General features: G+C 69.6%; 35 protein-coding genes, 2 tRNA genes and 1 pseudogene. 5 read left to right on the forward strand and 33 right to left on the reverse strand.

The genetic code is table 11. The features are described 5' to 3' along the window. From EAD98_RS19530 to EAD98_RS19575, 10 genes are all read right to left on the reverse strand, one after another. A partial coding sequence (locus EAD98_RS19530; RefSeq protein WP_233583893.1) for a PH domain-containing protein occupies positions 1-561 on the reverse strand: 561 nt, incomplete at its 3' end. Between the two features lie 106 nt (positions 562-667). Further along, positions 668-1,645 carry a hypothetical protein gene (locus EAD98_RS19535; protein ID WP_121655491.1) on the reverse strand — a complete coding sequence of 326 codons (978 nt, stop codon included), beginning with the start codon at positions 1,643-1,645 and terminating at the stop codon, positions 668-670. Between the two features lie 32 nt (positions 1,646-1,677). Further along, positions 1,678-3,204 (reverse strand): plastocyanin/azurin family copper-binding protein, encoded by a 1,527-nt coding sequence (locus EAD98_RS19540; RefSeq protein ID WP_121655492.1) that lies wholly within the window; start codon positions 3,202-3,204, stop codon positions 1,678-1,680. 8 nt (positions 3,205-3,212) lie between these two features. Beyond that, positions 3,213-7,148: a ThuA domain-containing protein gene (locus EAD98_RS19545; RefSeq protein WP_121655493.1), complete on the reverse strand. Its 3,936-nt coding sequence runs from the start codon at positions 7,146-7,148 to the stop codon at positions 3,213-3,215. A gap of 23 nt (positions 7,149-7,171) precedes the next feature. Next, positions 7,172-8,176, reverse strand: a complete 1,005-nt coding sequence (locus EAD98_RS19550; protein ID WP_121655494.1) for a multicopper oxidase domain-containing protein — start codon at positions 8,174-8,176, stop codon at positions 7,172-7,174. A 335-nt stretch (positions 8,177-8,511) separates the two neighbouring features. After that, positions 8,512-9,243, reverse strand: a complete 732-nt coding sequence (locus tag EAD98_RS19555; RefSeq protein ID WP_233583894.1) for a hypothetical protein — start codon at positions 9,241-9,243, stop codon at positions 8,512-8,514. Further along, on the reverse strand, positions 9,237-10,823 hold the full coding sequence (locus EAD98_RS19560; protein ID WP_121655495.1) for a hypothetical protein: 1,587 nt from the start codon (positions 10,821-10,823) through the stop codon (positions 9,237-9,239). The genes EAD98_RS19555 and EAD98_RS19560 overlap by 7 nt, the downstream gene beginning before the upstream one ends. After that, positions 10,820-11,707, reverse strand: coding sequence for an ATP-binding cassette domain-containing protein (locus tag EAD98_RS19565; RefSeq protein WP_121655496.1), 888 nt, complete (start codon positions 11,705-11,707; stop codon positions 10,820-10,822). The genes EAD98_RS19560 and EAD98_RS19565 overlap by 4 nt, the downstream gene beginning before the upstream one ends. Before the next feature lie 18 nt (positions 11,708-11,725). Next, complete coding sequence (locus EAD98_RS19570; protein ID WP_121655497.1) at positions 11,726-12,610, reverse strand: zf-HC2 domain-containing protein; 885 nt, start codon at positions 12,608-12,610, stop codon at positions 11,726-11,728. After that, a complete protein-coding gene (locus EAD98_RS19575; protein WP_233583895.1) occupies positions 12,607-13,176 on the reverse strand; it encodes an RNA polymerase sigma factor in 570 nt (189 codons plus the stop codon). The genes EAD98_RS19570 and EAD98_RS19575 overlap by 4 nt, the downstream gene beginning before the upstream one ends. 390 nt (positions 13,177-13,566) lie before the next feature. On the opposite strand from EAD98_RS19575, the gene EAD98_RS19580 reads away from it, so the two are divergent. The 3 genes from EAD98_RS19580 to EAD98_RS19590 all read left to right on the forward strand — a co-directional run bounded on the left by EAD98_RS19580 (position 13,567) and on the right by EAD98_RS19590 (position 15,342). Further along, the gene (locus EAD98_RS19580; protein WP_121655498.1) at positions 13,567-13,749 is read left to right on the forward strand and encodes a hypothetical protein; all 183 of its coding nucleotides are present in this window, start codon (positions 13,567-13,569) and stop codon (positions 13,747-13,749) included. Between the two features lie 235 nt (positions 13,750-13,984). Continuing rightward, positions 13,985-14,350, forward strand: coding sequence for a PadR family transcriptional regulator (locus EAD98_RS19585; protein ID WP_121655499.1), 366 nt, complete (start codon positions 13,985-13,987; stop codon positions 14,348-14,350). Further along, entirely contained in the window at positions 14,347-15,342 is a 996-nt protein-coding gene (locus EAD98_RS19590) for a hypothetical protein (protein WP_121655500.1), read from the forward strand. Before EAD98_RS19585 ends, EAD98_RS19590 begins: the two co-directional genes overlap by 4 nt. A gap of 18 nt (positions 15,343-15,360) precedes the next feature. Here EAD98_RS19590 and EAD98_RS19595 read toward each other — a convergent pair whose 3' ends face one another. The 4 genes and pseudogenes from EAD98_RS19595 to EAD98_RS19610 form a co-directional block, all read right to left on the reverse strand. Next, entirely contained in the window at positions 15,361-15,915 is a 555-nt protein-coding gene (locus tag EAD98_RS19595; RefSeq protein WP_121655501.1) for a hypothetical protein, read from the reverse strand. Between the two features lie 109 nt (positions 15,916-16,024). Then, on the reverse strand, positions 16,025-16,681 hold the full coding sequence (locus EAD98_RS19600) for a hypothetical protein (RefSeq protein ID WP_121655502.1): 657 nt from the start codon (positions 16,679-16,681) through the stop codon (positions 16,025-16,027). 85 nt (positions 16,682-16,766) lie between these two features. Beyond that, complete coding sequence (locus EAD98_RS19605) at positions 16,767-17,237, reverse strand: hypothetical protein (RefSeq protein WP_121655503.1); 471 nt, start codon at positions 17,235-17,237, stop codon at positions 16,767-16,769. A 71-nt stretch (positions 17,238-17,308) separates the two neighbouring features. Next, positions 17,309-18,049: pseudogene (locus EAD98_RS19610) on the reverse strand (class I SAM-dependent methyltransferase); the annotation flags it as partial. A gap of 175 nt (positions 18,050-18,224) precedes the next feature. Here EAD98_RS19610 and EAD98_RS19615 point away from each other — a divergent pair. After that, a complete protein-coding gene (locus EAD98_RS19615; RefSeq protein WP_121655505.1) occupies positions 18,225-18,863 on the forward strand; it encodes a 2'-5' RNA ligase family protein in 639 nt (212 codons plus the stop codon). Between the two features lie 206 nt (positions 18,864-19,069). Here EAD98_RS19615 and EAD98_RS19620 read toward each other — a convergent pair whose 3' ends face one another. From EAD98_RS19620 to EAD98_RS19660, 9 genes are all read right to left on the reverse strand, one after another. Continuing rightward, a complete protein-coding gene (locus EAD98_RS19620) occupies positions 19,070-22,063 on the reverse strand; it encodes a hypothetical protein (RefSeq protein ID WP_158609825.1) in 2,994 nt (997 codons plus the stop codon). Between the two features lie 1,032 nt (positions 22,064-23,095). After that, a complete protein-coding gene (locus tag EAD98_RS30745; protein ID WP_147457446.1) occupies positions 23,096-24,022 on the reverse strand; it encodes a hypothetical protein in 927 nt (308 codons plus the stop codon). 30 nt (positions 24,023-24,052) lie between these two features. After that, positions 24,053-25,114 (reverse strand): DUF262 domain-containing protein, encoded by a 1,062-nt coding sequence (locus EAD98_RS19635; protein WP_199723466.1) that lies wholly within the window; start codon positions 25,112-25,114, stop codon positions 24,053-24,055. A gap of 135 nt (positions 25,115-25,249) precedes the next feature. After that, a complete protein-coding gene (locus tag EAD98_RS31625; RefSeq protein ID WP_233583896.1) occupies positions 25,250-25,576 on the reverse strand; it encodes a site-specific integrase in 327 nt (108 codons plus the stop codon). Beyond that, positions 25,557-26,186 (reverse strand): hypothetical protein, encoded by a 630-nt coding sequence (locus tag EAD98_RS31630; RefSeq protein ID WP_233583897.1) that lies wholly within the window; start codon positions 26,184-26,186, stop codon positions 25,557-25,559. The genes EAD98_RS31625 and EAD98_RS31630 overlap by 20 nt, the downstream gene beginning before the upstream one ends. 332 nt (positions 26,187-26,518) lie before the next feature. Further along, positions 26,519-26,595: transfer RNA gene (locus EAD98_RS19645), tRNA-Ile, on the reverse strand. Between the two features lie 140 nt (positions 26,596-26,735). After that, the gene (locus tag EAD98_RS19650) at positions 26,736-27,974 is read right to left on the reverse strand and encodes an FAD-dependent oxidoreductase (protein WP_121655509.1); all 1,239 of its coding nucleotides are present in this window, start codon (positions 27,972-27,974) and stop codon (positions 26,736-26,738) included. Further along, positions 27,964-30,090: an MMPL family transporter gene (locus EAD98_RS19655; protein ID WP_121655510.1), complete on the reverse strand. Its 2,127-nt coding sequence runs from the start codon at positions 30,088-30,090 to the stop codon at positions 27,964-27,966. Before EAD98_RS19655 ends, EAD98_RS19650 begins: the two co-directional genes overlap by 11 nt. Positions 30,091-30,349: 259 nt before the next feature. Beyond that, positions 30,350-30,422: transfer RNA gene (locus EAD98_RS19660), tRNA-Asn, on the reverse strand. A gap of 293 nt (positions 30,423-30,715) precedes the next feature. Here EAD98_RS19660 and EAD98_RS19665 point away from each other — a divergent pair. Further along, positions 30,716-31,135: a hypothetical protein gene (locus tag EAD98_RS19665; RefSeq protein ID WP_121655511.1), complete on the forward strand. Its 420-nt coding sequence runs from the start codon at positions 30,716-30,718 to the stop codon at positions 31,133-31,135. Between the two features lie 81 nt (positions 31,136-31,216). On the opposite strand, the gene EAD98_RS19670 is transcribed toward EAD98_RS19665, so the two are convergent. The 10 genes from EAD98_RS19670 to EAD98_RS19715 all read right to left on the reverse strand — a co-directional run. Beyond that, positions 31,217-32,224: a sugar phosphate isomerase/epimerase gene (locus EAD98_RS19670; protein WP_121655512.1), complete on the reverse strand. Its 1,008-nt coding sequence runs from the start codon at positions 32,222-32,224 to the stop codon at positions 31,217-31,219. Positions 32,225-32,443: 219 nt separating this feature from the next. Continuing rightward, positions 32,444-32,929: a sensor histidine kinase gene (locus EAD98_RS19675; protein ID WP_121655513.1), complete on the reverse strand. Its 486-nt coding sequence runs from the start codon at positions 32,927-32,929 to the stop codon at positions 32,444-32,446. Positions 32,930-33,126: 197 nt separating this feature from the next. Further along, entirely contained in the window at positions 33,127-35,244 is a 2,118-nt protein-coding gene (locus EAD98_RS19680) for a ThuA domain-containing protein (RefSeq protein WP_121655514.1), read from the reverse strand. A 75-nt stretch (positions 35,245-35,319) separates the two neighbouring features. Then, positions 35,320-38,175 carry a PQQ-dependent sugar dehydrogenase gene (locus EAD98_RS19685; protein WP_121655515.1) on the reverse strand — a complete coding sequence of 952 codons (2,856 nt, stop codon included), beginning with the start codon at positions 38,173-38,175 and terminating at the stop codon, positions 35,320-35,322. Between the two features lie 288 nt (positions 38,176-38,463). Then, a complete protein-coding gene (locus EAD98_RS19690; protein ID WP_121655516.1) occupies positions 38,464-39,531 on the reverse strand; it encodes a polyprenyl synthetase family protein in 1,068 nt (355 codons plus the stop codon). Continuing rightward, on the reverse strand, positions 39,528-40,940 hold the full coding sequence (locus tag EAD98_RS19695; RefSeq protein WP_199723467.1) for an alkaline phosphatase family protein: 1,413 nt from the start codon (positions 40,938-40,940) through the stop codon (positions 39,528-39,530). The genes EAD98_RS19690 and EAD98_RS19695 overlap by 4 nt, the downstream gene beginning before the upstream one ends. Then, entirely contained in the window at positions 40,937-42,133 is a 1,197-nt protein-coding gene (gene eboE, locus EAD98_RS19700; protein WP_121655517.1) for a metabolite traffic protein EboE, read from the reverse strand. Before eboE ends, EAD98_RS19695 begins: the two co-directional genes overlap by 4 nt. Further along, entirely contained in the window at positions 42,133-42,990 is an 858-nt protein-coding gene (locus EAD98_RS19705) for a TatD family hydrolase (RefSeq protein WP_121655518.1), read from the reverse strand. The genes eboE and EAD98_RS19705 overlap by 1 nt, the downstream gene beginning before the upstream one ends. Continuing rightward, on the reverse strand, positions 42,990-43,598 hold the full coding sequence (locus EAD98_RS19710; protein WP_121655519.1) for an EboA domain-containing protein: 609 nt from the start codon (positions 43,596-43,598) through the stop codon (positions 42,990-42,992). Before EAD98_RS19710 ends, EAD98_RS19705 begins: the two co-directional genes overlap by 1 nt. Positions 43,599-43,653: 55 nt before the next feature. After that, positions 43,654-44,523, reverse strand: an 870-nt coding sequence (locus EAD98_RS19715; protein WP_147457447.1) for a sugar phosphate isomerase/epimerase, incomplete at its 5' end; no start/stop codon positions are given.

Below are 44,523 nucleotides of genomic sequence, written 5' to 3' on the forward strand. Positions count from 1 at the left end.
GGGCTGGGCTGGTTGGCCGGTGACCGGCGCCTGCCCCTGGCGCTGCGCCTCGCGAAGGTGTGTCCGCAGCGTCGTTAGGATCTCGTCGTAGTGTTCCGGCCAGGTGGCCAGCCGGCCCAGTTCGGGCCGGAACGTGAACGGCCGGAAGAGGTCGCCGCGCTGCAGCGGTGTCTGGATCGAGACGCCGTCGGTCCGTTCGATGACGATCGCCGACCGGCCCATGTCGAGACCCGCGATGGTGGCGACGCCACTGTGGATGTCCGCGACCGACGCCCAGGGCACCGTCGTTGTCCGCAGCAGGGATCGGGACCGGACGCCAGCAGCACTGACGTAGACCCCGAGCATGGCCTGCCGTGCCGTGACGGCGGTGACAACGGCGAGCCACATCCCGAAGAGGATCGCCAACGGCGTCGGCATCTGCTCGTGCATGGGCGTGATCACGAAGAGGGTGGCGAAGCCAACCACCCCGAACAGCCCCAGTACCGCGAAGCCGGTCGCCGCGTCGAGTGCGTACGGCCGTTGCCATCTGCGCATGCCGCCATGGTGACCGGCGGCGTCCACCGCGACACCGGGGAAGATCGACGAGGTGGACGCGGGGCAGCACCACGTTGAACAGGCCACGCGGGGCCACGGGCCGAAACGCCCGTGACCCCGCGCGGGGAACTACCTAGAGACGCGCCGCGCCAGCCGCGACGGCCTCCTGCGTGGCCGACGCGCGGCGAGCCTCGGCCCGCTGCTCTCCGGCGTCCTCCCGGTCAGCGACGGCCGCCCGGGCCATCCGGGACGTGCCCGCAGCCGCCTGGTCACCGGTCACGCCGCCGCGGATCCGGTTGTTGTCGGCCACCTGGGCGACCGGGTTGTTGGAGGTCAGGGTCAACCTGCCGTCGATGATGTTGTCGTCGACGGTGACGCCGCCGGTGGTGTTCGTGACGCTGACGTCCCGGCCCCAGTAGCCCCCGGAGGCGCAACTGTCGAGGGTGCCGTTCGGGCCGAGCTGGACAGCGCCCAGGTTGCCCGCGAAGGTCGCCAGGCCGCGGACCGCGCTGCCGCACACGACGCTGCCGGTGGCGCTGTTCAGCACGGACAGCGTGCCGTCGACGAACGAGTCGTGCACATCGGTGTAGTACGTGCCGGTGGTGCTGAGGTTGCGCTCCACCTGGGTGCCGCGGTCGAGCCGGACCTCACCGGCGCCGGCGTTGACGGTCCCGACGATCGTGGACTGCTCGACGAACAGGAAACTGTCGATGGTCGCGGCGCCCTTCGGCCGCACGGTCACGTTGCCGGTCTGGGCGTCTCGCAGGAAGGCGCCGTAGCCGCCGGCGGCCAGCACCACCTGACCGGCGATCGTCGTGTCGGTGGCGTCCAGGTAGCCGTCCGCGGCGACGCGTACCTCGCCGCTGACGGTGCCACCGATGACCACCAGGTTGCCGCCGGCGGCGACGGTGACGTTGCCGGTGATCGTGGTGCCGGTCAGGGCGCAGGACTCACCGGCCGGCACGTACAGGTCGTTGGGCACCGTCACCGCACCGCCGGTGCCGATGCAGTGGGTGACCAGGTCGGCGTGCGCGCTGGGCGCCACCGCCAGCACCGAGGCGGTGATGACGGCACTCACGGTGGCCAGCTTGGCGACGGTACGTCTGGGCATCGCTGTACTCCCTGTCGATGAGGTTCGGTGACTCATGCGCCGACGTCCGATCGGGCTGCGGCCCGGACGATGGCGCCCTGCTGCCGCAGGGTGAGGGTGCCGCCGGCCACCAGGGTCGCGGTGACCGCTTCGACGTGCCGGACGAAGTCGGCGTGCCCGGGGTAGGCGGCGTCTTCGTCGATCAGGTCGTTGATGGTGCAGCCGTTGCCGGTGTCGACGTTGGCGACGCCGGTGTCGTCACCGTCGATGATCACCCTGGCCCGGGTGTCCGAGTCGGGGCAGGCGTCGGTGCCGTCCGCCACCACCGTGAACGTGGTCGACTGCTCCGCGGCGGCGTTCCCGGCGACGTCCGTCGCCCGGTAGCGCAGGGTGTGCGCCCCGGTGGCACGGACGGAGACGGGATTGGCGTACGCGGTCCAGGCGCCCGTGTCGAGCGCGTACTCGACGGAGGCGACACCTGAGTCGTCGTCGGTCGCCGTGATGGTCACGGTCGCACCGCCCACGTACGCGCCGTCGTCGTTCTGCTCGCCGGTGACCGTGGCGGACACCGTGGGCGGGGTGGTGTCCTCGGCCTGCGGCTCGACCACGGTGAAGTGGGCCATCTGCTCGGCCGACGTGTTCCCGGCGACGTCGGTCGCCCGGTAGTGCAGCATGTGCATGCCGACGTCGTCGACCACGACCGGTTCGGAGTACGCGGTGAAGGCCGCCCCGTCCAACGAGTACTCGATCGTGGCGACGCCGGACTGCGCGTCGGTGGCGGCCAGCGTGGCGGTGGCCGTACCGATGTAGTTGCCGTCGCCGTCCTGATCGCCGGCAAGGTCGGCCGTCACCACCGGTGGGGTGGTGTCCTCCTGGCTCGGCTCGACGATCCGGAACGACACCGAGCCGACCTCGCTGGTGTTGCCGGCCTGGTCGGTGGCCCGGAACTGCACCGAGTGGTCGCCGATCGCGGTGACCGGCACGGGCTGTCTGTACGGCAGGAAGCTGGTGTCGTCGATCTGGTACTCGACGGTCTCCACGCCCGATCCGGCGTCGGTGGCCGTGACGGTCACCGTGGCCGTACCGATGTAGTTGCCGTCCTGGTCGCGGTCGCCGGCCACCGTGGCGGAGACTGCCGGCGGTGTGGTGTCGTCGCCTCCACCGCCGTCGGTGACCACCAGCTCGCCGACCATCTGGCTGTGGCCGGGGATGGAGCAGAAGTAGCGGTACCTGCCCGGCGTCAGGGTCACCGTCGCCTGGTGCCGTCCGTTGTTCACGTCGAACGGGTTGGCCAGGATGTTCAGCGTGACGTCGTGGTTGTAGCCGTCGGTGGTGGTGTCGAAGGTCAGCGTGTGCGGCATCCCGGTGGTGTTGCCGGTGGCCGCGCTGTTCTCCCAGATGATCGTGGTCGCACCGGCGACCGCCGTGGTCGGCGCGGACTTGTAGCGGGTGATGTCGTCGTCGGCGGTCCAGGTCAGCACCTGGTCCGCGACGCTCGGTGCGGCGGAGGCGGGCGCGCCGGCAAACGGGGTCACCGTGAGCAGGAGCGCCGCCAGCGCAGCCGTCAGTCGTCGGATCATGGTTTCTCCTAGAGCTCGCGCACGCGGATGTTGCGGAACTCGATCAGATCGTTGTCGCCGTGGTTCTGAAGTCCGATGAAGCCGCTGAGGAACTGCCGCAGATCGGTCGGCGGGTCACCGGCGCGCGAGGACTGCTTGCCCGGCGTGTTGTCGAACTCGTTGATCACCACGCCGTTGCGGATCATCGTGTAGTGCTGCCCGACCACGCGGATCTCGTAGTCGTTCCACTGGTCCTTCGGGGTGACGCCGGCCTGGGCGAGCGGCACCGGGTCGAAGTTGTAGACCGAGCCGGTCTTCTGCGGCTCGCCGGTCTCACCGTCGTAGATCTGGATCTCGTGGCCGCAGTAGATCGCCACCCAGGCCGGTGAGGTCCGGGCGGACCCGACCGTGCCGCAGCTGCCCGCCGGGCGCTGCTCCAGGGGGATCCGCGGGTCCGGGAACCGGGTGAAGACGCCGCTGTTGGCCCGGCCGGTGCCCGGCGCGATGTCGCGGAACTGCACCTTCAGCGAGAAGTCGGCGAGTTCCTTCGTGTGCCAGAGCATGCCCAGGCCGCCGCTGGAGCGCAGCGAGCCGTCCGGCTGGATGCCGAACGATCCGGACGGCGCCTGCTGCCAGCCGAGCAGCGACTCGGCGGTGCCGTCGAAGAGCGGCTCGTACCCGGTGCGACCATCCCGGCCGATGTCGGACGCGGCGGCCAGGCGGGTCAGCGTGCCGGCTTCGCGGGCGGAGAGCAGGCCGTCGTCCTGGAGCGTGTCGGTCACCGCGGTCACGTGCCGGACGAAGCTGTTGTGGTCGGCCCAGGTGCTCTCGTCGTCGATCAGGTCGTTGCTGGTGCAGCCCTGCCCGACCGTGCGGCTGGGCACCTTGGTGTCCGTGTCCCCGAGCCACACGGTGGCCCGGTTGTCCGGCACCGCGCAGCCCACCGTGACCGTGGTCTGCACCGTCGCCGTCTCCCCGTCGGCGTACGTGACGGTGAGCTTCGCGGTGTAGGTGCCGACCCGGGCGTACGTGTGCCGAGGGTTCGCCTCGGTCGACGTGGCGCCGTCGCCGAACTCCCACCGGTAGCTGACGCCACCGGATCGGGAACCGTTGAAGGCCATGGTCAGGGGCTTGTTCTGCACGGCGACCGAGCTGGCGGCCGGCGCCGGGGTCGGTGCGCCGCCGGTGTAGGTGATCCGGATCAGCTTCTGGTTGGGGTGCAGGCTGAAGAAGCCGCCTCCGTAGTCCAGCAGGTAGAGCGCGCCGTCCGGCCCGAACTTGGCGTCCATCCAGCTCTGCAGCCGGGCGTCGCCGTTGCCGCCGGGGATGATGGCCCGCAGCGACTCGGCGAACACCGGCGGGGCCGCGGTGGGCACGCCCGCCGGGTCGACGGTGACCGCGATGCGGTTGTTCGGGTTCGACTGGTCACCGATGAGCCACTTGCCGTCCCAGTGCGCCGGCCACGCCACACCGCTGTTCGTGTCGACCAGATCGCGGTGGTAGGTCGGCCCGGACATGATGGCCTGGCCGCCGCCGCGCAGGTACGGCTGGGTGTAGGTGGCGTCGGCGGCGACATAGGTCGGGAGGTCGCTGCCGTCCGTCCGCTCCGGGAACACCGGGCCGCCGCCGTCCGGCGAGTACCAGATCATGTTGTCCCGGGCCGGCGGGATGTCCGCCAGGCCGGTGTTGCGCGGCGACTCGTTCTTCAGGTTGTCGCAGTCGTACCAGCCGGTCAGCACGGTCGCGTCGGTGCTGCTGCGGTCCCGGTACGGCTGCCGGTTGCCCATGCAGTACGGCCAGCCATGGTTGCCGGCCGAGGTGATGATGGTGGCCGTCTCGTACTTGGCCGGGCCCAGCGTCGGGCTGGGTGACGAGGCGTCGGGCCCCACCCAGCCGGCCGTCAGCCACTGGTGCTTCGGGTCGATCTGAAGGCGGGCGATGTTCCGTACGCCCATCACGTAGATCTCCGGTCGGGTCTTCTCGGTGCCCGGCGGGAACAGGTTGCCCTCCGGAATGGTGTACGTGCCGTCGGGCTCCGGGTGAATTCGGATGATCTTGCCGGCGAGGTCGTTGGTGTTGCCCGACGTGCGGCGGGCGTCCTGGAACGAGATCCCCTGGTACTCCTGGGTCCAGTTGTTGCCGGAGTAGCCCTGCGATCCTTCGGAGGAGTTGTTGTCACCCGACCCGACGTACAGGTTGCCCTTGGCGTCGAACGCCATGCCGCCGCCGGCGTGGCAGCAGCTGTGGATCTGCACCGGGAACTTCAGCAGGTCCTTGCGGGTGGCCTGGTCGATGGTCTGGGCTTCGCGGTCGTAGGTGAACCGGGAGACGGTCCGCTGCCCGACCCGCTGCACCCGGTCGATCGACTCGTGCGGCATCCAGTAGACGTAGAGCCAGCCGTTCTCGGCGAACTTCGGGTCCGGCACGATGCCGAGCAGACCCTCCTCGTTCTTCACCAGTTCCGAGCCGCTGCCCCGGTTGCCCATCACCTCCAGGGTGGTGAGCAGCTTGGCCTGCTTGGTGCGCGGGTCCCACGAGTGGATGGTGCCGCAGCCCAGGCCGACGTTCGGGTTGTTCCAGTCCGCGACGGGGCCGCTCGGGCAGGCCGCCTTGCCGACGTAGAAGACCGTGCCGTCCGGCGCGATCGTCAGGCCGTGCGGCTCGCCGATCTGGTCCAGCTGCCCGGTCTGGTTGGCCGCGGTCAGCCGCTCCACCTTGTAGTTCGCGGCGATCGTCGCCTGGCAGTCACCGCGCTCCAGGCCGGTGGTCCACTTGAGCGCGCCGGTCAGGTGCGTGCGGAACGCGGCCTCGCCGTAGCTGCCCTCGGTGTGGCCCATGCCGGTGTAGAACGACCGGCCGCCGTCGTAGTCCCGGCACCAGGACACCGGGTGGAACGGCCCGTTGGCGCCCGGTCCCGGGTTGTAGTGCCGCTCCTCGACCTGCGCGACGGTGTGCACCGTGCCGATCGGGTTCGGGTCCCAGTTCTCCCAGCGGTCCGAGCGGGTGAGCGTCATCGGCAGCGACGCCGTGGCCGGGTGGTTCCGGTCCAGGATGTTGACGACCGCCCGGTTCACCGCGGGCGGCTCCGGTGGCGCGGTGCTGCCGGTGAACAGGCGCAGGTCGGCGAGCTGGGTCAGCGGTTCGCCGCTGTTCGCCGTGATGTTCAGCCGGAAGTGCTTGAACTCCTGCGGCGTGGCGATGTCGAACCGGCGGGTCTGGAACCGCTCCGCGAAGGTCTGGCCGGTGCGCCGGTCCAGGTCGGACCAGTTCTGGCCGTCCGTGGAGCCCTGCAGGGTCCAGTCCTTCGGGTCCCGGCCGGAGGAGTCGTTGGCCGAGGTCAGCGCGTACCCGGTGATCCGCTTGGCGGCGCTCAGCTCGTACGCCACCCAGGCCGTCGGGGTGCGGACGAGCCACTTGGTGCCGGAGTCGCCGTCGGTCAGCTTCTCCTTGGTCTCGTTCGGCGGGTTCTCGCCGCTGGCGGTCACCCGGGCCACCGGCTCGGCCACCGGGATGGCGCCCGCCGGGCGGGTGCCGATCAGACCGGTGAACCAGGCGGAGTCGACCTGCGCGCGGGCCGCGTCGGCGATGCCGACGAAACCGCCGCCGGACTTCATGTAGCTCTGCAGCGCGGCTTCCTGGTCACGGTTGAGCGCGGCGCCCGTCGCGGAGAGGAAAACCACGCTGCGGTACGCGGACAGCCCGGCCGTGGTGAAGACGGCCGGGTCCGTGGTAGCGGTGACAACGATGTCATTGTCTGCGCCAAGATCCTTGATCGCTTCCGCGGCGCGGGCGACCGGGTCCTGCTGCTCCGCCACCGGCCCGTGGAAGACGAGGACCGCCGTCCTGTCCTCCTGCGCCGCCTTCGGCGCGGGTGCCGCCTGCGGTGCGGCCGCTGCCGGTGTGCCCGGCAGCATCATCGCGATGACCGCTGCCGCGGCGAGGGTTCGTCGTAGTTGTCTTGTCATCCCCGTCCCCACTTTCGATTCGCTCAGCTGCTGTGCGTGTGGGTGTGGCCCTGGAATCTGTGGATGGCCTCTTCCGCGCCCGGCGGCATGCTGCCGTCGGCGTTGCGCACCAGGAAGATCCCGGCCATGCCGCCGTCGGAGTGGGACTGCACGTGGCAGTGGTACATCCACGCGCCGGGCCCGACGCCCTCCCCGGCGAGCACCTGGAACCCGAACGAGCTGCCCGGGTTGAGGTCCTTGTTGTCGATCACGAGGCTGGGGTCGGCCGGGCCCTCGAGCATCCCGGTGCGGTTGTCCGCCCAGCGGTGCGCGTGCAGGTGGAAGGTGTGGAAGGTGCCGCCGTGCCCGATGGCGAGCCACTCCACCCGCTGGCCCAGGTTCGCCTCGAACATCGGCGTGTCGGGCGCCATCCGGTTGTTGATCATCATGTCGTTGAACACGACCGTGTACTGCTTCTCCGGCAGGATGTCGCCGCGACGCCGCACGATCAGCGCGCCGTACAGCCCCTTGGCCACCCCGGCGGTGCCGTGGTCGGTGCCCATCGCGTGGTCGTGGTAGTGCCAGTAGCCGGCGCTGCCCGGCATGAAGCGCCGACCGGACGCGAGGAACATCTCCCGCGAGCGCCACACGTACGTCCGGGTCTCGCCCGGATTGTTGAACGAGGCGTTGAGGGGGCTGCCGTCCGAGTCGGTGCTGTAGTCCACCCCGTGTGGATGGATGGACAGCCGCTGGCTGGTGGTGTTGACCAGGGTGATCTCCAGGGTGTCGCCCTCGTAGATCTCCAGCACCGGCCCGGGCACGGTGGCCTGGCCGGGCGCCAGGCCGTACCCGAACAGCCCGCCGGGCAGCTGTTCGGCGTAGATGGTGACCTTCTTGGTGATGCCGGCCACGGCCTGGGCCGGACTGCCGCTGAAGGGGACGCCGACCGTGGAGGCGGTCACGCCGACAGCGCCGGCGGCCAGCACTCCGGTGGCCATCAGGGATCTGCGGGACAGGGGGCGTTGGGAGCCGACGGGATTGTTGTCCATGAGACTCCGTTCTCGACCGGGTCAAGCCGCGACAGGGCAGAGTGCGACGACCGTCGAGCAACGGAGGGACGGCCCGCGAGCTCATGAGTCGCCGCGACTTTGCTCGGAAGACTCAGAACTTTCGACTGATGACATCAATCTATGTATCGATTCGACGAAAGTAAAGATCCTTCGATGGAAATGCTGCTGCCGGCGACGGTTGCCGCCCGCTGACCAGCACTTCTGCCGCCTGCCCCTCGGCGGCGGCGGATGACGACGATGCCCCCGTCCGGCCGGACGGGGGCATCGTCAGGACGCGCGGCGCGGGCCCGTGGGGACGTTCGGGGATGACCGGATCAGGCCACGGATCGTCGCGACCGCGCCTCGTGCTCGGCGGTCGCCGGCACCTGCTCGGCGGCCGGTCCGGCCACCGCCGGCGACCGGCGCCGCCGGCGGTGCCCCGCCTCGCCCAGGAGGCTGGCCAGGACGACCACCGCCCCGACAAGGAGGACCAGCCAGAACCACCGCGAGGCGTCCCACCGCGTCGACCCCGGCCCGGCGAACGGCTGCACGTCGTCCGGCAGCAGGGTCACGGCCGTCGTCGCGAGCAGCAGGCCGGGCATGGCCGCCAGCCCGCCGTGGGTGGGGGCGGAGACCCGGACCGCGACCGCCGCGAATGCCAGGGTCGTCACCAGAAGGGCCGTCGCCTCCAGAGCGAGACCCCCGACCGGCAGGTACGGCCGGGCCTCCGCCGGCACCGCCGCCCGGCAGAGCAGCAGCGCACCGAGCCAGACCGCCACCAGGGGAAGGGCGGACAGCGCGATCCGCGTCAGGCGGACCAGGAGGTTGGACGTGGGGGTCACCTGCGTCGTCGGGCTGGCCGGGTCGTCCAGTGCGAAGGCCACGCCGAGCGCCACGGTCACCGACACCACCCTGATCAGGGTGACCGCGTACGGGATCTCCATCCGGTAGGAGACCGCCAGCGGCAGCACGGCGAGCACGAGGGCCAGCACGCCGCAGAGCACCGGCGGAGCCTTCCGGCTCGCCCGGAACACGTGGGGCAGCAACGCCCGCACCGTCGTCAGCATCGGGCGCCCTCGGCCGCTGGGCCCAGCACCCGCGTGCCCAGCAGGCTCGCCGCCCGCTCGGTGCCGGTCTCCGGCCGGGTCAGTTCGGCCCAGTTGGCGATCACCTGCTGAGCAACCTGGTCTGCCGGCCTGTCCAGCAGCGACCTGACCACCGAGACCTCCTGCCGACCGATCGACAGCCCGAGCGACGAGTCCAGCAGCGGAAGGACCACGCTGCCGCCGGTCCGCGGCAACAGGCTGCGCAGCGCCGCGGTCGTCTCCTCGGTCGCCGTGGCGGCGAGCCACAGCACCAGCACCGCACGGGATCGGCAGACGGACAGGGCCGAGGCCTCGGTCGGCGGCTCGCCGGTGACCACCCGCGCGGCGAAGTGCCCGGCGAAGCTGAGCATCGCGTCCCCGCCGATCTGGTCCGTGCCCCACTTCGTGCCGACCGGCACCGCGCCCGGCGTACCGGCCCGCGCGTCGTCCGCCGCCCAGACGGCGAGCGGCGGCGAGATGCTGACCGAACTGGTGGTGGCGCCGAACAGGAGGCGCTGCCGGACGACGTACCGGTCGGCGGCCCTGTCGGGAGGAGTGTGCCCGAGCATTCCGCCGACCAGCGTCGACCACTGGTCGATACGGCCCTCGAAGTCGCGGAAGGCGCAGTAGGTGACCCTGCCCACCGTCCGACACGTCTGCTGCGCCGAAGGCTCCCGTTCGGCGACCGACCGCCGGGCGGCCACGTCCCCGGGCACCGTGACCGACTGCCCCGCCCCGGCGACCACGGCCAGCACCGTGGTGACTCCCACCGCCGTCACCCCGATCCGCCGGTCGACGCCGCTGCGGGCCAGGGCCACCGCGCAGCACACCGCGGCGCAGGCGGCCAGGTAGACCAGGTGGGCCGTCACGGGCCGGTGCATGAGGTCCGCCGGCAGGGGCGGTTCGAACTCGTCCTCGATCGCGACGAGACCCCACCACTTGAGCATCGGCCGGCCCAGCGTGACCGCGCCCACGAGCGTGAAGATCGCCATGCCGAGGATCACCAGGGGGCCGACGGCGACCATCGAGGTCAGCCTTCCCACGGCGACGCCGGCGACCCCGGCGAGCAGGACGATCAGTGGCCCGGTGACCAGCTCCAGCAGGGACGGTCGCCCGACCGCTCCGGGCGCGGCGGCGAGGTGGGCGACACGTGCGCCGACGAGGAGCCCGCTGAGCATCGCCAACGGCAGCGGCGCGAGAAGCTGCGCGAGGGTACGCCGCCACGGCGCCAGCGCGAGCAGGTCGGTGACCGCGGCGACGCCGGACCGCTGCGCCCGGGTGAGGGCCAGGTTGCTCGCGATGAACGCCCCGGCGGCGACCAGCAGCAGCGGCACCTGGGAGTACCGGTCCTCGTCCTGGAGGACGGGGTAGCGGTGCGCGAGGCCGCCGGTGCCCCACTCGTATGCCCACAGGGCGAGGTAGAGGAGGAGGCCGGTCAGCACCGCCGGATGACGCAGCAGCCGGACGGCCTCGATCCGGAAGAGAGCGCTGACCGCGCCACGGGGGCGGGGCGTCACCGGCGGCCGCGAGGTGGGCGCCGGCGCCAGGCTGGTCCCGGTCACGCCGCGACCTCCGTGGCGGCGGACGGGTCGAGCAGCAGCAGGTAACCGTCTTCGAGGGTGGCGGGGACGAGGTCGGCAGCCGCGGGAGGGACGCCGATGTTGCGGACCGTGCCCACTCCGGTGCGCCAGGCCGCCACCGCCTGCGGACTGCGTTCGGCGCTGTGCCAGACCCGGTTCTCGGCCAGCGCCGTCAACTGTGGGGGTGGGCCGTCGAAGCGGACGACGCCCCGGTCCAGCACGATCACCCGGTGGCACAGGGCCGAGACGTCCTCGGTCTGATGGGTGGAGAGCAGGACGACCCGGCCCTCGCCGAGATCCGCGATCAGCTCACGGAACCGGAGGCGCTGTTCGGGGTCGAGCCCGACGGTCGGCTCGTCGAGGATGAGCACGCGCGGATCGCCCACGATGGCGGCGGCGAGGGCCACGCGCTGCCGCATCCCGCCGGACAGCGCCTTGATCCGCTTGCCCCGGTCGTCGCTGAGGCCGACCGCCGCCAGCACCCGGAGGGTCTCGTCCCGGCGCTGCCGGCGATCGGTGATCTCCTTGAGGATCGCGACGTAGTCGATGAACTCGTACGCGGTGAAGTTCGGGAAGAAGCCCGGCTGCTGCGGCAGGTAACCCATCCGCCTGCGGGTCGCCAGCCGGCCGGCGGTCGTGAGCGGATCGGTGTCGAGGATCCGCACGGTGCCCGCATCCGGCGGCATCGCGGTGGCGAGAATCCGCAACAGCGACGTCTTGCCCGCGCCGTTCGGCCCGAGCAGCCCGGTCACCCCCTCGCCGGCGGTGAACGAGACCCCGGCGAGAGCCGTGTGCCGCCGGTACCGCAGGGTCAGCCCGTCAACGGCGACGAGCTGCCCCGGCGTCGTTTCCGCGGGATGCGACATTCGGGTCCTCCGAGCTGGTCAGGGGGTCAGGACGACGGTGGGCTGTTGGTCGAATCGGCGGCGGGCCAGCGCCAGACCGACGGCCGCGGCCACGGCCACCACGCTCACCGCCGCCTGACCGGTGGCGGTGAGCAGGAGCGACCGGCCGTCGGCGAAGTGGGTCGTGGCGAAGAGCAGGGCCAGCCAGCCGGCGCCGGTCACCGCGGCGGCCACGACCGGGTCGAGCCGCGCGGTCATCGCCAGGGTGACCAGCGTCAGCGCGAGCATCGGAAGCAGCCAGGCGAGGGTCGCGGGACCGCTGCGGGGCAGCACCAGGCTGGCGGCCGCGGCCAGGCCGGCCGCCACCCCCAGGACCGCGGCGGTACGCAGAAGCGCGAGCCGCAGCCCGTGCACGGGCGCCACCAGGGTGATCTCGTACGTCGGGTCGAACCGGCGTCCGAAGGAGACGGCGACGCCGAGCACCGGAAGCATGGGCGAGATCGCGAGCAGGAGCAGCGACGGGGAGTCCAGCGGCGACAACCGGGCCACGAGGGCGGCGGTGAAGAGCACGAGCCCCGCCGCGATGGTCCAGGATCGGCGCAGCGCGGGGGTGGCGGCGACCAGCCGGGCGGTCTCCGGGGACACCCCGCACCAGATCAGGGCCCGCTCCGCGGGGCCGCGGCGCGGCTCGTCGAGGGTTTCGTCGATGGCCGACCACAGCCGCTCGTAGCGGGTCGGCGGCGACAGCCGGGTCAGCTCCTGCCGGCATTCGGGGCATCCGTCGACGTGCCCCTCGACGCCGGCCAGGGCGGCGGCGGGCAGGTGGCCGTCGACGTACTCCCGCAGCACCTCGGCGGCGACGTGCCCGCCCGGCGGGGTCGCCGCGTCCCGCAGGTCACGCCCTCGGTCGCCCGGCCTGGTCATGCCAGCTCCGCACGTAGCCGTCGACGGGCCCGCTGCACGCGGGTCTTGACCGTTCCGACCGGCACCCCGAGAAGCCGCGCGGCCTCCTCCATGGTCAGGCCGTCCACCGCGGTGACCCGGAGGGCGGTCTGCTGGTCGACCGGGAGCCGGGACAACGCCTGCGCCGGCTCTCCGCAGCCGAGTGCGTCGAGGATGGAGTCCTCCGCCGACGGCTCGTGCGGGAGGCGCTGGCCGAAGAGCCGGCGTTGCAGCCGGGCGCGCAGCCCGGCGCCTCGCTGGAGGTCGACCAGACGCCGGTACCCGATCCGCCAGAGCCACCCGGCGACGTCATCGACGTCGTCGCGGGGCGGTCGGCTCCAGATCGAGACGAAGACGTCCTGGATCACGTCGTCGATGACCGCGCCGTCCGCGCAGCGGTGACCGAGGCGGGCGGCGAGCCACGGGGCGTACCTGCGGTACAGCTCGGCGCAGGCGTGCCGGTCGCGCTCGGCGATGCCACGCACGAGGTGCGCATCGCTGGGCGGCTCCCGCCGGTCTGCCATCACATACCCCTCGTCGTTCGCCATGGCCGACATGGTTCGGTCCGTCAGTGTGACACCGATCACATAAATTCGTCGACGATCTCCCCGGCTTTCGTTTCGTTCACCTTGCCCACCTTTCCCTGGTCAGTTGTCGGTCAGCTTTCAGTCAGCGACGCGATCCGCCGATCAGAGGATCATGCAAAGTGAATCAGAATATTGTCCACGCTGAAAGTTTCATTGCTGCGCATCGATTAAACACGTACTTTCCGAGGGTCTGTCACACGGGGTGGCAGGCGAACGGGAGGAGTGCTCGTGAGAGTCCGAGCCAGAGGCAGAAAAGCGGCGGCCGTCGGCGCTGTCGCGGCAGGCCTGATCGCGACCGTCGGAGCGGCGCCGGCCTACGCCGGCAATGCTCCAAGCTGTGTCGCGGTCTGGGTGTCGCAGGGAACGGTCACGCAGACCGGCTACGCGCGCAACGACTGCGGCTCCAACGTCCGCATCAAGATCTCCTGGAACTTCGGGGCCGACGGAGCCTGCTGGACCGTCGAACCGGGCTACCAGATCTCGTCGAAGGTGGCCCGGGTTCCCCGGGTCTTCAACGGCGCGGACAACTGCTGATCCGGCACTTCCAGGAGCCTTCGGTCGGCGGTCGAGCCGCCGACCGAAGGCTCCACCCGTTGTGCCCGCACCGGCCGGGGAGCGCTTCCGCACACCGTTTCCCATCTCAGCCGGAGTAACGACCAGTCGCGTTCGCGGAATGGCGCTGGCAGCCCGAGCGGCCGAAGGACAAAGGATTTGGGGCGTCATCGGCGATCTGCCGTTCCCATACCTTCGCAGCCGATATGTTCCCGGGGTGGACACACCACTGCGGGAACCGACCTTCTGGATCCTCACCGCTCTCGCCGGCCCGCCACTGCACGGCTACGGGATCATCCGTGCGGTGGCTGCCCTGTCCGGCGGCCGGCTCGCCATGCGGCCCGGCACCCTGTACGGCGCGCTCGACCGGTTGGTGGACGCGGGCCTCATCGAGGCCGACCGCGAGGAGGTCGTCGACGGTCGCCTGCGTCGCTACTACCACCTCTCCGCCACGGGCAACGCCACCCTGGCCGCTGAGACCGAGCGCCTGCGGCGCAACGTGGAGGCCGCGACCGCCCGCCTGGGCAACCTGACGCCCGCCGCCCGGCCCGTCGCTCCGCGCCCCGCGGGAGGACTGGCATGAGAGACCTGGAACGCCGGTACCGGCACCTGCTCCGGGCCTACCCTGCCGGCTACCGCCAGGCACGCGGCGCCGAAATCGTCGGCACGTATCTCGACCTGGCCGGGCCCGATCGCCGCTGGCCGTCGATCCTCGAAGTGGCGGACGTGGTGGCCGGTGGTGGTCGAGAGCGCCTACGCGCCGCCGGCGCTGCCGATCTCGTACCCGGCGTACGCCTCGCCGGTCTCCTCAGCTACCTCACCGCGACCGCGCTCGCCGGCTTCTGGGCCACCGCCGAGGTGGTCACCACCTCGGGTGTGTGGGGCTCGCCGGCGTTCGGTCCGTTCGCCACGACCGGCATCGTCATCTGGGCCGGTTGGCTGCTGGCCGCCGTCGCGTACGCCGTCGGGCCGGCCCGGTGGGTCCGCGCCGCCATCGGGCTGGCGCTGCTGCTCACCGCCGCCGTGGTGCCCGTCGCCGCCCTGTTCGAGCTGCCCCGTCCGTACCTGTTCGTCCTGCTTCCCCAGGCGACGCTGGGCGTCCTGGCGCTGGCAGGTCCCTCGCGCACGGCGCGACGGCAACGCCTCGTACCCCTGGCGATCGCGCTGGCCGCGGCCCTCATCGCCGTCGGGGTCCTGTCCGGGGAGAGCGCGTGGTTCTACCGCTTCAGCTACGGGGGCGCGTTCCTCCCGGAGGCCGGCGCGGCCCTCCTGTTGACCGCCGTGCTGGCCGCGACCGTCCTGTCCCTGCGCGGCGACGCCCGCGGGCTGTGGGCCTTGCTCGTCCTCCTCACCCCGATCGGACTACTCGCGCTGTACCCGCTGACGGAGAACATCGCCCCCGTCGTCGGGGCTGGTTACGCCGACTTCCGCGTCATCACCGGTACGACCGCCGCCACCTTCGTCCTGGGTGGAGTGACCCTGGCCGCGGCGCTCGCAATCCGGGCACGCTCCAGCGCAGCGGCCGACACTCCGGCGTCACCCGTTCACCAGCGTTGCCCGACGTGCGGCAGATAGCGCAGTCCCAGCCTTGGGCTACCTGCCGCGGTTGAGATCGACAATCACACCCTGATCCGCGCAGGCTGTCTGCAACCCCGACATGTGGGTGGTCAACGGCCCCATGAACGCGAGCGCACCCATCTCCTGCTCCTCCGGCAGGTTCGACACCTGCCACGCGATGTCGATGAGCGCGGTGCCGTGCTCCCGGATCTTCTCGTGGCGGGAGTCCTCGAACTGTTCCCGCACCTTTCGGTATTCGGCCTCGGTCGGCTTGTCGTCGCCGCTGCCCCTCGCGGTGCCGTCGATCTCCTTGCCGTCGCGCATCGCCTTACACGCGGCCACGCCGGAGTCCTCCTTGATGAACCCGTCGTAGACGGCGTACCCGCCCGCGAGCAGAGCGAGCACGGCGAGGAACCCGCCGACGGCGAAAAGGAGCGGCTTGCTCGACGCGGCAGGTGGCGGGGCGGGCGGCTGCTGACCCGGGTAGCCGAGGGCCGGGTCCTGCTCGGCGGGCAGGTACTGCTGCGGCGGGTGGACGGGCGCGCTCGGCTGGTAAGGCGTCTGCGGCGGCTGCTGGTTCGGGTCGGTCAAGGTGTGCTCCCCGTTGGTGTCGGCAGTTGATGCTGGACGGGCCGCCGTCCTGCGGCTACGAGTTGTCGGGTTGACGACTGCGGGTGTGACCGGCCGGAGGAGCAGGCCCCTACGCCGTTGGGTAGCCGTACTCCGCTGCCTTTGCGCGCAGGTCGGCCAACTCAGCTTCAAGGTTGAGCGCGTGGACGGCTGCGTCGGTCAGAGGACGGAACGCGACGAAGTGTTCGACCGCCGCTCGATCCAGGTCGACCTCGTAGACATCCGTGGCGTGTTCGACGTACTCCGCGACGATGTCGTCGCAGACGATGTCGAGCAGCCAGGAGCCGTCCGGGTCGGCCTCGTCGTCGTCGGCGGGTGAGAAGTCGATGTCGTCGCCGGCGTGCCACCGCTCGTCGGCGGTGCGCCGCCACAGCACGAAGGTGGCATCCAGAGTGCCGTCCTGGCGGCAGAACGCAGGCTCGTGAGCCTGCGCCTGGAACTGCTCCGGCAGTCCATCGAGGAGACCCGGCCAGAGCCGCCCGTCCGTGTACGTGGACATCGACGACTCGTGGTCGACACCGCGGATGAAGACGCCGTCGGCGGTGAAGACGACGTCGTACTCCTCGCCGCTGCCGTTGCGCATCGACGCTGCTTCGTCCTCGCCCCACTCGCGGTCGTAGGCGTAGTAGTCGCCGCCGACGATCGCGTCGAGCATCGCCAGGGCCTTGCAGCGCTCCCGCAACACGGCGATCGAGGGCAGCCGCGCCGCGACGTCATAGACGGTCACGCCGGGAGCTTACGGGCCGCCTCGCGGAGCCGAGGTACCGCAGGCGAACCAAAGGATCACGGCTCAGGGCGGTGACCTGGACCGTCTAGCGCTCTTGCCGCGCGGACGAGGAGATGTAGGCATGGAACGCTGCAACTTCGTCGTCTGTCACGGTCGGTGCGAAATCGAGGTTCTCGCTGGGATGTACGCCGGTGCCGGAGCTGGCCACCGTCACGAACCAGGCCCCCTCAGCGCCGAACCAGTACGCCTGCCCCAGGCGACCAATATCCTCAGCCTCCGACGGCTCGCCCCGGTCCTGCACTGCGGCGATGCGCACCCACTGTCCGTCCCGCCCATAGGGCGGTCGCGGGAAGTCGAGGCCATCGCCCATCCGGATGCGGTCGACCGGCACACCGAACAGGCGGGCCGCACCGGCGCGGGCCAACGCCAGCACGTCGCTGGTCCTGGAGGTACGGCCGACCTCCACCTCGCCGTCCGGCCCGTCGACCAGTACCGCGTATGACCGGTCCGGCTCGTGACGAACACGCGCCCACACGGTGACCTCTTCCTCGCCCATCCGCACTGTCTACACCCTTCGAGATGCACGAGCTGTCCTACCGATGAGCGGAGGCGAGCGTCTCTACATGATCAGGCGATGAGCAGGCGGCTGTCGAGCTCTGCTGCGTCGAGATCGAGAATGTCGCGGTTGCGTTCGGCCCACCGGCCGGAGGCGAGATCAAGGCGCAGGCTGCGGATCGCCCGCTGCTCGGCCTCGGGCCCGACTCTGGCCCAGACCGACATTCCGCGACGGACATGGTCGTCGAGGTATGCCTCGGGCCGGCGCCAGTAGGCCTCGTAGAAACCGTCGGCGCAGTTCCACGGGATGAGCACCGGTTCGGTCCGGGCGGCGATTGCGCTGGCCAGTTCGGCCAGGGAAGGCCGGCCGGCCCAGAGGCCGGCGTGCTCCGGCAGGTAGTCGCGAGTCAGCCAGAACCGATCAGGGCCGCCGGCGTCGTGCGTGAACACCACCACGCGGCGCGCGACGCGCCGCATCTCACGCAGGCCTGCGATCGGGTCCTGCCAGTGGTCGAGGGTGGCAAGAGCCATCGCGGCGTCGAAGGACTGGTCCTCGAACGGAAGGCGCTCCGCAGTGGCAGCCACGCAGGGCGCTGCTCCTGCGGGGCGCTGCGCCCGCATGGCCGCCGATGGTTCCACCGCGGTGACGTCACGGTCCCAGGGCTCGTAGGACCCGGTGCCCGCCCCCACATTCAGCACGGTCCGGGCATCGCCGAGCGCCGCCCAGACCTGTTCGGCGATCCGCGGCTCGGTGCGCCGCGTCTCGGTGTAGGTCGTGCCGATGGTGTCGTACAACTGCGCCCTTGACATCCGGCCTCCATCTCGGCGGCGAATTATGTAGGGGACCTGTCGCTCTGATATATCGGATCGATACATCGGACTCTACGATGCTGTACGTGCACCGCGCTGCCCCACCCTGCTCGCGTACGAAGGGCAGCGGTGGGGAAACTCCGTGGACCAGCACCGGCCATGATCGGAAAATGCCGGGATGGAACCGACACAGACAGCGCTCATCGTTGCGATACCCGAGGCCGAGGAAGCGGTGGGCCGGTTCCGGGAGTCTCTCGACCCGGCTGCCTCCTGGGGCGTGCCGGCGCACGTGACCGTCCTCTACCCGTTTCTGCCTCCGCAGCAGATCAACGACCAGGCCCTGACCCTGCTGCGCAAGACCATTGCCGGAATACCCCGGTTCGACGTCGCGCTGACTCACATCGACTGGTTCGGTGACACGGTCGTATGGCTTGCACCGCAGCCCGACCGCCCGTTCCGGAACCTCACCGCGGCGGTGTGGCAGCGGTTTCCCGAGACCACCCCGTATGGCGGGGCGCATACGGAGGTGGTGCCGCACCTGACCATCGGCCACGACGCCCCCAAACCCACACTGAGCCACGCCGCGGAAACCGTCTCCGCGCAGCTGCCGATCAACGCGACCGTCGACATGGTTCGCCTCATCGCCGGCACGCCGGGCCTGAGCCCGTGGCGCACCGTTTGCGAGTTCCCACTGGGGGCGGATCACGCGGATCGCCCGGATCGGGCGGCGGGTCCTGCGGCTGCGGACTCAGTGCGGACTGAGGGAGCCGGCCCGGATCTCGATGCGGTTCGTCCGAGTCGCCGGCAGGCCGGCTGAACAGGCGTTTTGCGTGCTGGGGCGGGCGGGACTCGAACCCGCGACCGAGGAATTATGAGTCGTCCCGTCGGGTTTGATCTGCACCTCTACCAGCGACTTTGCTTGCAGCTACCGTAACTCTGATCGCCCTCCCCTCATGACGCGACGCCGTTTCGCACCATGGCCCGCACCACGCCCGCGCTGTGGGATACAATCCCCAGTTCCGTTCATTCCTCGAACTCCCTCATAAATTTGGCCAAGGGCTTACCTTCGGCGACGTGGCAGAGTAGGCGAGCAAACGTAGCCCAACCCTCGTCCTGAGTGTTGCGAGGCGCGGTTGGCACGATGCTCTTCACAGACGCAGTCAACGCCAGCGCCTCGTTCCGCCTACCGCGGGCCACCTCGACCGCCAGGTCGAGCACTACATATCTCCAAGTTTCATGAGCTGGAGCATCGATCCGCGCCAGTTTGAGCTGGGGTAGGCTCATGGTGTAGAGGAAGAACTGACGGGCCTCCTTGGAAGAGGGCGTAAACATTCGGACCGCCCCATAGAATCCCACGTTATGTAGGGTCATCCCGACAGCTTCCCTATATAAGGGAACGTCCCCCATGCGAGCAACTAACTCGTCAAGTTCCGCCCGCGCCTCCCGCCACCGATCCTGCAGCATGAGGGCTTCAATCAGAAGACGCCGGAGTTCCAGATATAGACTCCCGGCCCCTGGGCCCTCGTGCTCAAGATGCTCTCTACAGATTGATTCGGCCTCCTCTACATCACCGGACTGGATTAGTTCACTAGCGCGGCGCGCAGCTTCGCGCCCACTGACAATGTCATGCCTTGGCAACCGGTTCGACAACTCTCGCAAAACATCCAGCAATGGTGCCGCAACGTGCGGGTCACACCCGTCGCCTCCCACGAGCGCCTCGATGGCTTGACCGCAAAGGAAGGAGGCAGCGTCCTGCGTATCCGCGTCAACGGAGATCGCGTACAAATAAGGCACAACCGGCTCCAAAAGCTTCACCGCTCTAAGGCAAACCTCGCTATCGCGGCCGCCGCGGTACACCAGGATCGTCGCAAGGTAAATCCTCGTCTGCTGAAGAAGTAGCTCGTTCGGGTTCTCAATCAAATCAAACAAAGATAGTTCTGTTTCCAGCAGAGACTGCGCTTCCATAAAATTATTCTGCGCTTGGTGAAAGCTTGCAAGATTGCCGAGCATTATAGCGGAATTGTTCGTTGCGACACCCACTCTACGAAGGTGCGCAGCAAGTACTTCCGCATGAGGGGCTACTGCGTGAACTCGATCAGGTTCATTATTATGCAAGGCCGCTTCCAGCCAAAGGTCGACATAGAATGCAACCTTGTCCAGGATTGAGGACACAGCTTTTTCGGAATGAATCCTCTCTACCCGGTCGCGGATCACTTCCTGCAAAATACTATTCAATGTGATGGCCGTCCTGGACCGCGGATCATCGTTGAACGCCGGCGGCAGGGGGGAATCTTCTCGCGCGAAGGATACGCGCTTCAGCAGGCGAAATGTCTCCGGAATCTCCGGATCGTCCCCGAAAATGATCCCGCGCTTGGCCGGCACCGCTTCTGGCGGAAGCCTAGCCGCTGCGGCAACAAGATGGATCGGAATTCGACGTTGCGCGAGATAGGATGCAACAATCAAACAGTCATTGAGAAGTTTCGCCATTTCGGCACCGTCCGCCAAATCGATGGCCCGCGCCATTCCTAGATCGATTGCCGCAACGAGCGTCCTGGGGTATCCGGGCGGCACAGACGTCTTATCGTCGAGCGACCGAATCTTCAAACGCGTCAAGTAATGCTCGACATCATTTGCGCCAAAGCCGCAACTCTCCAGGTACGCGGCCGCGAGCTCCAGCGCAAGGGGCCAAAATTCCAGTTCGGCAGCCAGCCTGCTTAGCACCGCTTGGTCAGTCGCTGCATCGGGGGCGTCTGGCTGCATTCGCGCCGAAAGGAGCGCCTGAGCTTCGGACGGAAGCATCGTCGTAACCGTTACACGAACACTGCCGCCGAATCTATGAACGCTGTCCAGGGAGGTGATGATTACGTCACCATTGCCGAAACGCGGGATCCATGGCTCTGCGGAAGTCGCATCTGCGTCGTCCATCACGAGGAGCCACCGGCCAGGAAAGGAGGCCATCCGCTCGTGGACAAGGGCCCTTAGTGAACTCATACCAAGAGTCGGGTCGAGCCCAAGCCACAGCCCGATGTTCCGGAAGGACTCAAACGTAGAAGATTCGCTAGAGGCGTCAACCCAAAAGACTACGTCATACAGGTCGAGACACTCTGCTACGTACGCGGCCGCCAAACTAGACTTTCCAATTCCGGAAGGGCCAACCAATGCCGCTCGCATTACTGAGCGGGCTCCTGCGTTTCGCCGGCGCAGGCTTTGGATTAACTGGTCCATCAGCTCCGGTCTTGCAACATCGGGGATCGGAGCCATAATCCCAAGAACCGTCCCCCAATCCCGCGCCCCTAGTGCATCGCTCAGGATCTTGTCATCCAACTCTAGAGCGGCTCGAAACTCGTCTAACCGCCAAACGGCATGTTCCGCTGCTGCCGCTCTCCGCAGCGTTTCAGACAACAAATACGACACAAGCAAGCCGCTTGAATGATGCCCTATCCCTCGGCCCCCACCGCGTCGCCACCTTCGTACCTGTTCCCGGATCGCCTCGCGAAGCTCCTCACGATCGCGGCCGTCCGCCACAATTCGACAGCGTTGCAGCCTTTCAAACTGCACATCAGTTAGAGCATTCAGCTCAGCAAGGGCTCGCGGCGCGCTACGTAGGACGCCAGCCAACGTTTCCCGCAGCTGGGGTATAGATGTATCGCTTTGGACAGCGTCCATGAAGATTCGTTTCAGGCTCGACGGGAAAATCGCGTCAGTCAGAAGTAAGTAGGTACGTGCGTCAGTCCGCGCGACAAGCTTGGAGAGGATCGTGCAAGCTTCCGCTAGTCCCATCTTCGCGCCAGCAGCCCGACTCTTGACTTGAGCCGCAATGACAACAGCACCAGATCTATCTACCATGTCGAAGTCGACTGCATCAACTTCATCGGGATTTACGGGATTTGGGTCGCCTTCTACGCGACAGGCGGCAACTTCAGGGTTACCGAGTGCGTCGAACATGTACTCGAGCGTCCGCAGGTACTGATACTGGAAACCCCGAGCGGCGATCCGCCCGCCGTCGACCCCAGCCATTGCCCCTCCCCAACTGCGCCCGACTATAGGCACCATAGATCACGGTAATGGTTGGCACTAGAGCCTTAGGAATGACGACATCCGACAGCAAGCGGCCAAAGTCCCCCTACCTGACCTGCTGCGGCCGCGGGGGCCGTGGGGCTTGCCCCGTGAGCATCGCGGTCGGGACCGCATGGGGGATTCATACACCCGCTAGCGCAGGTAAAGACGAGCACCTGGAGTCAATCCACCACTTCGCGAACGCCTCCTCGCCCAGGCCTTCATGGTCCCGACCATGGAGCTACAGGGGAGATCGCATCACGAGCTCGGTCACCCACCGTAACCCTCCATGCAGATCAGCCATCCACAACATGGGTGATCTTCATCGAGCGAAGCTCGATGCGCGACGCGCGAAGCGCCGTCGCCGACCGCAACCAACGACGAACCGCAACCGACCCACAAATCGTTAGCACCCACCCACATCACAGCCCGACCCCAACCACCGCTACCCGAACCCCCTTGTCCTGCCCATGTAGGAATCTCGACCCCGGTCCCATAGCGAAGCGGGACTGGGGTCGAGATTTCGGAGTGGGCGTCCTGGGCAAGGGGGGTGGCCTGCCCGGACGGCCTGTATTGAACCGCAAAACCCCTGGCAACTGCCCTCGTAGAGTGGCAGCTGTCTAGCAGGTGTTTAGTGAGGGTCTTGCCATGCCGATCGCCGACGACTGCAACTGGCGGCGCACGCACACAGACGGGAGAACCAGATCCATCCCGTCGCCTGATCTTGATCTGCCCGGCGTTCTGCCTCCGGGGCAAGGGCTCGCCGAAGGCGACCGCGAAGCGGTTCGGCCCTCGCGGCGGAGGACCGCCAAGCCCCGCGCCTTGTGTGCGACAGCTCGGACATGCCGCCAGCGGCGCGGCAGCGCCTGACCCAACAAGCGCTCGGCCGCCTCCGGCGCAGTCTTCAATTGTTCCATGCGCTAAAGCTACCGGCCACGGCCCTACATCCCTCAGTAGAAGGTCCTGAATTTCTTCCAAGAATCGCCGCCCTCCTCAGCAGAAAAACCAATCGGCGATTTGGCCCTGGGTGTCCCGCACAACTACGGCGCTATTGCGCGGCGTGTCGAGGTTGCCGAACTGGTCCCTGCAGTGATCGACCGAATAAAACTGCTGTATCGGCGACCCGTTCATGTCTTGCAGCTCCAGCTGAACGGAAGCCGGAAGCAACTGCTTCAGGCCGACTGCACTCCGGGTGGCCATCCCGACCTGGGGCGCAATAAACCCGTTAATCAGGTGCTGAACCGCCAAAGATGCGAGGACGTCGAAGGCAAGGGCTATAGCCAGATAGGTTACTATTCTGGTACGAAGCAACTCGATGTCTATAGAAATGGTGGCATCGTGAGCCGCTTCGTGGCGCCAGCTAGCGATTCTGGCCAGCTTAAGCGCACTCCCCTCGGCTAGGCCGACAGCCGAGTAGTCAAACGAAACATCCTTTAGCAATGGACCTATTTCGCCATACAGGTGTTTAGCGCCGCAAGCCCCTAGGAAGTCCTGCAGAACGCCCGGCCCAATGTTGGACGACGACCATCCGAATGACCACTCTGAGAATCCGTAGGGCATTTGTCGCGATGAGGCGATTGCGATTGCATGCGCCTGTGCCAGCGAAACGATGGTAGCTGTATCCATCAGCTCGTTTCTCATGTTGAGGCGCGCCTTTAAAGCGTCAACAGCACCCTTAGTAGCCGCAAGCTGAAGGCCTTCGGGCAGCTCTTGAAATGGAGGAAGGTTCTTGGCGGTCGAGACTAATTCGAGAAGCTCGGTTATTCGGCTCCTGATGAAGTGTTCGAAGCAGGCAAAGGCAGTTACGGAGAGCCCGTTTTTTAAGAGCCGAATGGCCTCAGCGGCGGGGGTCCCGGGCAGAGCGGTGTCTTGGATTCCGCCCGAATCGACATGATAGATCAAAGCTTGAAGGCTCTTCACCAGTTGCTCTCTAGCGCGCATAGCGACGCCCTAGACGCCGAGTAGGAGCTGGATAATTGCATTGACTCTATGGAAGAGTCGACCTGTCGTATTCGTTGAGACAGTAACTGAACTTGTGAAGGAAGGATCATCGAAGAGGCGAGCGGTGGATTCAACCACCGCACTTCTCCGATCCTTGGCTCTGCTTAGTTCGCCTTCTCCAAGCGATGCCACTGCGAGCATCTGTGCGTCATACATTCCCAACAGCGCTCGGCCCCGCCATAGGCCGTCATCGGCGCGCCGGAAGGCGTACTCCCGCCATATGTCCCGGCAGTCGTAGAGCGCCTTCCTAAATCTGTGCTCGAACTCATTTAATTCCTCGAGCGTTGCAAAGACATGACGAACCATGAAGCGATTCATCGTTTCAGCAAGGCCACCTTTGTACGCAGTGCCGAACTCCGCCAGCGCCAAGAATCTCAGTACATATTCCGCGTCTTGCATCTGGCGGTAGCGCTCGGATGAATCCGTAATTCGAAACTGGTCGCGCAGGAATGGCTCTGCACCGAGCTTCAAAATCAGCTCATTCAGCGGGCCACGGAATGCGACGTTGCGCACTTCCTGTGCAGTAAGGGCCTCCCCGCCCGTGTTTAGCCGAATAAAGACTTCATACTTCAAGTCAGGGCTCGACTGCTTCAGCAAGGTAACCGCCCGTATGTATGGCCTCATCCGCAAAGCGTTTGCCATCGACTCGGGCAATTCGGCTATCCTGTCGCCGTTTAATTCTGGCAACTCCTGCAGATGCTTGAGGGCGAGGCGACCCCGCATGAAATCATGAATAGCGGTAATGCGCTGCTTTCCATCGATCACGCTGTACACGCCAAAGTCTTCCTCGGCGAGGTAAACGGGCGGTACGGGAACGTTGAGCAGGAAGGACTCAATGAGGGCGGATTGCTTCACCTGATCCCAGCGCTCCCGACGCTGATATTCAGGAGAAGGATCGATCGCCTTGGCGTCCACCATGGAGGCGATTGTTTCCAGCGAGAAATCGCTCGCCTGAGTAACGAGGCGCCTTTGTGCATCTGCAAACCGACGAGTTGCATCTTCCCGCGACATGTCGCGCATCTTCGCATAAGTTGCAGGCCCGGGCTACTGACCCCTTGTGGTCACGGGGAGCGGGGGTCGCTGAGGACAGGGGTTGGAAGAGGCGGCATACGTCCCGCCAGCATCACGGCGGCTCGCTGGTCGGACTCAGAAAGCCACGCCGCGTAGACACGTAGGGTCGTGGCACCTCCCTCCATGCCCGAGCCGCCCGGCGACGGTCCGCACGTCCACACCGGCCGCGATCAACTCCGTTGCGGAGTGGTGCCGGAGCGCGTGCAGGTTAGTGGCAATGTCGAGCCGCGCGGCCATCCGGCTGAAACGCTGGGTGGCCGTGGCGGGCACGAGCGGCGTGCCGCCATCCGGGTCCAGCGAGAAGACGTAGCCGTCCGTCGGTGGCGTCAACCCCAGTGCCGATGCGCGCTCCTTGCAGCGCGCCAACTGGTCCCGGAGCACCTCAACCGTCTCGGCGTCCAAGCAACGCGGCGCTGCTGGTGCGTCTTCGTGTCCTTCTCCCGCAGCTTCTCTGCGTCGTCGACGTACAGGGCGCTTGAAGCATTACCACGGCGGTGTTCAGGTCTACCGCGGACCACCGCAGCGCGCACAGTTCGGTGCGCCTGGCGCCGGTCGTCATCGCCACCCAGACGAACGACCCCCAGTCCGGATCCTTCCACGCCTCCTCGACCAGGCGGGCCGCCTCGGGCGCCGACGGCGGGTGTGGATCGGGCTGCGGCATCCCCGGTTTTTCGGCCTGGTCCGCCGGGTTGACCGCGATCCACCGCCAGCGGACAGCTCGTTCAGCGCCCCCGACAGAATCCAGTGAATCTGCCCGATCGACGCTGGCGCTAGGGGCCTGCTTTTCATGCGGCCGGCACTTGTCGGTGCACTCGTGTTCCCCAGCCTTGCGGTGCTTGATTGCTTTGCGGCCGCCTCCACAGTGGTCGCGGCACCTGCGCAGCACGGCATAGAACGATTCCAGCTTCTCAGCGTCCAAGCGGCCGACTGGCAGCTTGCCCAGCAGCGGCCGGACGTGCTTGTTCAGCTTCTTGACGTACCCCTGCCGGGTCGACGCCTCGACGTCGAGCACCTCGAGCCAGCGGTCGAGCAGCTGGTCGACGGTCGCTCGGGTCCGCGGGTTGCGGCGCTCGTCGACCTGGGCCAGGAAGCGGGTCCGTGCCTTTCCGCTTCCCGGCGGGCTCTCGGACCGGCCGGAATGGTCTCGGTCAGGTAGCGCCGCTTCTTGGTGATCGGGCCGATCCGCGCATAGACCTTCACCCGCAGCGAGCCGCTGGGCAGCTCCTCGATCTCGCCTCGCTGGCGCTTGGTGCGCCCGGTAGCGGTCACCATGGGGGCTGACCGTAATGCACTCGCACCACAAGTAGCACCACGCGAAAAGATCGGCGGATCCGTGTTTTGCGTTGGTGGGGCGGGCGGGACTCGAACCCGCGACCGAGGGATTATGAGTCCCCTGCTCTAACCGGCTGAGCTACCGCCCCGACACCGCGCCGGATCTTATCCCGCCCGGCGGTCGGCGGCCAGCATCGAGCCGGCCGGCGCCCACGCCCGCAGCAGCACGATGGGCAACAGGAATATAACAGCGCGCTGCCGCCCGCTCGGGGCGCCGGGCGGCACCCGGTCACGAGGCGCGCAGCTCCGCCAGGACCGCCCCGGCGGCGCGCCAACCGCTGGTCAGCGCGCCCTGGATCGATGGGCTGTCGCGGTGGTCACCGGCCACGAACAGGCCCTCGCCCAGCGCCACCGGCTTGCGCAGCCGACCCTGCGGTGGCGGCGCGGCGGGCAGCGCGTCGGGGACGGACACGGTGGTGAGGTGGGTCCAGTCGGCGGTGGACCGGCCGTACAGCCGGGTCAACTCGGTCCGTACGGTCGGCTCGGGTGGGGCGGTCGGGCCGACCACCGAGGTGGCCACCAGGTGTCGTCCGGCCGGCGCGTACGTCCGGACGGCGTTGCTGAGCACCACGGTGTTCGCGATCGTCTCCCGCCGGTCGCCGTCGACGAGCAGGATCGGCTCGGTCAGCGGCGGCTCGGAAGCGCTGTGGTAGTAGGTGGTGTAGCTGTGCATGCGTACCGTCGCCAGGGCCGGCAGCAGCGCGGCCGCGGCGGGCGGGTCGACGGCGACCACGACGGCCCGGCAGCGGATGTCGCCGGCCTGGGTGCGGACCCGGCGGGGGGCGACCTCGGCGACCGGGGTGTCCAGCGTGATCAGGTCGGCGGGCAGCGGGTCGGCGATGGCCCGGGGCAGCGCGGCCATTCCCTCGGCGGGAAGCCCGATCCGGCCGCGGGCGAAGGAACGCAGCACCATCGCCAGCACATGGCTGGAGGTGGACAGCTCCCGGTCGATGAACACGCCGGACAGGAACGGCCGCAGCAGCTCCTCGATGATCGCGTCGGACAGGCCGGCTCGGCGCAGCGCCACCTCCGCGCTGGTCTCCGGCGCGGCGAGGAGCCGGGATGCGGGCAGCGTGGCGCAGCCGGCGGCGAGCGCGGCGAAGCGCAGCCGGTCGCGCAGGGAGCCGACGTTGGCCAGCGCGGTGCCGGGCCCGCCGGTCGGCTCGCGCAACGGGTTGACCAGCCGCAGCAGGTCGTCGCCCTTGCGCACCAGCACGCCGGACGTGAAGTACCCGAGGTCGAGCCGGTCGATGTCCAACAGCGTGCCGAGGCGGGGATAGGCGGTGTTGAGCACCTGGAAACCACGGTCGATCAGGTGGCCGTCGACGACGTCGGTGGCGATCCGGCCGCCGAGCCGGCCGCCGGCCTCCAGGAGCCGCCAGGGCACGCCGGCGCGGTGCAGCCGGCGGGCGGCGGCGAGGCCGGCCAGGCCGCCGCCGACGATGACGACGTCGGTCTCAGCGAGCATGGCGGGCCTCCCGCTCACCGTTCGCCCGGGACAACCGGCCCGGCCACCAGACCTTCGGCCCGATGTCGTACGCGAGCGCGGGCACCAGCAACGACCGGACGATGATGGTGTCGATGAGCACCCCCACGGCGACGGCGGTGCCCAGCTCGACCAGCACCACCAGCGGCAGGACGGCCAGCGCGGAGAAGGTCGCGGCGAGCACGATGCCGGCGGAGGTGATCACCCCACCGGTGACGGCGAGGCCGCCCAGCACGCCGGCCCGGGTGCCGCGTTTGACGGACTCCTCCCGGACCCGGCTCATCAGGAAGATGTTGTAGTCGATGCCGAGCGCGACCAGGAAGACGAACGCGAACAGCGGGAACGACGCGTCCACCCCGGGAAAGCCGAAGGCGTGGCGGAACAGCAGCGCGCACAGGCCGAGGGTGGCCGCGAAGCTGAGCAGCACGGTGGCGATCAGCAGCACCGGTGCGAGGAGCGCGCGCAGCAGCAGGGCCAGGATGACCGCGATGACCACGAGCACCACCGGGATGATGACGTTCTGGTCGCGCCGGGCGGCGTCGGAGGTGTCCACGTTGATCGCGGTGAAGCCGCCGACCACCGCGTCCGCGCCGGGTACCTGGTGTACGGCGACCCGCAGCTCCCGGATGGTCCGCTCGGCGCCGTCGCTGTCCGGTGGGTCGGCGAGGGTCGCGTCCAGCTGAACCCGCCCGTCGACCACCTTCGGCGCGGCGTTCTCCTCCGGTGGGCCGCCCTGCCGGCCGGCGCCGACCGGGCGGACCGCGGCGACGCCGGGCACGTCCTGCGCGACCTGGGCCACCTGTCGGGCGGTCTGCTCGGTGGCGAAGATGGTGGCCGGGCTGCCGGTGCCGGCCGGATAGTGCCGGGCGATGACCTCCTGGCCCTCGACCGAGTCGGTGCGCTGGGTGAACAGGTCGGACTGGCCGAGGGTGGTGGCGCCGAGCTGGGTGAGGCCGAGCGTGAGGACGGCCAGCACGACCGCGGTGCTCAGCCAGACCGGCCGGGCGTTGCGGGCCACGAAGCCGGCGATCCGGCTCCAGATGCCGTGCTCGGTCTGCGGGTCGGCCTGGTCCGCGCGGGGCCGCCGCGGCCAGAACGCCCACCGGCCGCCGAGCAGCAGCAGCGCCGGTAGGAAGGTGAGCATCACCAGCAGGGTGGCGGCGATGCCGATGGCGGCGACCGGGCCGAGCGCCCGGTTGGAGTTGAGGCTGGACAGCAGCAGGCAGAGCAGGCTGACGATGACCGTCCCACCGGAGGCGATGATGGCCGGGGCGGCGCCCTTCCACGCGGTCCGCATGGCGTCCCAGGGGCGGTCGTGCCGGTGCAGCTCCTCCCGGTACCGGGCGATGAGCAGCAGCGCGTAGTCGGTGCCGGCGCCGAAGACCAGCACGGTGAGGATGCCCTGGGCCTGCCCGTTGAGTTTGAGCACGTCGGCGTCGGCGAGCAGGTAGACGAAGACCGAGGCCAGCGCGTACGACATCCCGGCGGCGAGCAGCGGGAAGACCCAGAGCACCGGGCTGCGGTAGACGATCAGCAGGATCACCAGGACCACGACCAGGGTGACGAGCAGCAGTGGCCCGTCGATGGCGGAGAAGACCTCGATCAGGTCGGCGAGCAGACCGGCAGGTCCGGCGACGTCCACGGTGAGCCCGTCCCGGTCACCGCCGACGATGTCGCGCACGTTCTCGACGACCGAGCCGATCTCCTCCCCCTCGGCGTCGTCCACCGGTACGACGACCTGGAGTGCCTGGCCGTCCTGGCTGGGGATCGGCGGGGGAAGCGGGTTGACCACGCCGGGCACCTGGGCGAAACGGGCGACGTCGGCGCTCACACGCTGCCGGTCCGCGTCGGTGATACCCGAGGTCCGTTCGTAGACGACCAGCGCCGGGATGGTCTGCCGGTCGACGAACTCGCCGGCGAGGTCCTGCGCTCGGGTCGCCTCGGCGTCGGTGGGCAGGAAGGCGGCGTTGTCGTTGGTGGCGACCTCGCCGAGGCGCCCGGCGTACGGCCCGGCGACGCCCCCGATCACCAGCCAGGCCAGCACGACCGCCACCGCGATCAGGGTGGCTCGCCTCCCGCCCCCTCCTCGCCCGACCATCCCCCACCCAACCTCAGATTTCGACGCAGAAATCGACGCAGCGCGAGTCTAAGTCGACACAACCCATCCTGCCGGCCAAGCGGCCCAAGAAAGCCGAATCCGCCCAGCCCGGGTGGATCATGGAGTTGTGGTGCCGGACGAAGGGGGCAGGCACCACTGAACCGGGCACCACGGCTCCATGATCGACACGAGCCTGGGTGGTCTGAGAGAACACGAAGACGCCCGTCGGCGTGCTGCCGACGGGCGTTGGGTGGAAGAGCTCCCCCGATTGGACTCGAACCAATAACCTGCCGGTTAACAGCCGGCTGCTCTGCCAATTGAGCTACAGGGGACCGTGCACCGCCCGGCCCGGGATCTCCCCGACGCCGTGCGACGGGACAAGAGTACAGGACATCCGGGGGTGGTGGTCCAGTGGGTTCGGCCTCGCACCTTCCATGATCCAGACGCCCAGGTCAGCTGCGTGGCCCATCGATAATCGGGGCAAATCGTCATCCGGGCACAAGCAGGTATGAGCGGAGAGCAGGATGGGTAGTTAGCTGCGGACAGAGGACGCAGGCGCGAATTGGTCGCTCCCGACGGGGCAGCTCGCTGGGGCGACGGCGCGTCAGGTACGGAAGGAGCCGCCATGCGCGGAAAGATCATGTTTCTTGGCGGGCTGGCTGCGGGATTCGTCCTGGGCGCCCGTGCCGGCCGGGAAAAGTACGAAGAGCTGGTCGTCAGGGGCCGCAAGGTGCTCGACCACCCGACCGTCCAGGAGGCGGCCGGGGTCGCGCAGGCCCAGGCCAACAAGCTCTACAGCGAGGGCAAGGACAAGCTCGGCCAGACCAAGCTGGGCGAGAAGCTGGGCACGGGCAACGGCAGCTCCGGCAAGCAGGAGCTGACCGCCGCCGACGACGCGTTCGCCGGCACGCCCGCCACCGTTGGCGCCAAGGCGGGCTCCGGCTCGTCGGGCACCAGCAGCTCGGTCGGCACGACCTCCGGGTCGCCGTCGGCCACCCCCCGCACCAAGCCGTCCGGCTCGGGCACGAACGCCAGCACGCTCTGACCAACCGCACGTCGACGGGCCGGTCGCCGCAGGGCGACCGGCCCGTGGTCTGTCCGCGTGCGGCGACCGCCGCCGGGAGCGTCAGTCCTTGCTGCTGAACACGGCGTCGAAGGCGGCGCTCGGGGCGTCGAAGGCCAGTCGGCGGACGAACTGCAACGCCTCCGGGGCACCGACCAGCCGGTCCATCCCGGCGTCCTCCCACTCGATGGAGATCGGGCCGGTGTAGCCGATCGCGTTCAACGCCCGGAAGCAGTCCTCCCAGGGCACGTCCCCGTGCCCGGTGGAGACGAAGTCCCAGCCGCGACGCAGATCCGCCCAGGGCAGATGGGAGGCGAGCCGGCCGCGCCGGCCGTCCCCGGTGCGCACCTTGGCGTCCTTGCAGTCGACGTGGTAGATCCGGTCGGCGAAGTCGAAGATGAAGTTCACCGGGTCCAGTTCCTGCCAGACGAAGTGCGACGGGTCCCAGTTCAACCCGAACGCGGGCCGGTTGCCGATCGCCTCCAGCGCCCGCTTCGTCGTCCAGTAGTCGTACGCGATCTCGCTGGGGTGCACCTCGTGCGCGAACCGCACCCCCACCTCGTCGAACACGTCGAGGATCGGGTTCCAGCGGTCGGCGAAGTCCTGGTAGCCGCGCTCGATCATCGACGGCGGCACCGGTGGGAACATCGCCAGGGTGTGCCAGATCGACGAGCCGGTGAATCCGACAACGGTCTTCACCCCGAGCTTCGCCGCCGCCCGTGCCGTGTCCTTGATCTCCTCGGCGGCCCGCTGGCGGACGCCCTCGGGCTCCCCGTCGCCCCAGATCCGGCCCGGCAGGATGTCCTGGTGCCGCTCGTCGATCGGGTGGTCGCAGACGGCCTGACCGACGAGGTGGTTGGAGATGGCGAAGACCTGGAGGTTGTGCTTCGCGAGCGTCTCCCGCTTGCGATCGACGTACGAGTCGTCGGCGAGCGCCTTGTCGACCTCGAAGTGGTCGCCCCAGCAGGCGATCTCCAGACCGTCGTAGCCCCACTCGGAGGCGAGCCGGCAGACCTCCTCGAACGGCAGGTCGGCCCACTGGCCGGTGAAGAGCGTGATGGGTCGCGCCATTGTCCTTCTCCCCTGTTGTGATGGGGATTCCGTGTGCGGACCGGGGCGAGGGGTGACCGGTCGGAGCCGTACGCGGCACCGGGACGGGACACCGGTGGGTGCGGAACGCACCTGAGCCCGGCGGGTTGCGCCTCCCACCGGGTCACCGGCCACCGTCACGGTCGCCGCTCACACCCTATTTCCGCCGGGCCCCATTGCGAAAGCCCCGCCGCCGGATCGTCATTCGGCCATCTCCTCGGGCGCGGGCAGGACAGCCCGGACGATGAAGCCGCCGTCGGGGCGCGGGCCGGCGGAGAAGGTGCCGCCGATCCGCTCGGCCCGCCTCCGTACGGCGATCAGACCGCGCCCGGCTCCCCCGCCCGTCGGCGCGGCACCGGCGCCGTCGTCGCGTACCTCGATGGTGATGCCCGCGGCGTCGTAGCGCAGCCGGACCGACACCGGCGCGCCCGGCGCGTGCCGGCGTGCGTTGGTCAGCGACTCCTCGATGATCCGGTACGCCGCGACGTCGACGGCCTCGGGCAGCGGTCGGGGCGGTCCGGCCAGGGCCCAGCGCACCGATTGACCGGCGGCGAAGCCCTCCACCAGCGCGTCGAGACGGTTCAGGCTGGGCGCCGGTCCGGTCAACGGATCGGGCTCCTCGGCCCGGTGCAGCAGCCGGTGCCCGTGCGCCTGCACCATCCGGCGCCACCGCGCGAAACGCCCCATGCTGGTCAAGGTACGGCAGTCGGCCGTGAGTCGGTCCGTGGCCTGGCGGCGGCGGGCGGCGAATGATTGGTGTGAGCGCCCGCCTCGAAAGCCTCGCTGCCGCTCCGGCCGGTAGCGCGGACAAGCAGGCAGACCATGCCCGGCCGGGCGGGGCACACCCGGCCGGGCATGGTCGGCGCTGGGCAGGGCTCAGCCGATCAGGGGAGCGTCCACTTCTGGTTGGCCGCGCCGTTGCAGGTCCAGAGGTGCACGACCGTGCTGTCCGCGGAGTTGTTCCCGGACACGTCGAGGCACTTGCTCGACGACACGTTGCGCAGGCTGCCGTCGGCCTGGGCCGCCCAGTTCTGCGCGCCGGTGCCGTTGCAGGTCCAGAGCTGGATCTTGGTGCCGTCGGCGGTGCCGTTGCCCGACACGTCCAGGCACTTGCCGAGCGCCCTGATCGTCGAGTTCGGCGTCACGGTCCAGGTCTGCGCCGTACTGCCGTTGCAGGTGTAGATCTGGATCTGCGTGCCGTCGGCGGTGCCGCTGTTGCGCACGTCGAGGCACTTGCCGCCCAGGCCCTTGATCGGGCCGACCCCCGGGGTGCCGCCACCGCCGCCCTTGACCAGGGTGAAGTCGTCCACGTCGAAGAGCCCCGTGCCGCTACCGGTGAAGGTGAGGTAGAGGTTCTGGGTGCCGGACGGGACGCCGGACAGCGCGGTGGTGACGTTGGCGAACGTGGTCCAGCTGCCGGTGTTCGGCACCGCGACCGAGCCGAGCACCGGGCCGGTGGCCGAACCGGTACGCACCTGGATGGTGCCGCCGGCGCCGCCGGAGACGACCCGGGACGTGAACGAGGTGACCCCGGTCAGGTTCACACCGTTGTACGCGGCCCAGTCACCCGGGTCGATGTAGCCGATGGTCTGGCCACCGTTGGCGCCCGCCTTGGTGAACGGGGTGACCCCGTTGGCCGAGCTGAACGCCTCGGCCTGGACGGTGGTGTTCCCCGTCGGCGGCGGCGTGGTGCCCAGCTCCTTGATCCGGATGTTGCGGAACGAGGCGTCGTCGCCGGTGCCGTGGTTCTGGATGCCGATGTGTCCGGCCAGCGAACGGACCGGGTTGGTGTTGGTGAAGTCGTTGATCTTCACGCCGTTGAGGAAGATCTGGAGCCGCTCACCCTCGACCAGCAGCTCGTAGGTGTTCCACTCCCCCGGCGCGTTCAACGCCGCGTCACGGGCGGCGATGTCCGCGGACTTGAAGGTGTAGACCGACCCGGTGGTGCGGTCGGCCGCGTCGGTGGCGTCGATCTGGATTTCGTAACCGTTGTCCACCGCCGACCACGGGTCACTCGAGGGTGGGAAGCCGATGAACACGCCGGAGTTGTCGTCGCCGGCCAGCTTCCAGTCCATCTTCAGCGAGTAGTTGGTGAACTGCTTGGCGTTGTACCAGAACAGCCCCATCCCGCCCACCGAGGTGAGGGTGGCGTCGGAGTTGGTGAAGTTGCCCGGACCGGCCTGCGACCAGCCGCTGGTCGAGCCGTTGTAGAGCGGGGTGTAGCCGGTCTCGGGCCGGCAGTCGGCCTTGCTTCGACCGGCCGCGTACCGGATACCGCCCAGCAGGTGCGCCCGGAACGCGGGCTCGGCGTACGACGCCTGGGTGTGCCCGCCGCCGGTGTAGAAGGACCGGCCACCGCTGTAGCCCTTGCACCAGGAGTGCGGGTGGTCGGCGCCCATTCCGCCGCCGGAGTACGACGACTCGTCCAGCGTGGCCAGCACGTGCGCGGTGGACCGGGCGTTGGTCCGGTAGTTGTACCACTCGTCGGTGCGGGTCCAGGTCTGCGGCAGGTGCGCGGTCGCCGCGTGCCCCCGGTCCTCCACCTTGACGTTCGCCTGCTGGATGGCCGGGTGCGAGGCGAACCACGCGCCGACCAGGTTGCCGTAGAACGGCCAGTCGTACTCGGTGTCGGCGGCGGCGTGCACGCCCACGTAGCCGCGGCCGGAGCCGATGTACGACTCGAAGGCCGTCTGCTGGCTGGCGTTGAGCACGTCACCGGTGGTGTTGAGGAAGACCACCGCCTCGTACTGGTTGAGGTTGGCGGTGGTGAAGGCGCCGGCGTCCTCGGTGGCGGTGACGGTGAAGTTGTTCCCCGCGCCCAGGTCGCGGATGGTCTGGATGCCGACCGGGATCGCGTCGTGCCGGAAGCCGGCCGTCTTGGAGAAGACCAGCACGTCGTAGGGGGCGTCGGCGGCGCTGGCCGGGGTGGCCGGGGTCGTGCAGGCGAGGACGGCGAGGACGGCGGTGGCCGCGCCGAGGACGGGACGCAGGAGTCTGCGCATATCGCTCTCCTAAGAACGGTTAGGAGGGGCCCCTCGTACAAACACTAGGCGTCGACGAGGGCCCCTCCGCTCAACTCAGGGCAGGATCCACTTCTGGTTCGCGGCGGCGGTGCAGGTCCAGAGGTGCACGGCGGTGCTGTCCGCGGAGTTGTTTCCGGAGACGTCGAGGCACTTGCCGGACTGGACGTTGCGCACCGTGCCGTCGGCCTGCGCGGCCCAGTTCTGCGCCCCGGTCCCGTTGCAGGTCCACAGCTGGATCTTGGTGCCGTCGGCCGAAGCGCCACCCGAGACGTCGAGGCACTTGCCCAACGCCCTGATCGTGGAGTTCGGCGTGACCGTCCAGGTCTGCGCCGTACTGCCGTTGCAGGTGTAGATCTGGATCTGCGTACCGTCGGCCGTGGCGGCGTTGCGCACGTCCAGGCACTTGCCGGCCAGACCCTTGATCGGGCCGGCCCCGCCGGTGGGCGGTGTACCGGTGACGAAGGTGAACGCGTCCACGTCGTAGAGCGCGCCCGTGCCCGACCCGGCGAAGGTCAGGTAGAGCGTCGTGGTGCCGGTCGGCGGGTTGCTGATCGCCCCCGTCACCGTGGTGAAGGTTTCCCAACCGCCGGTGACCGGGACCGTGGCCGAACCGAGCACCGTGCCGGTGGCCGAGCCGGCCCGGACCTGGAGGGTGCCACCGGCGCCCGCCGAGGAGACCCGGGCGCTGAACGAGGTCACGTTGCCCAGGCGGTACGGCTGGAAGGCGATCCAGTCGCCGTTGTTGATGTCGCCGACGGTCTTGCCGCCCTCGGCCGGGGTCTTGCTGAACACGTTGACCCCGGAGGAGCTGGCGAAGAACTCGGCCTGCCGGTGTCGCGGCGGCAGCGTGTGCTGGGTGTGCGTGGTCAGCCCACCGGCGTCGGTGTACTCGGCGTCGAAGATGGCGAAGATGTTCGCCGCGTCGTCGTGTTCACCGTCGACCGGGATGGTGATCGAGCCGGAGCAGCCGGTCTTCGAGGTGATCTGGTGCCCGTGCTGGTCGTGCCCGAGGACGTAGGTCATCTTGACCTTCGTGCAGTCGATCGTGCCGTCCTCCGGGTCGGTCACGGTGATGCTGAACGGCACCGTGTCGCCGAAGCTGAACAGCTGCCCGTTGCCGGGGCTGTTGATGGTCACGGTGGGCGCGGTGTTGCCCACGTTGATCACCACGCTGGCCGTGCCGGTGGCGCCCTGCGGATCCCGTACGGTCAGCGTCGCGGTGTAGGTGCCGTTGGCGGTGTAGGTCTTCGACGGGTTGGCCGCCGTGGAACTGGTGCCGTCACCGAAGTTCCACGAGTACGTCAGCGCGCCGCCCTCCGGGTCGGACGAACCGGCCGAGGAGAACGTCACCGCCAGCGGCGCGGCGCCGGAGGTCCGGTTGGCGCTGGCCGCGGCGTTGGGCGCTCGGTTACCGCCGGCGACGTAGTCGAAGCGGTAGAGCGCGGAGTTGGCGTCACCGTTGAAGTAGCCGGTGCCGTAGTCGAGCACGTAGTACGCGCCGTCCGGGCCGAACGCCGAGTCCATCACCTGCTTGCCGACCCAGGGGAACGTGTCGATGGTGCCCCGGGAGCCGTCGGCGTTGACGTGGATCGGCTTGATCCAGCCGCGGCCGAACTCGGTGGCGAAGAACTGCCCGTCGAACGTCTGCGGGAACTTCGTCGTCGAGGTGGACGAGGCGTTGTACCGGTAGACCGGGCCGCCCATCGGTGACTCGGAGCCGCCGCCGAACTCCGGCGGGGTGCCGGCGTCACCGGCGTACCGGATCCAGGCCGGCTTGGCCGCCGGCAGGGTGCCCAGGCCGGTGTTGCGGAACGAGTTGTTGGTCGGCCCGCCGGTGCAGTTGTACTTCGCCCCGCCGGTGTTGGCGGCGAAGTCCCACTCGTTGTACGTCTCGGTGCTGGTGTTGGTGCCGGTGCAGTACGGCCAGCCGTAGTTGCCCGGCGCGGTGACCCGGTTGAACTCCACCTGGCCGGACGGTCCGCGGGTGGCGCTGGTGGAGCCGGCGTCCGGCCCGTAGTCACCGACGTAGACGACGCCGGTGGCCTTGTCCACGCTGATCCGGAACGGGTTGCGGAACCCCATCGCGTAGATCTCCGGCCGCGTCCTGGCGGTGCCGGGTGCGAACAGGTTGCCCGCCGGGATGGAGTACGTGCCGTTGGCGTTCACCTTGATCCGCAGGATCTTGCCGCGCAGGTCGTTGGTGTTGCCGGCGCTGCGCTGCGCGTCGTACGCCGGGTTGCGGTTGGTCCGCTCGTCCAGCGGCGCGTAACCGGCGGATTCGAAGGGGTTGGTGTCGTCACCGGTGGACAGGTAGAGGTTGCCGGCGGCGTCGAAGTCGATGTCGCCGCCGACGTGGCAGCACAGGCCGCGGTCGGCCGGCACGTCGAGCACGTCCACCTTGCTGGCCTGGTTGACGGTGAAGTCGGCGTTGAGGGTGAACCGGGAGAGCCGGTTGACGCCCTGCCAGGCCGAGAAGTCGGTGCCGGTGGCGGGCGCGTCGCCGCCGGGGGTGGAGAGCGGCGGGGCGTAGTAGAGGAAGATCTGCCGGTTGCTGGCGAAGTTCGGGTCGACCCCGACGCCCTGGAGCCCCTCCTCGTCGTGCGTGTAGACGGGCAGGGTGCCGATCACCGAGGTGGTGCCGTTGGCGTCGGTGCGGCGCAGTGTGCCGTTGCGGGCGGTGTGCAGGACCGAGCGGTCCGGCAGCACGGCCAACGACATCGGCTCACCCATGTCGGCCACGCCGCGCGCCAGCTCGACCTGCTGAAAGTCCGTGGCGTTGATGGGGTGGGCCTGGGCGGGGGTCGAGCCGGCGCCGAGCGCGACCGTGCCGGCCGCGGCCACCAGGAGCAGTGCCGATCCGGCGGAGAACCATCGTCGGGACCGGTGAGTAGGAGCGTCCTTCTTGGACATTGGTGTGCTGCCCCTTCCTGACGAATGACTGCCAGGCCGGGCGCGCGCCGTCGCGCCGGATGCCGTAGCGGTGGTGGTGGGGGTCGATGGGTTACCGCGCCGCCGGTTCACCTCGACGAAACATTGTCGTGTTGGCCACGACACTAAATTGCGGGGTGTCGATGTGTCTATACCTTCCGGCGGATCGCGGTGAACTTTCGTCGATTCGATCGAAAGTCGGCAGGCAGCGCGGTGCCCCAGGTGTCGCAGGGGACGTCGGCGCAACCGTGTCCGGCGCGCGCCGACGGGTCAGGCGCGGCGGTCGATCGCCTGCGCGGCCAGCGCGACGAGCGCGGCGCGGGCCTCCTCGGCCACCGCCGCACTCTCCAGCGCCGCCAGCGCGGCCTCGGTCCGGACCCGGATCATCTGCTCGATCCGCTCCCGAGCGCCGGTCGCCTCGATGATGTCGCGCAGCTCCGCCGCGCCGTCGGCGTCCAGCGCCGGATTGCCGAACAACTCCCGCAGCCGGGCGGTCTGCGGCCGGTCGGCGGCGCTACGGGCCAGCGCCATCATCACCGTCGGCTTGCCCTCCCGCAGGTCGTCCAGGACCGACTTGCCGGTCACCGCCGGGTCGCCGAAGACGCCCAGCACGTCGTCGCGGAGCTGGAACGCGTCGCCCAGCGGGTCACCGAACTCGCCCAGCGCGGCGAGCAGCTCCGGCCCCGCGCCGGCCAGAGCCGCGCCGATCTGCAACGGCCGGGTCACCGTGTACCGGGCGGCCTTCATCCGGATCACGGTGAGCGCGCTGGCCACCGAGCCGTCACCCACCCCGGACACCAGGTCCAGGTACTCCCCCGCGATCACCTCGGTGCGCATCAGCGCGAACACGCCGTACCCCCGGTGCACCTGTTCGGTGCTCAGGCCGCACTCGTGGAACATCTGGTCCGACCAGGCCGCGCAGAGATCCCCGCAGAGCAGCGCCGTGTTGCGCCCGTACGCCTCGGGGTCGCCGCGCCAGGACGAGCGGGCGTGCAGGTCGGCGAAGAGCCGGTGCACCGACGGCTCGCCCCGGCGGCGGTCACTGCCGTCCAGGATGTCGTCGTGGATCAACGCGAACGCGTGGAACAGCTCCAGCGCCGCCGCGGCCACCACGATCGGAGTTCCGTCGGGCGCCCCGGCGCCGCGCCAGCCCCAGTAGCAGAAGAGCGGGCGCAGCCGCTTCCCGCCGGCCAGCACGAACCGGTACAGCGCGGTGAACACGCCCCGTGGCGCGCCGTCCGGCCAGTCCGGGCCCTGCCGGTCGAGGAACCCGGCCAACTCCGCGTCGAAGCGCGCCCGCAATCCGCTCGCGTCGGCGGGCGCGACGGTGACCGTCATGACCCCTCCCCCGGCCGGCCCGCCTCGGGAGTCAGTCCGGCCAACTCCAGCAGCAGCGCCTTGACCTCGGTGGCCGCGATCCGCTCCCGGGCCGCGGCCGGGTCGGAGCAGAGCAGCACCGGGGCGTCCGCCGGGTCGTCCGGCAGCCGGCCGTGCGAGCCGCGTACCGCCCGCGCTCCGGCGTCCAGGCCGACCGCGCTCATCAGGTAGCGCATGCCCAGCTTCTTGCGGGCCAGCGCCACCCCGGCGCGGGCCTTCGCGGCACCGGGGTTTGCCGGATCGAAGAACAGCTCCGCCGGGTCGTAACCCGGCTTCCGATGAATCTCCACCAGCCGGGCGAAGTCCGGCGCGTGGGCGTCGTCCAGCCAGTAGTAGTAGGTGAACCAGGCATCCGGCTCGGCCACCAGCACCAGCTCACCGGCACGCGGATGATCCAGCCCGTACGCGGCCTTGCCCTCGGCGTCGAGCACCTCGGCCACCCCGGGCAACCCGGAGCAGAGCTTCGCCACCGCCGGCACGTCGGCCGGATCCTTGACGTAGACGTGCGCGACCTGGTGGTCGGCGACCGCGAACGCCCGGGACGTCCACGGGTCGAGGTACTCCATGCCGGCCTGGGTGTGCACCCGCAGCAGCCCCTCGGCGCGCAGCAGCCGGTTGACGTCCACCGGCCGGGACACGTCGGTGATGCCGTACTCCGACAGCACCACGACGGTGGCGTCGCGGGCCCGGGCGGCGTCCAGCAGTGGCCCGAGCACCGCGTCCAGCTCGGCCGCCGCGGCCGCGGCCTGCGGCGAGGACGGGCCGTACCGTTGCAGGTCGTAGTCCAGGTGCGGGACGTAGACCAGGGTCAGGTCGGGTGCGACATCGGCCAGGATCTGCTCCGCCGCCTGGCAGATCCACCGCGACGACGGCAGTCCCGCCGTCGGCCCCCAGTAGGTGAACAGCGGGAAGGTGCCCAGCCGCCCGGTGAGCGCGTCGTGCAGCTCCGGTGGGTCGGTGTAGCAGTCCGGTTCCTTGCGCCCGTCCGCGTAGTACACGGGGCGCGGGGTGACCGTCCAGTCGACGTCCGCGCCCATCGCGTACCACCAGCAGACGTTGGCGACGGTGTAGCCGGGCTCGGCCCGACGGGCCGCCTGCCAGAGCTTCTCCCCGCCGACCAGCGCGTTGTGCTGCCGCCACAGCAGCACCTCACCCAGCTCCCGGAAATACCACCCGTTGCCGACGATCCCGTGTCCGCTCGGCGGCTCGCCGGTGAGGAAGGTGGACTGCACCGAGCAGGTCACCGCGGGCAGCACGGTGCCCAGCTCGGCCCGGAAGCCGCCGTCGGCGACCCCCCGCAGCCGGGGCATGTGCGCCAGCAGTCGCGGGGTCAGGCCGACCACGTCGAGCACCACGAGTCGCCGGCTCATCGCGCCACCCCCGCCGTCGTCAGCTCCGGGGTCAGGCCCAGGCCGACCAGCTCGTCGCGGGCGAAGGCCAGCTCGGCGGCGATGCCGGCGGCCAGCTCCGCGTCGGTGCGCGGCCGTCGCGCCTCCGGCAGCACCCCCCAGGTGTACGTCTCCACGTCGAGGTGGTCACAGCCGGCGGCGGGGCCGGCGTACAGCGCGGCCAACGCGGCGCGCAGCACGGGCAGGGTGGAGCCGAGTGGTTCCTCGGGTGGGGCGTGCAGCGGCACGTGGTAGTGCACCCGCCACGGGCCGGGCAACGCCGCGTCCAACGCCGCGTCCAGGTCGTCGGCCGCGTACGCCGGGTCGGCCGGGTCGGCGCCGCCCGCGCAGCCGGCGCCCCGGGTCTGGTGCAGGAAGCGCGGCTCCACCCAGCGGCGCAGCGCGTCGGCCCCACCGGCCGGGTCGGCGGCCTCGACGGCGGCGGAGACCTGCACCTTGACCACCGGCAGCCCGGCGCTTCCGAGCCGGGCCAGCGCCGCGGCCGGCTCCTCCCAGGCACAGGCGAGGTGGGCCAGGTCGAGGCAGACGCCCAACCGCTCGGTGTCCATTCCGGACAGCAGCGCGGCGGCCTGACCGGTGCTCTCCACCACGCAGCCCGGCTCCGGTTCGAAGCCGACCCGCACCTGCCGGCCGGTGTCCCGCTGCACGGCGGCCAGGCCGGCCGCGAGCTGGTCCAGCCGGCGCCGGGCGGCGTCGGCCCGCTCGTCGTCCCAGGGCTGCCGCCAGGCCAGCGGCAGGGTGGAGATCGAGCCCCGGGCGGCGTCGTCGGGCAGCAGGTCGGCGAGCACCCGGGCCAGATCCAGGGTGTACGTCAGTCGCTGCTCGGTCGTCCAGTCCGGCCGGTAGACGTCGTGCTTGACCACGGGCGCCTGGAAGGCCGCGTACGGGAAGCCGTTGAGGGTGACCACCTCCAGGCCACGCGCGTCCAGCTCGGCGCGCAGCCGGCGGCGTAGCGCGGGGTCGGCGGCCAGCTCGGCGGCGACCGGGGCGGCCAGCCACAGGCCGAGCCCGAGCAGGTCACTGCCGAGCGCCGCGCGGACCGGCACGGCGTAGGTGTCCAGTTGGTCGAGGATGCCGGCGAGATCCTCGGCGGGGTGCACGTTGGTGCAGTAGCCGAGGTGCACGGTGTCGCCGCCGGCGTGCCGCAGCCGCATCAGCTGCCGCCCCGCAGGATCGAGTTGCCGGTCTCCGGGTCCACGGCGGCCGGGTCCTCCAGGTCGCTGAGGTCGAGCCGGCCGGACTGCCCGTAGAACTCCACCGGATTGCGCCACAGCACCCGGTCGACGTCGTCGTCGGTGAACCCGGCGAGCAGCATCGCCTCGCCGGTGGCCCGGGTCAGCAGCGGGTCCGAGCGCCCCCAGTCGGCGGCGGAGTTGACCAGCATCCGGTCCGTCCCGTACTCCCGCAGCAGCTCGACCATCCGCGCCGGGGTCATCTTGGTGTCCGGGTAGATGGAGAAGCCCAGCCAGCAGCCGGTGTCCCGGACCAGCTTGACGGTCACCTCGTTGAGGTGGTCGACGACCACCCGGCCCGGGTCGATGCCGGACTCGGTGACGACGGCGAGGGTGCGCTCGACGCCTCGCGCCTTGTCCCGGTGCGGGGTGTGCACCAGCGCCGGCAGGTCGTACGCCACGGCGAGCGCGAGCTGCGCGGCGAACGCCTCGTCCTCCTCCGGGGTCATCGAGTCGTACCCGATCTCGCCGACCGCGACCACCGCGTCCTTGTCCAGGTAGCGCGGCAGCAGGTCGAGCACCGGACGGCAGCGCGGGTCGTTCGCCTCCTTGGGGTTGAGAGCCACGGTGGCGTGGTGCCGCACCCCGAACTGCCCCGCCCGGAACGGCTCCCAGCCGATCAGCGAGTCGAAGTAGTCGGTGAACGAGGCGGCGCTCGTGCGGGGCTGCCCCAGCCAGAACGCCGGCTCCACCACCGCCCGGACGCCGGCCGCGGCCATCCGTTCGTAGTCGTCTGTGGTGCGTGAGGTCATGTGGATGTGCGGGTCGAAGATGCGCATCACGCCTCCCGGGGCAGTGCGGCGGTGAGCCGGTCGAGCAGGTCGGTGGCGTCGGCGGGCAGCTCCCGGCCGGCGGCGTGCCGCTCGGCGGCCAGCGCGGCCAGCATCGCGGCCAGCTCACCGTCGGCGCGGGCCTCCAGGTCGGCCACGACGGCCAGCGGCACGCCGGAGAACACGCACTTGAGCACCGCCTGCCGCCAGGCCGCCGGGTCGAGGTTGCGGGCGTACGGGCCGAGCGCGGCGGCGACCAGCCGGGTGTCGTTGGTCCGGATCGCGTCGTGCAGCAGCGGCACCCCGGCGGCCCCGATCGGCAGCAGCGGCAGGGCACGCAGCACCGCCCGCCGCTCGGCGGCGTCGCCGTGCCGGTAGAGGGCGTCGGCGTGTTCAGCGTGGTCGGCGCGCAGGGCGGTGAGCAGCAGCACCCGGGCCGCGTCGTCGGCCGTCCAGCCGGGCGCGTCGGGCAGTGCGGCCCGGCCGCAGCGCCGGCCGGCGGCCGGAAAGAGCCGGGTGATCGCGGTGGGCTCGGCCGCGACCCGGCGCAGCGCCGTGTCCAGCCAATCGGGATCGGGTACGCCTCCCAGCGCGGCCCGTAGTGAATCCGGTGTCATCCCGTCTCCTCCCTCTTGCTGCTCCAGGCGCGCCCCGCCACCCTTTGCTCTGCACCTATATATGCGCCGGGGCCTCTCTCGCGGGTGTCGCCTCGGCGGGTGTAGAGCAAAGGGTGCTGGCAGGGTGGCAATCGGTGGCCGTCGCGGCAGCGGCACGCAGGAACTCGATCGACCGGGCGGCCACGGCTGGTGCGGCGTGCGAGTCGCGGGGCAGCTCCACCGCGACCAGCCCTTGGTAGCCGGCCGCCGCCAGGGCGGCCAGCACCGGCGGAAAGTCGATCTCGCCGGTGCCGAACTCCAGGTGTTCGTGCACGCCCCGGCGCATGTCGTCGATCTGCACGTTGACCAGGTGCGGGGCCACCTCGGCGACGCACTGCGGCACCGACCACGGCTCCAGGCAGCGGCAGTGGCCGATGTCCAGGGTGATGCCGAACCGGGCCGGGTCGCCGAGCGCGGCGCGCAGCCGACGCCAGTCGGCGATGTCCTGCACCAGCATCCCCGGCTCCGGCTCGAAGCCGAGGGTGACACCGGCCGCGTCGGCGGCGTCGACCACGGTGGCGCAGCCGGCCACCAGCCGGTCCCAGGCGGTCTGCGGTGGTACCGCGTCCGGGCGGACGCCGGCCCAGAAGGAGACCGCCTCCGCGCCCAGGTCGGCGCCGATCCGCACGGCCCGGCGCAGGAACTCGATCCGCCGGGTCGGGTCGTCGTGCAGCAGCGTCGGCGCGTGCTTGTGCCAGGGGTCGAGCAGGTAGCGGGCTCCGGTCTCGATCACCACCGCGAGGCCCAGCGCGCTCAGCCGCCGGCTCACCGCCGCGATCCGGCGGCTGAGACCGGGCGCGAACGGGTCGAGGTGGTCGTGGTCGAGCGTGAGCGCCACCCCGACGTAGCCGAGGTCGGCGAGGACGGCGAGCGCGTCGTCGAGCCG

Source organism: Micromonospora sp. CV4 (genome assembly GCF_003667455.1).
Classification (GTDB): Bacteria; Actinomycetota; Actinomycetes; order Mycobacteriales; family Micromonosporaceae; genus Micromonospora.

Excerpts from the sequence above, each read along its gene's own strand:
- EAD98_RS19535 (WP_121655491.1), bottom strand. The coding sequence starts at position 1,645 with ATGCCCAGACGTACCGTCGCCAAGCTGGCCACCGTGAGTGCCGTCATC.
- EAD98_RS19540 (WP_121655492.1), bottom strand. The coding sequence starts at position 3,204 with ATGATCCGACGACTGACGGCTGCGCTGGCGGCGCTCCTGCTCACGGTG.
- EAD98_RS19545 (WP_121655493.1), bottom strand. The coding sequence starts at position 7,148 with ATGACAAGACAACTACGACGAACCCTCGCCGCGGCAGCGGTCATCGCG.
- EAD98_RS19550 (WP_121655494.1), bottom strand. The coding sequence starts at position 8,176 with ATGGACAACAATCCCGTCGGCTCCCAACGCCCCCTGTCCCGCAGATCC.
- EAD98_RS19555 (WP_233583894.1), bottom strand. The coding sequence starts at position 9,243 with ATGCTGACGACGGTGCGGGCGTTGCTGCCCCACGTGTTCCGGGCGAGC.
- EAD98_RS19565 (WP_121655496.1), bottom strand. The coding sequence starts at position 11,707 with ATGTCGCATCCCGCGGAAACGACGCCGGGGCAGCTCGTCGCCGTTGAC.
- EAD98_RS19570 (WP_121655497.1), bottom strand. The coding sequence starts at position 12,610 with ATGACCAGGCCGGGCGACCGAGGGCGTGACCTGCGGGACGCGGCGACC.
- EAD98_RS19575 (WP_233583895.1), bottom strand. The coding sequence starts at position 13,176 with ATGGCGAACGACGAGGGGTATGTGATGGCAGACCGGCGGGAGCCGCCC.
- EAD98_RS19590 (WP_121655500.1), top strand. The coding sequence starts at position 14,347 with ATGAGAGACCTGGAACGCCGGTACCGGCACCTGCTCCGGGCCTACCCT.
- EAD98_RS19605 (WP_121655503.1), bottom strand. The coding sequence starts at position 17,237 with ATGGGCGAGGAAGAGGTCACCGTGTGGGCGCGTGTTCGTCACGAGCCG.
- EAD98_RS19615 (WP_121655505.1), top strand. The coding sequence starts at position 18,225 with ATGGAACCGACACAGACAGCGCTCATCGTTGCGATACCCGAGGCCGAG.
- EAD98_RS19620 (WP_158609825.1), bottom strand. The coding sequence starts at position 22,063 with ATGGCTGGGGTCGACGGCGGGCGGATCGCCGCTCGGGGTTTCCAGTAT.
- EAD98_RS19635 (WP_199723466.1), bottom strand. The coding sequence starts at position 25,114 with ATGTCGCGGGAAGATGCAACTCGTCGGTTTGCAGATGCACAAAGGCGC.
- EAD98_RS19650 (WP_121655509.1), bottom strand. The coding sequence starts at position 27,974 with ATGCTCGCTGAGACCGACGTCGTCATCGTCGGCGGCGGCCTGGCCGGC.
- EAD98_RS19655 (WP_121655510.1), bottom strand. The coding sequence starts at position 30,090 with ATGGTCGGGCGAGGAGGGGGCGGGAGGCGAGCCACCCTGATCGCGGTG.
- EAD98_RS19665 (WP_121655511.1), top strand. The coding sequence starts at position 30,716 with ATGCGCGGAAAGATCATGTTTCTTGGCGGGCTGGCTGCGGGATTCGTC.
- EAD98_RS19670 (WP_121655512.1), bottom strand. The coding sequence starts at position 32,224 with ATGGCGCGACCCATCACGCTCTTCACCGGCCAGTGGGCCGACCTGCCG.
- EAD98_RS19675 (WP_121655513.1), bottom strand. The coding sequence starts at position 32,929 with ATGGGGCGTTTCGCGCGGTGGCGCCGGATGGTGCAGGCGCACGGGCAC.
- EAD98_RS19680 (WP_121655514.1), bottom strand. The coding sequence starts at position 35,244 with ATGCGCAGACTCCTGCGTCCCGTCCTCGGCGCGGCCACCGCCGTCCTC.
- EAD98_RS19685 (WP_121655515.1), bottom strand. The coding sequence starts at position 38,175 with ATGTCCAAGAAGGACGCTCCTACTCACCGGTCCCGACGATGGTTCTCC.
- EAD98_RS19690 (WP_121655516.1), bottom strand. The coding sequence starts at position 39,531 with ATGACGGTCACCGTCGCGCCCGCCGACGCGAGCGGATTGCGGGCGCGC.
- EAD98_RS19695 (WP_199723467.1), bottom strand. The coding sequence starts at position 40,940 with ATGAGCCGGCGACTCGTGGTGCTCGACGTGGTCGGCCTGACCCCGCGA.
- eboE (WP_121655517.1), bottom strand. The coding sequence starts at position 42,133 with ATGCGGCTGCGGCACGCCGGCGGCGACACCGTGCACCTCGGCTACTGC.
- EAD98_RS19705 (WP_121655518.1), bottom strand. The coding sequence starts at position 42,990 with ATGCGCATCTTCGACCCGCACATCCACATGACCTCACGCACCACAGAC.
- EAD98_RS19710 (WP_121655519.1), bottom strand. The coding sequence starts at position 43,598 with ATGACACCGGATTCACTACGGGCCGCGCTGGGAGGCGTACCCGATCCC.